Source organism: Microbacterium invictum (assembly GCF_014197265.1).
Classification (GTDB): Bacteria; Actinomycetota; Actinomycetes; order Actinomycetales; family Microbacteriaceae; genus Microbacterium; species Microbacterium invictum.
On sequence record NZ_JACIFH010000001.1, the window covers coordinates 1,756,256 to 1,813,926 of the forward strand.

General features: G+C 70.3%; 47 protein-coding genes (2 of these 47 running past the window's edge). 16 read left to right on the plus strand and 31 right to left on the minus strand.

Annotation, left to right across the window (positions count from 1 at the left end; all coding sequences use genetic code 11):
- Positions 1-212 carry the 3' portion of a YrdB family protein gene (locus BKA10_RS08425; RefSeq protein ID WP_183499483.1) on the plus strand. It extends 181 nt beyond the left edge of the window, so 212 of the gene's 393 nt are visible here — the last part of the coding sequence; its start codon lies beyond the left edge, outside the window; it ends in the stop codon at positions 210-212.
- Positions 213-242: 30 nt separating this feature from the next.
- Entirely contained in the window at positions 243-1,643 is a 1,401-nt protein-coding gene (locus BKA10_RS08430; RefSeq protein ID WP_183501122.1) for an FAD-binding oxidoreductase, read from the plus strand.
- Between the two features lie 33 nt (positions 1,644-1,676).
- On the opposite strand, the gene BKA10_RS08435 is transcribed toward BKA10_RS08430, so the two are convergent.
- Positions 1,677-2,621: an AraC family transcriptional regulator gene (locus tag BKA10_RS08435; RefSeq protein ID WP_183499484.1), complete on the minus strand. Its 945-nt coding sequence runs from the start codon at positions 2,619-2,621 to the stop codon at positions 1,677-1,679.
- Positions 2,622-2,788: 167 nt separating this feature from the next.
- Here BKA10_RS08435 and BKA10_RS08440 point away from each other — a divergent pair, with 167 nt between their 5' ends.
- From BKA10_RS08440 to BKA10_RS08455, 4 genes are all read left to right on the plus strand, one after another.
- Positions 2,789-4,243: an aldehyde dehydrogenase family protein gene (locus BKA10_RS08440; RefSeq protein WP_183499485.1), complete on the plus strand. Its 1,455-nt coding sequence runs from the start codon at positions 2,789-2,791 to the stop codon at positions 4,241-4,243.
- A 21-nt stretch (positions 4,244-4,264) separates the two neighbouring features.
- Entirely contained in the window at positions 4,265-5,416 is a 1,152-nt protein-coding gene (locus tag BKA10_RS08445; RefSeq protein ID WP_183499486.1) for a sugar ABC transporter substrate-binding protein, read from the plus strand.
- 82 nt (positions 5,417-5,498) lie between these two features.
- Positions 5,499-6,974 carry an ATP-binding cassette domain-containing protein gene (locus BKA10_RS08450; protein ID WP_183499487.1) on the plus strand — a complete coding sequence of 492 codons (1,476 nt, stop codon included), beginning with the start codon at positions 5,499-5,501 and terminating at the stop codon, positions 6,972-6,974.
- Between the two features lie 34 nt (positions 6,975-7,008).
- Positions 7,009-8,058: an ABC transporter permease subunit gene (locus BKA10_RS08455; protein ID WP_183499488.1), complete on the plus strand. Its 1,050-nt coding sequence runs from the start codon at positions 7,009-7,011 to the stop codon at positions 8,056-8,058.
- Between the two features lie 16 nt (positions 8,059-8,074).
- Here the strand turns inward: BKA10_RS08455 and BKA10_RS08460 are convergent, their stop codons facing one another.
- The 7 genes from BKA10_RS08460 to BKA10_RS08490 all read right to left on the minus strand — a co-directional run bounded on the left by BKA10_RS08460 (position 8,075) and on the right by BKA10_RS08490 (position 15,113).
- Positions 8,075-8,770, minus strand: a complete 696-nt coding sequence (locus tag BKA10_RS08460) for a hypothetical protein (protein WP_183499489.1) — start codon at positions 8,768-8,770, stop codon at positions 8,075-8,077.
- Between the two features lie 135 nt (positions 8,771-8,905).
- Complete coding sequence (locus BKA10_RS08465) at positions 8,906-9,685, minus strand: glucosamine-6-phosphate deaminase (protein WP_183499490.1); 780 nt, start codon at positions 9,683-9,685, stop codon at positions 8,906-8,908.
- Positions 9,678-10,610: an ROK family protein gene (locus BKA10_RS08470; protein ID WP_183499491.1), complete on the minus strand. Its 933-nt coding sequence runs from the start codon at positions 10,608-10,610 to the stop codon at positions 9,678-9,680. Before BKA10_RS08470 ends, BKA10_RS08465 begins: the two co-directional genes overlap by 8 nt.
- Positions 10,610-11,572, minus strand: a complete 963-nt coding sequence (locus BKA10_RS08475) for an ABC transporter permease subunit (RefSeq protein ID WP_183499492.1) — start codon at positions 11,570-11,572, stop codon at positions 10,610-10,612. Before BKA10_RS08475 ends, BKA10_RS08470 begins: the two co-directional genes overlap by 1 nt.
- Complete coding sequence (locus BKA10_RS08480) at positions 11,569-12,537, minus strand: carbohydrate ABC transporter permease (RefSeq protein ID WP_183499493.1); 969 nt, start codon at positions 12,535-12,537, stop codon at positions 11,569-11,571. The genes BKA10_RS08475 and BKA10_RS08480 overlap by 4 nt, the downstream gene beginning before the upstream one ends.
- A 78-nt stretch (positions 12,538-12,615) precedes the next feature.
- Positions 12,616-13,881 carry an extracellular solute-binding protein gene (locus BKA10_RS08485; RefSeq protein ID WP_183499494.1) on the minus strand — a complete coding sequence of 422 codons (1,266 nt, stop codon included), beginning with the start codon at positions 13,879-13,881 and terminating at the stop codon, positions 12,616-12,618.
- Positions 13,882-13,949: 68 nt separating this feature from the next.
- On the minus strand, positions 13,950-15,113 hold the full coding sequence (locus tag BKA10_RS08490) for an ROK family transcriptional regulator (protein ID WP_183499495.1): 1,164 nt from the start codon (positions 15,111-15,113) through the stop codon (positions 13,950-13,952).
- 131 nt (positions 15,114-15,244) lie between these two features.
- On the opposite strand from BKA10_RS08490, the gene BKA10_RS08495 reads away from it, so the two are divergent.
- From BKA10_RS08495 to BKA10_RS08515, 5 genes are all read left to right on the plus strand, one after another.
- Complete coding sequence (locus BKA10_RS08495; RefSeq protein ID WP_183499496.1) at positions 15,245-15,670, plus strand: hypothetical protein; 426 nt, start codon at positions 15,245-15,247, stop codon at positions 15,668-15,670.
- A gap of 110 nt (positions 15,671-15,780) precedes the next feature.
- Positions 15,781-17,430 carry a SulP family inorganic anion transporter gene (locus BKA10_RS08500; protein ID WP_183499497.1) on the plus strand — a complete coding sequence of 550 codons (1,650 nt, stop codon included), beginning with the start codon at positions 15,781-15,783 and terminating at the stop codon, positions 17,428-17,430.
- Positions 17,431-17,476: 46 nt separating this feature from the next.
- The gene (locus tag BKA10_RS08505) at positions 17,477-19,111 is read left to right on the plus strand and encodes a SulP family inorganic anion transporter (protein WP_248198859.1); all 1,635 of its coding nucleotides are present in this window, start codon (positions 17,477-17,479) and stop codon (positions 19,109-19,111) included.
- A gap of 153 nt (positions 19,112-19,264) precedes the next feature.
- Positions 19,265-20,704 (plus strand): L,D-transpeptidase family protein, encoded by a 1,440-nt coding sequence (locus tag BKA10_RS08510; RefSeq protein WP_183499498.1) that lies wholly within the window; start codon positions 19,265-19,267, stop codon positions 20,702-20,704.
- Between the two features lie 228 nt (positions 20,705-20,932).
- Positions 20,933-21,901, plus strand: a complete 969-nt coding sequence (locus tag BKA10_RS08515; protein WP_183499499.1) for an acetylxylan esterase — start codon at positions 20,933-20,935, stop codon at positions 21,899-21,901.
- Between the two features lie 48 nt (positions 21,902-21,949).
- On the opposite strand, the gene BKA10_RS08520 is transcribed toward BKA10_RS08515, so the two are convergent.
- Positions 21,950-23,245, minus strand: a complete 1,296-nt coding sequence (locus tag BKA10_RS08520) for a hypothetical protein (RefSeq protein WP_183499500.1) — start codon at positions 23,243-23,245, stop codon at positions 21,950-21,952.
- A gap of 72 nt (positions 23,246-23,317) precedes the next feature.
- The gene (locus BKA10_RS08525; protein WP_183499501.1) at positions 23,318-25,537 is read right to left on the minus strand and encodes an NADP-dependent isocitrate dehydrogenase; all 2,220 of its coding nucleotides are present in this window, start codon (positions 25,535-25,537) and stop codon (positions 23,318-23,320) included.
- A 153-nt stretch (positions 25,538-25,690) separates the two neighbouring features.
- Between BKA10_RS08525 and BKA10_RS08530 the strand changes: the two genes are divergently transcribed.
- Positions 25,691-26,143 (plus strand): GNAT family N-acetyltransferase, encoded by a 453-nt coding sequence (locus BKA10_RS08530; protein WP_183499502.1) that lies wholly within the window; start codon positions 25,691-25,693, stop codon positions 26,141-26,143.
- Positions 26,144-26,232: 89 nt separating this feature from the next.
- On the plus strand, positions 26,233-26,958 hold the full coding sequence (locus BKA10_RS08535; protein WP_183499503.1) for a hypothetical protein: 726 nt from the start codon (positions 26,233-26,235) through the stop codon (positions 26,956-26,958).
- Positions 26,959-27,018: 60 nt separating this feature from the next.
- Here BKA10_RS08535 and BKA10_RS08540 read toward each other — a convergent pair whose 3' ends face one another.
- The 4 genes from BKA10_RS08540 to BKA10_RS08555 form a co-directional block, all read right to left on the minus strand.
- Positions 27,019-28,836 (minus strand): ABC transporter transmembrane domain-containing protein, encoded by a 1,818-nt coding sequence (locus BKA10_RS08540; RefSeq protein WP_183499504.1) that lies wholly within the window; start codon positions 28,834-28,836, stop codon positions 27,019-27,021.
- Positions 28,833-30,644: an ABC transporter ATP-binding protein gene (locus BKA10_RS08545; RefSeq protein WP_183499505.1), complete on the minus strand. Its 1,812-nt coding sequence runs from the start codon at positions 30,642-30,644 to the stop codon at positions 28,833-28,835. The genes BKA10_RS08540 and BKA10_RS08545 overlap by 4 nt, the downstream gene beginning before the upstream one ends.
- Positions 30,645-30,934: 290 nt before the next feature.
- The gene (locus BKA10_RS08550) at positions 30,935-31,459 is read right to left on the minus strand and encodes a methylated-DNA--[protein]-cysteine S-methyltransferase (protein WP_183499506.1); all 525 of its coding nucleotides are present in this window, start codon (positions 31,457-31,459) and stop codon (positions 30,935-30,937) included.
- Positions 31,456-32,988 carry an AlkA N-terminal domain-containing protein gene (locus tag BKA10_RS08555; RefSeq protein WP_183501124.1) on the minus strand — a complete coding sequence of 511 codons (1,533 nt, stop codon included), beginning with the start codon at positions 32,986-32,988 and terminating at the stop codon, positions 31,456-31,458. Before BKA10_RS08555 ends, BKA10_RS08550 begins: the two co-directional genes overlap by 4 nt.
- 111 nt (positions 32,989-33,099) lie before the next feature.
- Here BKA10_RS08555 and BKA10_RS08560 point away from each other — a divergent pair, with 111 nt between their 5' ends.
- Positions 33,100-34,524, plus strand: coding sequence for a dihydrolipoyl dehydrogenase family protein (locus BKA10_RS08560; protein WP_183499507.1), 1,425 nt, complete (start codon positions 33,100-33,102; stop codon positions 34,522-34,524).
- On the opposite strand, the gene BKA10_RS08565 is transcribed toward BKA10_RS08560, so the two are convergent.
- The 12 genes from BKA10_RS08565 to BKA10_RS08620 form a co-directional block, all read right to left on the minus strand.
- Positions 34,525-35,199, minus strand: a complete 675-nt coding sequence (locus BKA10_RS08565) for a protein TPRXL (RefSeq protein WP_183499508.1) — start codon at positions 35,197-35,199, stop codon at positions 34,525-34,527.
- Between the two features lie 13 nt (positions 35,200-35,212).
- On the minus strand, positions 35,213-36,034 hold the full coding sequence (locus BKA10_RS08570; protein ID WP_183499509.1) for a hypothetical protein: 822 nt from the start codon (positions 36,032-36,034) through the stop codon (positions 35,213-35,215).
- Positions 36,031-36,687, minus strand: coding sequence for a hypothetical protein (locus BKA10_RS08575; RefSeq protein ID WP_183499510.1), 657 nt, complete (start codon positions 36,685-36,687; stop codon positions 36,031-36,033). Before BKA10_RS08575 ends, BKA10_RS08570 begins: the two co-directional genes overlap by 4 nt.
- The gene (locus tag BKA10_RS08580; RefSeq protein WP_183499511.1) at positions 36,684-37,892 is read right to left on the minus strand and encodes a hypothetical protein; all 1,209 of its coding nucleotides are present in this window, start codon (positions 37,890-37,892) and stop codon (positions 36,684-36,686) included. The genes BKA10_RS08575 and BKA10_RS08580 overlap by 4 nt, the downstream gene beginning before the upstream one ends.
- Before the next feature lie 26 nt (positions 37,893-37,918).
- Complete coding sequence (locus BKA10_RS08585; protein ID WP_183499512.1) at positions 37,919-38,257, minus strand: flagellar protein FlgN; 339 nt, start codon at positions 38,255-38,257, stop codon at positions 37,919-37,921.
- A 179-nt stretch (positions 38,258-38,436) separates the two neighbouring features.
- The gene (locus tag BKA10_RS08590; protein ID WP_183499513.1) at positions 38,437-38,724 is read right to left on the minus strand and encodes a WXG100 family type VII secretion target; all 288 of its coding nucleotides are present in this window, start codon (positions 38,722-38,724) and stop codon (positions 38,437-38,439) included.
- A gap of 176 nt (positions 38,725-38,900) precedes the next feature.
- Positions 38,901-39,188, minus strand: coding sequence for a WXG100 family type VII secretion target (locus BKA10_RS08595; protein ID WP_183499513.1), 288 nt, complete (start codon positions 39,186-39,188; stop codon positions 38,901-38,903).
- A gap of 102 nt (positions 39,189-39,290) precedes the next feature.
- Positions 39,291-43,823, minus strand: coding sequence for a type VII secretion EssC family protein (locus tag BKA10_RS08600; RefSeq protein ID WP_183499514.1), 4,533 nt, complete (start codon positions 43,821-43,823; stop codon positions 39,291-39,293).
- A 21-nt stretch (positions 43,824-43,844) separates the two neighbouring features.
- A complete protein-coding gene (locus BKA10_RS08605; protein ID WP_183499515.1) occupies positions 43,845-45,287 on the minus strand; it encodes an RDD family protein in 1,443 nt (480 codons plus the stop codon).
- 13 nt (positions 45,288-45,300) lie between these two features.
- Complete coding sequence (purH, locus tag BKA10_RS08610; RefSeq protein WP_183499516.1) at positions 45,301-46,908, minus strand: bifunctional phosphoribosylaminoimidazolecarboxamide formyltransferase/IMP cyclohydrolase; 1,608 nt, start codon at positions 46,906-46,908, stop codon at positions 45,301-45,303.
- 27 nt (positions 46,909-46,935) lie between these two features.
- Positions 46,936-47,526, minus strand: coding sequence for a phosphoribosylglycinamide formyltransferase (gene purN / locus BKA10_RS08615; protein WP_183499517.1), 591 nt, complete (start codon positions 47,524-47,526; stop codon positions 46,936-46,938).
- Between the two features lie 4 nt (positions 47,527-47,530).
- Positions 47,531-49,195, minus strand: coding sequence for a cell division protein PerM (locus BKA10_RS08620; protein WP_183499518.1), 1,665 nt, complete (start codon positions 49,193-49,195; stop codon positions 47,531-47,533).
- Positions 49,196-49,294: 99 nt separating this feature from the next.
- Here BKA10_RS08620 and BKA10_RS08625 point away from each other — a divergent pair, with 99 nt between their 5' ends.
- Positions 49,295-50,749, plus strand: coding sequence for an NCS2 family permease (locus BKA10_RS08625; RefSeq protein ID WP_183499519.1), 1,455 nt, complete (start codon positions 49,295-49,297; stop codon positions 50,747-50,749).
- A 515-nt stretch (positions 50,750-51,264) separates the two neighbouring features.
- Positions 51,265-53,859, plus strand: coding sequence for a hypothetical protein (locus BKA10_RS08630; RefSeq protein WP_183499520.1), 2,595 nt, complete (start codon positions 51,265-51,267; stop codon positions 53,857-53,859).
- Positions 53,860-53,948: 89 nt separating this feature from the next.
- Here the strand turns inward: BKA10_RS08630 and BKA10_RS08635 are convergent, their stop codons facing one another.
- The 5 genes from BKA10_RS08635 to sucC all read right to left on the minus strand — a co-directional run.
- Complete coding sequence (locus BKA10_RS08635) at positions 53,949-54,560, minus strand: hypothetical protein (protein WP_183499521.1); 612 nt, start codon at positions 54,558-54,560, stop codon at positions 53,949-53,951.
- Positions 54,557-55,840: a hypothetical protein gene (locus BKA10_RS08640; RefSeq protein WP_183499522.1), complete on the minus strand. Its 1,284-nt coding sequence runs from the start codon at positions 55,838-55,840 to the stop codon at positions 54,557-54,559. The genes BKA10_RS08635 and BKA10_RS08640 overlap by 4 nt, the downstream gene beginning before the upstream one ends.
- A gap of 141 nt (positions 55,841-55,981) precedes the next feature.
- On the minus strand, positions 55,982-56,422 hold the full coding sequence (locus tag BKA10_RS08645; protein ID WP_183499523.1) for a nitroreductase family deazaflavin-dependent oxidoreductase: 441 nt from the start codon (positions 56,420-56,422) through the stop codon (positions 55,982-55,984).
- Between the two features lie 90 nt (positions 56,423-56,512).
- On the minus strand, positions 56,513-57,415 hold the full coding sequence (sucD, locus tag BKA10_RS08650; RefSeq protein ID WP_183499524.1) for a succinate--CoA ligase subunit alpha: 903 nt from the start codon (positions 57,413-57,415) through the stop codon (positions 56,513-56,515).
- Between the two features lie 19 nt (positions 57,416-57,434).
- Positions 57,435-57,671, minus strand: the 3' end of a protein-coding gene (sucC, locus tag BKA10_RS08655) for an ADP-forming succinate--CoA ligase subunit beta (RefSeq protein ID WP_183499525.1). 927 nt of this gene lie beyond the right edge of the window; only the last 237 of its 1,164 coding nucleotides appear in the window; its start codon lies off the right edge, out of view — the gene reads right to left on this strand; it ends in the stop codon at positions 57,435-57,437.

A 57,671-nucleotide genomic window follows, 5' to 3' on the forward strand; every position in this document is an offset into this window, starting at 1 on the left:
CGCCCGTGGCCGCCATCCTGCTGTGGGCGCTGTTCGTCTCGCCGCGTGCGGTGATCCGCGTGCACCCGTTCGTGCGGGCGCTCGTCGAACTGCTCGTCTACGCCGCGGCCACCGTCGCGTGGTGGAGTGCCGGGTACGCCTGGATCGGCCTCGCCTTCGGCGTCATCGCGGTCGCCGTCGGCCTCATCGCGGGCCGTCGCCGATTGGCCTGACGGCACCTGCCCATGAGCGCGGACGACCGCATGCGCACCCCCGAGAGGGCCCCGAGGCGCGACACGACCGTCCCGGACGTCCTCGCCCTGCTGCGCGCCGAACTCGGCGAGCGCGTCGACGTCTCCCCCGCGAGCCTCGAAGCAGCGCGGGCCGACAAATCCGGTCATGCCTCGCCGGGTCGTCCCCTCGCGGTCGTCCATGCCGCCTCGGTCGCCGACGTGCAGGCGACGATGCGCATCGCGCATGCGACCGGCACGCCCGTGGTCACCCGCGGTGCCGGCACCGGCCTGGCCGGCGGCGCGAACACCGGCGCCGGTGAGATCGCCCTGTCGGTGCGGGGCATGGATCGCATCCTCGAGGTCCGCCCCGACGACCTGCTCGCCGTCGTCGAGCCCGGCATCCTCAACGCCGACCTGGGCGACGCCCTCGCCGCGCACGGCCTGTGGTGGGCGCCCGATCCGGCCAGCCGCGCCATCTCGACCGTCGGCGGCAACATCGCCACCGGCGCCGGCGGCCTGTTGTGTGCCAAGTACGGGGTCGTCCGCGATGCCGTACTGGGCGTCGACCTGGTGCTCGCCGACGGCCGGCTGCTTCACCTCGGCCATCGCAGCGTCAAGGGTGTGACGGGCCTCGACCTGACTTCGCTCGTCATCGGCTCCGAAGGCACACTCGGCGTCATCGTCGGCGCGACTCTCAAGCTGCGCCGCCTCGTGCCCGGCGCGGTCTGCACCATCGCGGCCACGTTCCCCGATGTGCGCACCGCCGCGGTGGCATCCGCCGCGGTCACCGCCTCCGGCATCCAGCCCGCCATCATGGAGCTCATGGACGCGAGCTGCCTCTCGGCCGTCCACGCCCTCCTCGCCCTCGCACCGCCGGCTCCCGGGCAGGCGCAGCTCACGCTGCAGACCGACGGGCCCGCCGCGATCGTCGAGGCCGACGCCATAGCCGCCGTGCTCCGGGACGCCGGCGGCACCGTCGCCGTCTCACACGACCGCGCCGAAGGGGAGCGGCTGCTGGCGATCCGCCGCTCCATGCACCCCGCCATGGAGACCCTCGGCACCACGCTCATCGAAGACGTGTCGGTGCCACGCAGCGCGCTGCCGGCGATGTTCGACGAGATCGCGCGCATCGAGCGCGATCGGAGCATCAGCATCCCGACGGTCTGCCACGCCGGCGACGGAAACCTGCACCCGAACTTCATCTTCGACGGTCCCGATGTGCCACCCGAGATCTGGGATGCCGCGGACGACCTCTTCCGCGCCGCACTGCGCCTGGGCGGCACGCTGACCGGCGAGCACGGCATCGGCGTGCTCAAGCGGCGCTGGCTGGCCGACGAACTGGGCGAAGACCAGTGGGAGCTCCAGCGTCAGATCACCGCCGTCTTCGACCCCACCGGCATTCTGAACCCGGGCAAGGTCTTCACACCCTGACCCGGACGCGGCCACGCCGCGGCAGCGACCGCGTCAGCCGGTGCGCAGCGATGCCGTCGCGCGCCACTCGCGCGGCGTGCAGCCGTACTGCCGGCGGAACGCCCGCGTGAAGGTCGTCAGGTCACGGAACCCGGCCTCGTACGCGATCCACTCGATCGTGCGGAACGGCTCTTCGCGCAGCAGCCGCGCGGCCACCCGCAGGCGCTCGGTGCGCAGGAAGAACGCAGGCGAGCCGCCGTCCTCCTCGAACACCTGATAGAGCCGGCGCCGCGAGACGAAGTGGGCGCGGGCGACCTCGTCCATGTCGAGCCCCGGGCGCACCGCGTTGCGGCGCAGATACTCCTGCACGGCGTGGCGCAGGCCCCCGGAGGTGCGCGGAATGCCGCTGCCCTCGCCGAACGACGAGCGGATCATGACCGCGGCGAGGTCGCGCAGCACGCCGGCTGTCTTGACCTTGTCGCCGCCCTTGCCGCCCTTGTCGCCAACGGGCAGGCCGGCCGCATACGAGAACAGGTTGCGCGCGGCCGGCGACCGCACGCCGTCGGGCATGGCCAGCCGGTGCATGGTGTCTTCGAGCATCGCCGTCGGCAGCCCGAGCGACGTGCGTGAGACCTGCACGATGAGCTGCTGCTGGTCGGTCCGCGAGTAATCGAGGTAGTACGGGCGGTCGGTCGCGTAGATCGTGATCGCGCCGGGCCGCACCGATGCCGACCCGCCGCCGGCGGTCACCACACCCGTCGACGAGCGCTGCAGCGACAGGTGGACGTCGTCGCTGTCGGCGGAGTGCGCGAGCCGCTCGGTGCGGTCGGCGCTCGTGCCGCAGGTGGTCACCAGCGACACCGATATGCGCTCGTCCAGCCCGACGTGTTCCATACGTCCGGTGAAATCGCGTTCGAACCCCGCGCATCGCAGGGGAACGAAGCACCCGCTGACGACCGTCTCCCAGTCGTCGGCGCTCTCAGCCTCGAGAACTACCAACGTGAGCCTCCTACGTTGATGAGCGAGTTTACGCGCCCGGGCGCCGCCCGGGGACCGACGGGTGCACGACTGCACAAAACGCCGATCCGGCGTGCACAAAACGCCGGGTCGGGCCCGCCTTCTGCCTGCCAATGTTGCCTTCACCGACATCGAGGACGGGAGAGACGATGACGTTCTTCGCACAAGAGACGTGGAACGGCCGAGGGTTCGCCGGCGGCTGGGTCCACTTCGAAGACGAGGCGACGGCGACGTCGCCGTCGACCGGCGCCGAACTGGGCAGCTTCGGCGTCGGCAGCCCTCACGACATGGCGCATGCCATCGAACGTGCCGATGCCGCGCAGCGGGACTGGGCGGCACGCCCGGCCCCCGAGCGGGCCGCGGTGATGCGCCGCGCCGCGTCCGTGCTCGAAGACCACGCCGACGTCCTGTCGCAGTGGCTGATCCACGAGGCCGGATCGGCCCAGGGCAAGGCGGCATTCGAGGTGGGGCTGGTCGCCGGCGAACTGCACCAGGCGGCCGCGACCGCCGAGATGCCGTACGGGCAGCTGCTGACCTCGACGCACCCGCGCCTGAGCATGGCGCGCCGGCGCCCGGTCGGCGTGGTCGGCGTGATCTCGCCGTTCAATTTCCCGGCCATCCTCGCGGCCCGGTCGGTGTTCCCGGCCCTCGCGCTCGGCAACGGCGTCATCCTCAAGCCCGATCCGCGCACCGCCATCTCGGGCGGCCTCGTGCTGGCGGCGGTGCTCGAAGAGGCCGGTCTTCCCGAAGGCCTGTTCGCGGTCGTCCCGGGCGGCATCGAGACGGCGAGCGCGCTCATCGACCACCCGGCCGTGCCGGTCATCTCCTTCACCGGCTCGACGCAGGCCGGCCGTGCCATCGGCGAGCGCGCCGGGCGCCTGCTCAAGCGTGCACACCTCGAGCTGGGCGGCAACAACGCCATGATCGTGATGCCCGACGTCGACGTCGCCGCCGCGGCATCCGCCGGCGCCTGGGGATCTTTCCTCCACCAGGGGCAGATCTGCATGACCACTGGCCGCCATCTCGTGCACGCCGACATCTACGACGAGTACGTGACGGTCCTGGCCGAGAAGGCGCAGGCGCTCATCGCCGCCGACCCGGCCACCGGCGCCCCGCTGGGCCCGATCATCGATGCCAAGCAGCGCGACAGCATCCACTCGATCGTGACCGAGACGGTGGATGCCGGTGCTTCGCTGCGCGCGGGCGGCAGTTACGACCAGCTGTTCTACCAGCCCACCGTCCTGGCCGACGTCCAGCCCGACCACCGGGCGTTCACGACCGAGATCTTCGGCCCGGTCGCCCCGGTCCTCCGCTTCGAGGACCCGGACGAAGCCGTCGACCTGGTCAATGCGAGCGACTATGGCCTGTCGGTCGCGATCCTCTCAGGCGATGCGTTCCGGGCTCTCGAGTTCGGCGACCAGATCTCCACCGGCATCCTGCACATCAACGACCAGACGGTCGATGACGAGGCGCAGGCGCCGTTCGGAGGCACGGGATACTCCGGCACCGGTGCCCGCTTCGGCGGGCACGAGGCCAACATCGAGGCCTTCACCGACACGCAGTGGGTGACCGTCCAGTCCCGAATCCAGCAATACCCGTTCTGACGCACGAAGGAAGGAAGTGCAATGATGCATTCTCGATCGAACATCCGCACCCGGGGCGCGGCGATCCTCGCGGTGGGCGTCCTGCTGCTAACCGCCTGCTCCAGCAGCGAACCCGAGGAGCCCGACGACACTGCGGCAGACCCGGGCGGCACGTCCGACGCCGTCGCCGCCGCCGAGGCGTTCCTCGGCCCGTGGCTGGGCGAGGGCGACAAGAACCTGCTCATCGACGAGCCGCTCGACGCGCCCGTCGAGCCGGGCACCCACGTGGTCTACCTCGACGTGGGCACGCCGGTCAGCGCCGTGATGTGGGGCAACCTGCAGGCGCCGGCCGAGCTGCTGGGCCTGAAGCTCGAGCGGATCGAGGTGGGCCGCGATGCGCAGAGCATCAACTCGGCTATGAACACCGTCGTCGAGCTCGAGCCCGACGGCATCATCAACATCACCCTCGACCCGATCTTCTTCGAGTCGCAGATCGATCAGCTCGAAGAGCTGGGCATTCCGATGGCTTCCGGCTCGGTGATGAACACCGTCGAGTTCGGGCTGCCCGAGGCGTTCAACGGTCCCGACTGGATGATCGCGAACGGCGAGGCGCTCGGCGCAGCGGCGATCCAGCGTTCCGGCGGCGCCGAGGAGATCGTGTTCTACAACGTCCCGGAGTTCCCGTTCTCGTCGTATGAGCTCGAGGGCGTCGAGTCCAAGATCGGCGACCTGTGTCCCGACTGCACACTGCGGGTCGTGGACATTCCGATCGCCGAGCTCGGCTCGACTGCGTCGGACCGCGTCGTCAGCGACCTGCAGGCCAATCCCCAGACCGAGTACTTCATCGCGGCCGTCGACGAGGTGCAGATCGGCTTGCCGCCCAAGCTCGACCTGGCCGGCATCGAGGTTCCGGGCATCGGCATGTGGACCGCCCCGCCGAACTACGAGCAGATCGGCGCCGGCGACCAAGACGCGACCCTCTCGGTCGACCTCGCCCTCATGATGTGGACCGTGCTCGACCAGCTCCTGCGAGAGATGGGCGACCAGGACTACGAGTGGCCCGATGTGGCCACCCGCGCCTCGACGCTGACCCGCATCACCGAACAGGCCAACGTGCCCGAAGACCCGGTGGTCGGCTACATCGCGATCCCCGACTACCAGGACCGCTTCGCCGCCAACTGGCTCGTCGAGTGATCGATGGATGCCGGGGAGGCGCCGTGCCCGATCGCTGCGCCTCCCCGGCATCCGCCCCCCTCAACCACACCGAGAGGAACCCGTGGACACTCCCCTGCTGCGCATCACGGACCTGGTGAAGGCGTTCCCCGGGCTGACCGCGCTCGACCGCGTCAACCTCGACGTGCACGCCGGGGAGATCGTCTCGGTCGTCGGGCACAACGGGTCGGGCAAGTCGACGCTTGTGAAGATCCTCGCGGGCGTCTACACGTCCGACGGCGGGTCGGTCGATCTCGCCCGCGGCACCGGGGTGCACTTCATCCATCAGGACCTCGCGCTGATCGACGAGCTGACCGCCGCCGAGAACCTCACCCTCATGCAGGGCGACGGGGCTGCCGCTCTGCGGCCGTACCGCGGCCGCGCCAAGAGCGCCCACGCCCGCAAGTCGATCTCACGCTTCGGGCCGCCGTTCGACGTCGACGTGCCGATCCGCCGGCTGACCCCGGCGCAGCGTGCGGTCGTCGCCATCAGCCGGGCGCTCGAGGGCTGGGAGCATTCGGCGAACGTGCTGGTGCTCGACGAGCCGACCGAGTCACTGCACCGCAGCGAGGTCGAGGTGCTGTTCGAGGCCGTGCGGCGCCTGGCCGCGGGCGGCACCGGCATCATCTTCGTCTCGCACCGGCTCGACGAGGTGCTGAGCCTGTCGGACCGCATCGTCGTGCTGCGCGACGGCCGCAAGGTGGCCGACGACCCCGTCGCAGACGTCGACGAGTCGCGGCTGATCACGCTCATCACCGGCAGCGAAGCCCTGGCGGCACGCACCCGGCGCGGCGCCGATCACGCGGCATCCGCCACCCCCGTCGTCCGCATCCGCGGGCTGCGCGGCGGCAGTGTCGAGCACCTCGACCTCGACCTGCATCCCGGTGAGATCGTCGGCATCGCCGGTGTCCTCGGCTCGGGCCGCGAAGCGGTGCCCTCGCTGCTGTACGGCGCGAGCGCCGGCACCGCCGACGAGTTCACCGTCTCGGGCGAACCCTACGAGTCGCGATCACCCGCCCGCAGCCTGGCGCGCGGCCTCGCCTTCGTCCCCGGCGACCGCGGTCGGGTCGGCATCGTCCGCGAGATGACCGCGCGCGAGAACCTCACCCTGCCGCAGCTGAAGACCCTGCGCGGACCGGCCGGGTCGCTCTCGACGCGCCGCGAGCGAACCGAGAGCGCGCAGCTGCTGGCCGAGTACGACGTGCGCCCCCCGCGCACCGAACAGCGGATCGCCCTGTTCAGCGGCGGCAACCAGCAGAAGATCGTCATGGCCCGCGCCCTCCGCGACAAGCCGGTCGTGCTGCTGCTCGACGAACCCACCCAGGGCGTCGACATCGGCGCGAAGGCCACCCTGTACGCCGCGATCGAGCAGGGCGCCGCAGCCGGCGCCGCCGTGGTGGTCAGCTCGTCCGATGCCAAAGAGCTGCTCACCGTCTGCGACCGCGTCGTCGTGATGCGCGAAGGCCGCGTCGCGGCCGTGCTGAGCGGCGCCGACCTGACCGAGCATCGCCTCGTCGCCGAAGGCTACGGCCTGCCATGACCCCGTCCGTCCCCTCCCACCCGAGGAGCACCCCGTGAGCACTACGCGAGCCGACATCCTGCGCGCCCTGTCGTTCCGCAACATCAGCGCGATCTACATCTTCATCGTGCTGTTCGCCGTCTTCTCGATCTGGATTCCCGACAAGTTCCTGCAGGTCGGCGTCTGGCGGTCGCTGCTGGATGCCGAGGCACTCACCGGCATCGCCGCGATCGCCGCGCTCATCCCCCTGATCGCCGGATCGCTGAACCTCGCGATCGGCGCGCAGGTCGGCTTCAGCGCGATCCTGTCGGCGTGGATGCTCGGCAAGGCCGGCCTGCCGATCGCGCTGCAGTTCCCCGCGGTCCTGCTCGCCGGCGCGCTGATCGGCCTCGTGACCGCGCTGGTCATCACCCGGCTGAAGGTCGAGCCGATCATCGCGACGCTCGGCATGAGCTCGATCCTGCTGGCGGGCATGGCCTGGGTGTCGGGCAGTCAGCAGATCCTGGGCCTGGACCCCGCCTACCGCCAGATCGCGTCGGCCCAGTTCCTCGGCATCACCGTGCCCGTGTGGACCCTGCTGGCCGTCGCCCTGGTCACCTGGTACGTCCTCGAGCGCACGGCGGTGGGCCGCCGCACCTACGCGGCCGGCTTCAACCCCGAGTCGGCGCGCCTGGCGGGCATCGACGTCGAGCGGCTGCAGATCGGCACGCTCGTGGCCGGCGGCGCGCTCGCGGCCCTCGCGGGCGCACTGCTGACCAGCCGGCTCAACGCCGGCGACCCGACAGTCGGCCCCAGCTTCCTGCTGCCGGCGCTGACGGCCGTGTTCCTCGGGTCGACGCAGTTCAAGGGCGGCCGGTTCAACGTGCTCGGCACGATCGTGGCGATGTACGTGCTCGCGGTCGGCATCAAAGGCCTGCAGCTGGCGGGCTCCCCCCGCTGGGTCAACGACCTGTTCTACGGGCTCTCACTGCTGCTGGCCGTCGCCCTCTCGCAGTGGGAGAAGACCTCGCGCCGCGGGGCCGCCATCGACCGGGCGATCCGCGGCAGCCGTGCGCGCCGTGCCGCCGGCGACAACACGAACACGAACGTCACCGTGTCGTCCTGAGGGGTGGATGCCGGGGCTACGCGGCCGTGTCACCGGTCCCGGCCGTGGGCTCCGGCGCGGACGGGTAGACCTGCACGGCGCCGGCCGGGCGCGGTGTCAGGCCGAGGACGATCGCGAGGATCCCGAGCAGCACCGGCACCAGGACGGTGAGCATCGACTGCAGCTGGAAGAACACGAGCACCGGCTCCGGCCCCATCGATGCGACGGCGACGCCGACCACCTGCACGAGTGCGTACGATCCGGCGATGACCGCGAGTGCCCACGCCGGCGCCCAGCGCCACCGCCCGGGCACGACTCCCGCCCGGCCGATCGCCATGACCGACGTAAGCGCCGCGCCGAGCCACAGCACCGCGGCGACGGTCGCCCAGATGCCGTACGCCTCGAGGTCGGCGGCGGTCTGGCCCGAAGGGAGGAAGAGCGTCACGACCCCGTTGAGGAACGGCCACCCGGCCAAGGCGAACAGGGCGATCATGCCGGGCGTCCGCCGCGCGACCACCGATCCGCGACCGTGGAGTCCCAGCGCGAACACCACCAGTGCCGCCGCCAACAGCGCGACCCCCAGCCAGTAGCCGACCTGTCGCGACCCGGCGATGGCATCCATCCCCGTCATCATGACCAGCTGCAGCAGGGCGCTCGCGATCAGCAGTCCACCGCCCCATACCCACGCGGTCACGGGTCCGTCCGGCAGGGTGGGCGAAGCGGCATCCCTCATGCCGGTCAGCCTATCGACGCGCTCGGCCTTCGTACCCACCCGGTGATGGATGCCGGCGCTTTCGGCAGTCGCCTGCGCACAGTCCGAGCCCCGCACACCCGCACGAAGCGACTGCTGAAGCCGGCTATGGTGGACCTAAAGGCCCTGCCAGTCGGGCTTGTTCGCGAAGGCGTAGCGGTAGTAGTCGGCGTCCTGCAGCTGCGATGCCGCCGCTTCGTCCACGACCACGGTCACGTGCGGGTGCAGCTGGATCGCCGAACCGGGCAATGATGCCGTGACCGGACCCTCGACGGCACCGGCGACGGCGGCGGCCTTGTTCTCGCCGAACGCGAGCAGGAACAGGTGTCGCGCTTCGAGGATGGTGCCCAGGCCCTGCGTGATGCAGTGCATGGGGACGTCGTCGATCGAGTCGAAGAAACGCGCGTTGTCTTCACGCGTCTGCTCGATGAGCGTCTTCACGCGGGTGCGCGAGGCGAACGACGAGCCGGGCTCGTTGAAGCCGATGTGGCCCGAGGTGCCGATGCCGAGGATCTGCAGATCGATGCCGCCGGCATCCGCGATCGCACGGTCATAGTCATCGCCGGCATGCTCGATCGTCTCCAGCGAACCGTTGGGCGTGTGGATGAGGTCGGGGTTCAGTCCGAGCGGCTCGACGACCTCACGGGTGATGACGCTGCGATAGCTCTCGGGGTGGTGCGGATCGATGCCGACGTACTCGTCGAGCGCGAACCCGCGCACCCGCGACACGTCGATCCCGGTCAGGCGCGGTCGCAGCGCCTCGTACACCGGCAGCGGGGTCGATCCGGTCGCCAGGCCCAGCACGGCGTCGGGCTGACGACGGATGAGCGCGGCGATCTCGTCCGCGACCAGCACACCGGCGGCCGCGGCCGACGGGACGATGACGACTTCAGCCATGAGCGAGAGGCTCCCTTTCCTCGACGGGGTCGGCGTCGCCGATCAGAGCGGCGCCGAGCGCCGCCGCGGGCGAACCGGGCGGCAATAGCTGCACCCTATCGCCCAGGCGCAGCGAACGCATGAACGCGGATGCCGCGGCGCTGCGCTCCAGCTCGGTGACCACCGGGGTGAGCACGCGGTCGGCCAGCGCGGTGATGCCGCCGCCGAGGACCACGGCATCCACATCCACCGTCAGCACCAGCACCCGGATGGCCGAGGCGACGCCGTACGCGAAGCCGGCGCGCAGCGCGATCGCCTCGGCGTCGCCGGCGTCGGCGGCGTCGAACACATCGCGGACGGGCAGCGCGGTGCTGCGACCCCAGCGTCGGGCGAGCGATCCGCCGCCGCTGAACGCCTCGATGCAGCCGTGCTGGCCACACGGGCACAGCGGCCCATGGGGGTCGACCGAGATGTGCCCGACCTCGCCGGCTGTGCCGTGCACGCCCCGCCAGATGCGGCCGTCGCGCACGAGCCCGGCGGCGATGCCCGTGCCGAGGTTGAGGTAGGCGACCGTGCCGGTGCCGCCGTGCATCGCATACCCGCCGACGGCCGCCGCCTTGACGTCGTTCTCCGCGCGCACCGGCACGCCGAAGACCGGCCCGAGCGCGGCGCTCAGATCGAGACGCTCCACTCCGAGATTCACCGCGTGGTGCACCGTCGCGGTGCCCTCGGCCACCTGCCCCGGAATGCCGATGCCGATCGACGTGACGTCGTCGGGACGGACGCCGGTGACCTCGGCCAGCTCGCGCACGGAATCGGCGATCGTGGCGACCACGGCATCCGGTCCCCATCCCGTGGTCCGGCGCACGCGTCCGACGATCATGCCATCGGGCGCGACGGCCACTGCGTCGGTCTTGGTGCCACCGACGTCCAATCCGAACCGCATCAGCCCTTCACCGCTCCCGATACCAGTCCCCCGGTCATCCGGCCCTGGACGAAGAGGAAGAAGATGACCACGGGGATCGCGATCAGCGTCGACCCCGCCATGACCGCACCCCAGTTCGTCGCCTCGGTGGCCGACTGGAAGGAGTTGAGCCACGGCATGAGGGTCAGGTTGTAGCCCTTCATGAGCAGCAGCGCCATCGTGAATTCGTTCCACGCCTGGATGAACGCGAAGATGCCGGTGGACACCAGACCCGGCGCCAGCAGCGGGAACGTCACCCGCCAGAACGCCTGCGTCTTGGTGCAGCCGTCGATCATGGCTGCCTCTTCGAGATCGGCGGGCACGCCGGCGACGAACCCCCGCAGGGTCCAGATGGTGAACGGGATCACCGTCGCCGTGTAGACGATGCCGAGCCCCAGCAGCGTGTTCATCAGGCGCCAGTCATCGATCATGCCGTAGATCGTGAACATCATCGCCTCGCCCGGGATCATCTGCACGATGAGCACCGAGACGATGAATCCGCGTCGCCCGCCGAAGTGGAACCGAGCCACGGCGACGGATGCCAGGAACGCGAACAGCAGGGTCACGACGAGCACGCCGCCGGTCACCGTCATCGTGCTGATCAGCGCGTGCGGGAAGTCGGTCTGACCCGGCGCCGCTTCGCGGGACCACGCGGTGACGAAGTTCCGGAACGTGGCCTCGAACGGGAAGAAGCTCGGCGTACGGCTGATGATCTGGTTGCTCGGGGTGAGCGCCATGTTCACCATCCAGTACACCGGGAACACCGAGCACAGGAAGACGATGAGGGCAGCGATGTTCAGCAGCGTGCGGACGGCGACCCGGCGCGGGGACGGGCGTCGCGACTGTGCGGAGCGGCGCCTCGGCCGGGCAGGGGTGCCGCCGTCGAGCACCTCTTCGACACCGGCGGTGCCCAGCTGCATTCCGGAGCTGACCTGGGTGCTCACAGTTCTTCCTCTTTCAGGGTGGTGCGCACGTAGCCCCACGACAGGACGAGCAACAGGACGACCATCACGACGCCGATGGCGCTGGTGATGCCGAACTCGCCGACGCCCTGACGGAACAGGTACGTGCCGAGCACGTTGGTCTCACTCGCGATGCCGCCGCGCGACTGCAGCGCATACACCTGCGTGAAGATGCGCAGGTTCCAGATGATCTGGAGGACCAGCACGACGGTGAGGACGCTGCGCAGATAGGGGAACACCACCAGGCGGAACCGCTTGAGCCCGGTGGCACCGTCCAGCGATGAGGCTTCGAGTACTTCGCCGGGTACCTGGCCGAGGGCGGCATAGGTGGTGAAGGCGACGAACGGGATGCCCTGCCACACCACGATGATGGTGAGCACGACGAAGAACGTCCACGGGTTCTCGAGCCAGGAGTGGTTGGTGAAGTCGCTCGTGCCGGTGATCGTGTTGAGCAGGTAGTTGACCACACCGTACTTCGTGTCGAAGATCCATCCCCATACGACGGTCGCCGCCAGCGGGGGCATCGCCCAGGCGAGCAGCAGACCCACCGAGACGGTGATGCGCCAGGTGCGCGACAGACGGGTCATCAGCACGGCGATGAGGACGCCGAAGAAGACGATGAAGGCGGTCATGGCGACCATCAGCCCGAGGCTGCGGACCAGGACATCGGGGAACTGGGAGGCGGTGAACACCTCGATGTAATTGTCGAACCCGACGAAGTTCGGCCAGGTGCCCTGCACCTTGTTCTTGACGGAGTAGTCGGTGAACGATTGGTAGATCATGACGCCGGCCGGGTAGCCGACCATGACGGCGAGGATGATCACCGAGGGCGACAGCAGCGCCCAGCCGTTGCGGGCTTCGCGGCGCTGCGTGCGGCTGCGAGCCGGCGCGCTGCGGCGTGACGGGCGCGTGGGCGCGGCGTCGGGTGGTGCGATGGTGGCGGTCATCTCGCCTCCTTCCAAGAGTGTGACATGGCGAGGGGCCCCGGGGCTGCCGGGACCCCTCGCCATAGGCAGCTGAACGGGTCAGCCGTTGAGGATGGCCTCGATCTGCTTGTCGAGCTCCTCGGCGATCGGCGCCACGTCATTGCCCTGAGCGATCTTCACAAGCGCGTCCGGGATCACGAGCGACGACTCCACCTCGGCCCAGTTCGGGCTGGCCGGCACCGACTTCGATGCCGCGGTCGCCGTGGCCGCAGCCTGGGTGATCTCGTCGTCGGGCAGGTGCGAGGCGAACGACTTGAGCGCGGGGATCAGGCCGTTCTCGGCGAGGATCGACTGGTAGCCCTCCGAGAGGATGATCTTCAGAGCGGCGGATGCCATCTCCTTCGAGTCGCTCTTCGCTGCGATCGCGACGTTCGACCCGCCGGCGAACACCGGCGCTGCTTCACCGGCGGTCATGCCCGGCAGCGGGAAGGCGTGCAGGTCGGCGCCGTAGGTGTCGGGGCAGCCCGGGTTGTCGGCGTCGGTGGGAGCGAGGATCGACCACTTGACCCACGACGGAGCCGACAGGTAGCCGATCTCACCGGCGCAGAACGGCACCTGCGGGTCGGCCTCGTTCGAGTCGGCCGGGGCGACGTTCGCGTTGAGGTACACGTCCTGCAGCATCTCGAGTCCGGCGATCGACTCGGGGCTGGAGAACTGCGCGTCCCAGCTGTCACCGTCTTCGACGGCGACCTCGCCGCCGTTTGCCCAGACGAACGCGAGAGCGTTGTACCAGTCCTTGCCGGGGGCCCAGATACCCGAGAGCGTGTCGGTCGTCAGCGCCGTGCCGGCCGCCACGTAGTCGGTGAGCGTCGCGGGGATGTCGTCGCCGGTGATGCTCGACGAGTAGAAGACGATGCGCGAGCCGGCGTAGTACGGCACGGCGTACAGGCTGTCGCCCTCGCTGCCCAGCGTGACGAAGCTGGCGAGCATGTCGTCGCCGCCGAGCTCGTCCTTGAGGTCGGTGATGTCCTCGAACAGCCCCTGCGCGATGAAGCCCTGCGACTGGGTGTTGCCGACCTCGACGATGTCGGGGGCGTCGTTCGACGAGAGGGCGGCCACGTATGCCTCGTTCGTGTCGGCCCAGGTCTTCTCCTCGATCGTGAGGGTCCAGCCTTCGTTCTCGTCCTCGAACGTGGTCTTCAGGTAGTCGCGGGCGGCGTCAGGCGTGTCCGTGCCGACCAGCCACACGGTGAGGTCACCGGTCTCCGCAGCACCCGGGTCGGCATCATTGCCGCCGCCCGAGCAGCCGGCGAGCACGACAGCCGAAGCGCCGAGAAGCGCGAGGGCTCCGAGCTTCTTGTTCATGGTGTCTTCCTTCTGTTCTCTTGGTTGTCTCAGGGGTCGGGTGGAACCCATCCGGGGGATGACGGGCGTCAGGACACCCCTAGTTGTCCTGACAGGACCATGACGGCCGCGCCGCGCAGGACGATGTCCTCGCCTTGCTCCGTCATGCGCACTCGGATGCCGTCGTGGAACTGGGCCAGCGTCCGAGTGCGGAGTGTGTCGACGGCGGCCTCCGCAAGGGGACCGTCGAGCAGTTCAGCGGGGCCGGAGAGCACGATCTCCGACAGATCGAGGGCGCCGACGACGGGTGCCAGCGCGATGCCCAGGCGCTCACCGGCGTCGCGGAGTACCGCGTCGGCCTCGGCACCGGCATCCTGTACCCGCGCCCCCAGCGACGGGGCGGACAGCCACGCTTCGAGGCAGCCCACCTTGCCGCAGACGCACGCCGGGCCGCCGTCGGTGCCGACCGTGACGTGGCCGATCTCACCGGCGGCGAACCGGCTGCCGCGCATCGGCTGACCGCCGGCGAGCAGGCTCGAGCCGACACCCTTGCCGACCTTGACGAGCATGATGTCGTCACCCGCGCCCCCGAAGGTGTACTCCGCGAGGATGGCGGCGTTCGCGTCGTTGGCGACCACCACGGGCGCATCGAGTGCGGCGGCCAGCGTGCCCTCGAGGTCGACATCGGCCCAGCCGAAGTTGGGGGCGGTGAGCACCACGCCGCGGTCGTTCACGACACCGGGCGTGCCGACGCCGACGCCCAGCACCGGTGCGTGCGCGTCGGCGACGAGGGTGCGCGCGAGGTCGACGACCACCGCGAGGATGTCTGCGGTATCGGCGGGCACATCGGCGTCGTGCCGGGCGACGATCTCGCCGTCGAGCGTGAGGATCGCCCCCAGGAAGCGGTCGCTGCCGGACAGGTCGATGCCGATGATCCGGTGGCCTTCGCGGTCGAGGTCGACCAGGATGGCAGGTTTTCCGGGCCCGCTCATCTCGCGCATGCCCCGCTCGACGATGTACCCGTCCGCGATGAGTTCGGCGACGAGGTCGGAGATCGTGACCCGCGTCAGGCCGGTCTCGCGCGACAGGTCGGCGCGGCTCATGGCACCCTGGTGGAACAGGGTCTGCAGCACGAGGGACCGGTTGTGCGCGCGGGCGTGCTCGGGCAGCACCTTGGTGGAGTGGCGCAGCACGCGGCCTGCCCCGAAGGATCGGCCAGCGGTCGCGTTGGTCTCACGGGTGCTACTCTGCATGTTTGTTAGTAGACCTTACGAACAAACATCGCGCAAGTCGTGGACGTGATTTGGTAGGCGTGTTTACAAAACTGTTACATTCCGTCGACCGCTCCCGGATCACTCCCAGCACCGCCCGCCAGGATGGAACGATGACCCGCCGCCTGTCCTCCGTGCCCGTCGTCGTGGTCCTCCTGCTCGGGCTCGTCGCCTGCGACTCCCTGTCCGAACCCGCGCCCACCGCCGACTCGCAGTCTGTCGCCTCGGCGTGCGGCGAGGTGAGCGAAGCGGTCGCCGACGCCGTGGCGGCCCTGGGCCAGGTGGATCCCGCCGACCCGGCTGCCGCCGCCGACGCGATCGCCGAGGTGGGCGAGCGTCTGCACACGGCGTCGGACTCCGTGACGAACTCGGACGTGGCCGCACTGCTGCCCGGAATGCAGGATGACCTCGCCGCGATCGGCGCGGCACTCGTAGCGATCGCCGGCGGCGACCTCTCGCAGTCGGCGGCGCTGGCCGCGCCGATCGCGAGCATGCAGAAGTCGTTCTCACGGTTCCGGGAGCTGTGCGACCCGTCGTGAACGCGCGGATCCTCCCCCGCTCCGCATGAACTCCCATCCGGGGTGGTGACTTCCGGGCCCCGCGCGGGCAGTCTGGTTCTGCCCGTCGCCGATCGTCAGGAGGACCCCTCGTGCAGCCACCGCTGGCCGGCCTGACGCGCAAGAACCTCGTCACCGAGCTGCTCGCGGGGGTGACGCTCCTGGCGATCGCCATCCCGCTGAACATCGGCTACGCGCAGATCGCGGGACTCCCCGCGACGGCGGGCCTGTACGCCCTCATCGTCCCCACCGTGATCTACGCGCTCGTCGTGTCGTCACGTCAGCTGGTCGCCTCGCCCGATGCCGCGGCCGCGGCCCTGGTCGCCTCGTCGATCGGGGGTCTCGCGGCGGCCGGCAGCGCCGGCTACGCCACCATGGCGCTGGCCCAGGCCATCATCTGCGGCGTCATGTTCGTCCTACTCGCGGTGTTCAAGCTGGGATTCCTCGCGAACTTCCTCAGCAAGCCGATCCTGGTCGGGTTCGTCGGCGGGCTCGCGCTGGACATCCTGGTGTCGCAGATCGCGAAGATGCTGGGGGTGCACATCGACTCGGGTGGCGAGTTCGTCGAGAAGATCGGCGGTCTGATCACGGGGCTGCCGACTCTCAATCTCTGGTCGCTGGCCATCTCGGTCGTCGGCGTGGCGATCCTGCTGCTGGGCCGGCGCCTGCTGCCGTTCGTGCCGTGGGCGCTGGTCGTCCTGGTCCTCGCGACGGTCGTCGTGGTGGTCGCGGCGCTCGATCAGCAGGGCGTCGACGTACTCGGCGAGGTGCCGGCCGGCGCACCCGCGGTGACCTGGCCGATGCTCGACTGGATGCAGTGGCTCGCCCTGATCCCCTCCGCGATCGCGCTGACGCTGGTGACCACGGCCGAGGGACTGCTGGTGTCGCGCTCCTACGGAGAGAAGCGGCACTACAAGACGCGCCCGAACCGCGACCTGTTCGCGTTCGGACTGTCGAACATCGCCGCCGGCGCGCAGGGCAGTTTCGCCGTCGGCTCGTCGACGAGCCGCACCGCCGCCATGGATCAGGCGGGATCGCGCACACAGCTGCCGTCGATCGTCCTGGCCGTGGGCACACTGCTGCTCCTGCTGTTCGGCACGGCGCTGCTCGCCGACATCCCCTCCCCCGCGATCGGCGCGATCGTGGGAGTCGCGATCCTGCCGCTGCTGGGGATCAAGGACTTCCGCCGGCTGTGGCGGATGGACCGGTTCGAGTTCGCGATCGGGGCGACCTGCTTCCTCGTGACCCTGTTCATCGGATCGATCCCGGGCATCCTCGTCGCCTTCGTGCTGGCGCTGATCAACCTGGCCAAGCGCGCCGCGAGCCCGGCGATCGACGTGCTGGCCGCCGACGACAAGCCCGGCGAGTCGCTGCTCGACGACGCACCCGCCGGTACGGTGACCGCTCCCGGCGTCATCGTCGTCCGGATGGCGGCACCGCTGTTCTTCGCGAACGGCGATGTGTTCAGCCAGGCGGTGAAAGCCGCCGTCACCTCGCCGGGTGAAGGCGTGGTCCGGCACCTCGTCGTCGACATGGAGGCCGTCACCGATGCCGACGTCACCGCGGCCGAGGCCTTCGACAGCCTGAAGGAATGGCTCGCCGACCACCACGTGTCCCTCGCGTTCAGCCGGCTGCGTCCGCAGTCGCGGGAGCGACTGCAGGCCCTCGGCATCCTCGCCGACGAGACGATCTACCCCACCAACCGCGCAGCGGTGGCAGCCCTCGCCACCGTGCGCGAGTAGGCCGGCTGCGGCGAGACGCGCTCGAAAGCGGGTTAGCGTGAGCGCTGTGACATCCCCCTCCGCCCGGTCTGCGCGTGCCTCCTGGCTGATGCCGACGCTCGCCGGCTACCGGCGCGCCTGGCTCGCTCCCGACATCGTCGGCGGGCTTGCCGCCGGCGCCGTCGTCGTGCCGCAGGCCATGGCGTATGCGACCATCGCCGATCTGCCCGTGCAGGTCGGGCTGTATACGTGCATCGTGCCGATGCTCGTCTACGCACTGCTGGGTGGCTCCCGCGCGATGAGCGTATCGACGACCTCGACCATCGCGACTTTGACGGCGACCACGCTCGTGTCGGCCGGTGTCGCGGTGGGATCGGACGATGCGCTCGGCTCGCTCATGACACTCGCGCTTCTCGTCGGCGTGGTCCTGGTCATCGCTCGTCTGCTCAGGCTCGGCCCGCTCGTCGAGAACATCAGCGGTGCGACCGTGCTCGGACTCAAGATCGGCGTCGGTGCCACGGTGGCGGTCGGGCAGCTGCCCAAGCTGCTCGGCGAGACGTTCAACTTCTCCGGGCACGGGTTCATCCGCTCGCTCGTCGCCGTCGGCGAAGCGTTCGACAGCGTGAACTGGCCGACGATCTGGCTCTCGGTCGGCTCGATTCTCGTGCTGGTACTGCTCCAGAGGTTCGCCCCGCGCATTCCCGGGTCGCTCATCGTGGTGGCCGCCGGCATCCTGCTCGTCGCGTTCACCGGCATCGATGACGCGGGCATCGAGCTCATCGCTCCCGTGCCGAGCGGCCTGCCGGTGCCCGGCCTGCCCGATTTCTCGCAGATCGGCGCACTCGTGCCGGGCGCACTCGCGATCGCCGTCATGGCGTTCCTCGAATCGGCGGCAGTGGCCCGCGGCATCCGCAAGAGCAGCGAACCGCAGATCGACAGCGACCAGGAACTGCTCGCGACCGGCGCCGCCAACATCGCCGGGGCGTTCTTCACCACGATGCCCGCAGCCGGCGGCTTCTCGCAGAGCGCCGTGAATCAGAGTGCCGGTGCGAAGACCCAGGTGGCGACGATCGTCACGGTCGTCCTCGCGCTGCTCGTGGCGCTGTTCCTCGGCCCGGTGCTCTCGCTGCTCCCCCAGGCCACGCTCGCCGCGATGGTCTTCGTCGCCGTCATCGGCCTCATCAACATCCCCGAACTCGTGCGCTGGGCGCGCATCAGCCCCATCGACTTCTGGATCGCCCTCGTCGTCGCGCTGGTCGGCCTCACCGCGGGACTCCTGACGGCTGTCGCGGTCGGCGTCGCCATCACGCTGATCCTCGTTCTCCGTGAGATCAACATTCCCCGCCTGGACGTCATGGATCGCCGCGAAGACGCCATCGCCATCCATATCGGCCGCGGGCTCTACACCGCCAACGCGCTCGCCAACGAGCGCGCGATCATCGCGATGGCGACGACGCCGGACGCGCCCGTCGGCACCGTCGTGCTCGATCTCGATCGCCTCGACATCGTCACCATCACCGTGCTGGACGCGCTCGAAGACCTCGACCGCGAGCTGACTGCGAAGGGCGTCACGCTCCACCTGGCCGCTCTGCCCGCCGGCGCCGCTGCCGTCGCGAGCAAGGTCGGCTGGTACGCGAACCTGCAGGATGCCGGACGCGTGCACGCCACCGTCGCGGAGGCGATGGCCGCCACGGCACGGTGATCGCGGCCCCGTCGCGCAGCCACCCGTCATGGGTGAGCGGACACTCCCGGCATCCTGGCCGACGCGTGCGTTCACAGCTTCGGCGGAGCGGGATCCAGACCGCGTCCCGTACCATATGAAGGCGCGGGTGCGCGAAACCGGGGGGTGTGTACCGTGACCGATCTGGCTACGAGAGACCAGGCCGACGAGTCGGCCGGCTCGTCGTCGACCGCTGCCGAGACCCCGGCCGTCGCGTGGGCACCGGTGGAGTCGGCCGCGAAGAAGCGTCGCCTCGGGCTCTGGATCGGCATCCCCGCGGGTCTTGCCGTGGTGGGCCTGGTCGCCGGCTCGCTCGTACTGATCGCCCCGGGCACCGCCGTTGCGGGTGCCCCCGTCGGCTTCCAGACCGCCGGCAGCGCCACCGACTCCATCCAGAACCGGCTCGCCGAGACCACGATCACGTTCGGCGAGGGCGGACCGACCCTCACGGGCGCCGAGCTCGGTGCGAGCGTGGATGCCAGTGCCCTGGCCGCACAGGCCTATGACGAGCGCCCGATGTGGAACGTGTCGCAGTGGTTCGGCGACCCGGTCACCGCCGACGTCTCGATCGACGCCGAGGTCGCCACCGCGGCGCTGCGTGCCGCCTCCCCCGGACTGTTCACCGACCCGGTCGCCGCCACGATCGCGTTCGACGGCAAGGCGTACGTCGCCACTCCCGCCGAGGCGGGCGTGGGCGTCGACATCCTCGCGATCCAGTCCGCGCTGAACGACGCATTCGCCGCCGGCGAGACGAGCCTGACGCTCACGCCCACGGCATCCGTCATCGAATCCACCACCACCACCGCGAACGCCGAAGGCACCGCCAGCGCCCTCAACGCGATGCTGGCGAAGGTGGGCTTCTACGTGGGTGACGAGCGGGTGGTGCCGATTGCGGCGGCCACCGCGGTGGAGTGGCTGACGGTCGAGGCAGACGACTCCGGCCAGTTCACGATCGCCGCGGACGCCGCGAAGATCCAGCCCTTCGTCGACGCGCTGGGGGACAAGGTCGACCAAGAGCCGGTGAACGGCAGCGTCATCGTGAACTCGGCCGGCAAGGTGCTGGCCACTCCGGTCGCCGGTCAGGACGGTCGCGTGCTGGGCGACACCGACGGGGTGGCCAACGCCTTCGCCGACCAGCTCGCCTCAGGTGATCCCGCCTACCAGCTGCCGGTCGAAGTCACGCCACACTCGATGGCCGAGTCCGTGCGACTGCTCGAGGTCGACCTCAGCGAGCAGCGGCTCTACGTCAAGGAGAATGGCGCGGTCACCGACTCGTGGGCGATCTCCAGTGGCCTGGACATCTCGCCCACCATCCAAGGCCGGTACGCGATCAACTGGCACGTCCGCTCGCAGACGATGACGGCGTCGGATCCCGACAACCCGTACTGGAACTACGAGGTCGAGAACGTCGAATGGGTCATGTACTTCAACGGCGACCAGGCATTCCACGGCATCTACTGGCACAACAACTTCGGCAACCAGATGAGCCACGGCTGCGTCGGCATGCCGAACTACCGCGCGCAGCAGATCTACAACTGGGCGCCCGACGGCGTCGAGGTGTGGATCCACGCCTGACCGGGCTCCCCCCGTGCGCGCGCGTGCCCGCGCGTGTCCCGGCCGCGAGAGAACAACTGGCCGCCGAGAGAACAACTGGCCGCCGAGAGAACGGGTGAAGGGCGTTCTCTCGTCCGTGAGGTGTTCTCTCGTTTGTCAGGCGTTCTCTCGTCCGTGCGGTGTTCTCTCGTCGGTAGGTGGCGCCGGGGGGCGCGAATAACGTTTCCCAACACCCGGTAGGTTGTGTGGATGCCACGTTTCGACCTCCCGCTCGAGGAGCTCCAGTCCTACACGCCCGACGTCCGCGAACCGGCCGACTTCGATGACTTCTGGCGCGCCACGCTGGCCGAGGCGCGGGCGGCGGCGCAGGATCCGGTCGTCGAGCCGGTCACCTCGCCGCTGACCACCATCGACGTCTTCGACGTGACGTTCTCGGGGTACGCCGGCGATCCGATCAAGGCGTGGCTCACGGTGCCGCGCGGTGCCACCGAGCCGCTGCCGGCGGTCGTCGAGTTCATCGGATACAACGGCGGACGCGGCCTGCCGGTCGAGCGGATCGGCTGGGCGTCATCGGGCTACGCGCACCTCGTCATGGACACCCGCGGCCAGGGCGCGCTGTGGGGCGTCGGCGGGCACACCCCCGATCCGCACGGCAGCGGCCCTGCGACGCCGGGGTTCATGACCCGCGGCATCCTCGACCCCGCCGAGTACTTCTACCGGCGCGTGTTCACCGACGCGGTGCGCGCCGTCGACACCGTCCGGGCGCTGCCGCAGGTCGACCCCGCGCGGGTGACCGTCGCCGGGGTGAGCCAGGGCGGCGGGATCGCGCTGGCGGCTGCCGGACTGTCCGAAGGCCTCGTGGCGGTGCTGCCCGATGTGCCGTTCCTGTGCCACTTCGAGCGGTCGGTGGGCATGACAGGGCACGACCCGTACGAGGAGGTCGTCCGCTATCTGTCGGTGCATCGCGGCCAGGATGACCGGGTCTTCGAGACGCTGTCATACTTCGACGGGGCGAACTTCGCGACCCGCGCCACCGCTCCGGGGCTGTTCTCGGTGGCGCTGCACGACATGATCTGCCCGCCGTCGACGGTGTTCGCGGCGTTCAACCGCTACGGCCAGGCCGACAAGCAGATCGAGGTCTACACGTACAACCAGCACGAAGGCGGCCAGGCCGTGCAGTGGATGGTGCAGGCGGAGTTCCTCGCCGCGCGAACGTGATGGATGAGTGGATGCCGGGGCCTCCGGCATCCACTCGCCTTCGGCCGGTCAGTTCCGCGCGCGACGCCGGCGCAACCGGACCGTCATCAGCACGAGGTCGGCGACCGCGTCGACGATGAGGAGCACGGCGACGACGCCCGCGGCGATCACCCACCATGGCCGCGGGGCGGACGACCACACCCACGCGAGCACCGGGATGCCGACGGCCAGTTCGGGGATGACCGTCGCCAGCACCGCGAGCGGCTTGCGGATGCTCAGCGCGTGCAGGCGGCGCAGCGGGCCACGGCGGCGGGTCTGGTCGAGCGCGTCCTGATCGAACCGGCGCAGCGAGTCTCGGATCGCGGCCCACAGTCCGAGGGGCTCGACCTCGATCGCGTCGGGCAGCGCACCGCCTTCGGCGACATCGGCGGCCAGCGCCGCGACGTCGTCGGGCAGGCCGATCGCCGTGAGCACCCGGGCGAACCATTGCGCGTCGTCATCCGACTGCAGCGCCCCCGACACGGCCTGGGCGTCGACATGCGCGAACGGCGCCTCGGCGCGCAGCGCCGACAGCTGAGAGTCCGGCTGCCGGTGCGGGTCACCGAGCATCTCGAGGATCGGCACCGTCGCAGACGCCACTTCACCGGGCGCGAAGACGGGGGTCAGCGTCGCCGTCCGCGCGAGCGTCGCCTGACCGGGCAGCACGCCACGACCCACCAGCACGCTCACGTACCGGTCGCCACCGAATCCGGACAGGGCGATCACCGGCCCCTCGCCCGCCATCCAGCCGTGCTCGTGCTGGTCGGAGTTCTCCGCCGTGAACTGGACGATGAGGTACTCACCCACCCGCGCGGCGCGCAGCGGCGATGAGACGTCGCGCGCCAGCAGTGGCAGCGCATCGGTGCCCGCACGACAGATCACCACGTCGGTCAGCGTCTGGTCGTCCGTAACGTCCACCCAGTGCAGGCCCGCTTCGGAATCATCGTCCCCGAGGGTGTCGTCCGGGGCCGCCTCATCTCCGGCGTCGTCATCACCCGATGCGTACTCCCCTGCGATGTCGGCCTCGCAGCCGGTCGCCCGGGCGAGTTCGACGACGACGTCCGCGAGCGCCGGACCGGGCGCCGGGCCGTCGGCCGTGCTGACGAGTACGCGCTGGTCGCCCGTGACGGCGAGGCACAGCTGCACCGGCAGCTGCTCGATGGTCAGTCCGGCGGCGGCCCCGAGGGAGTCGAGCGCGTCGCGACCGACCGAGGCGAGCAGGTTCCGCGCGCGCAGGAGCGCGGCGACCTTCTCGGGCGAGCAGTCATGGGCGGCGCTGGGCCGCACTTCTCCGGGCACGTAGTCGATCACCGGTGTTGCGGTCATGGCCTTGATTCTGTGCAGGGGAAACGGAGAGGGGGTGGATGCCGCGGCATCCACCCCCTCTCTCACGATGAGCTACCGGAGGTTGTCGATGACCTCGTTGAAGACGGCCGACGGGCGCATGATGGCCGTGACCAGGTCGACGTCGGGGCGGTAGTACCCGCCGACCTCGGCCGGGGATCCCTGCACGGCGAGCAGCTGCGCGACGATCTCGTCCTCGCGGGCGGCGAGCGTCTCGGCGACGGGCGCGAACGCGGCGGCCAAGTCGGCGTCGGCGGTCTGCCGCGCCAGCTCCTGCGCCCAGTACAGGGCGAGATAGAAGTGGCTGCCACGGTTGTCGGTCGTGCCGAGCTTGCGTCCCGGCGACTTGTCGTTCTCGAGGAATGTGCCCGTCGCGGCATCCAGCGTGTCGGCGAGGACCTTCGCCTTGGGGTTGTCGTTCCGCTCGCCCAGATGCTCGAGCGAAGCCGCCAGAGCGAAGAACTCGCCGAGCGAGTCCCAGCGCAGGTAGTTCTCGGCGACCAGCTGCTGCACGTGCTTGGGAGCCGAGCCGCCCGCACCGGTCTCGAACAGGCCGCCGCCGGCGAGCAGCGGGACGATCGAGAGCATCTTCGCGGAGGTGCCGACCTCGAGGATCGGGAACAGGTCGGTGAGGTAGTCGCGCAGCACGTTGCCGGTGACCGAGATGGTGTCCAGGCCCTGACGCAGGCGGGCGAGCGTGTACCGCGTGGCCTCGGCGGGCGGCAGGATCGAGATCTGGATGCCGGTGGTGTCGAGCGTCGCCAGCCCCTGGTGGACCTTCGCGATCAGCTGCGCGTCGTGCGCTCGGTTCACGTCGAGCCAGAACACCGCCGGTGAGCCGGTCGCACGGGCCCGGGTGACCGCGAGGCGCACCCAGTCCATGACGGCGATGTGCTTGGTCTGCGTGGCACGCCAGATGTCGCCGGCGCCGACCTCGTGCTCGATGAGCACGGTGCCCTCACTGTCGAGCACCTGCACGGTACCGGCCGAAGCGATCTCGAACGTCTTGTCGTGGCTGCCGTACTCTTCGGCGGCCTGGGCCATCAGGCCCACGTTCGGGACGGTGCCGATCGTGGTGGGGTCCAGCGGGCCGTTCGCGATGACGTCGTCGATCACGGCCTGGTAGACACCGGCGTAGGACGAGTCGGGGATCACGGCGATCGTGTCGTCCTCGCCGCCGTCCGCGCCCCAGAGCTTGCCGCCGTTGCGGACGAGCGCGGGCATCGACGCATCGACGATGACGTCGCTCGGGACGTGCAGGTTGGTGATGCCCTTGTCGCTGTTGACATACGACAGACGCGGGCCGTTGTCGATCGCGGCGGTGAAGGCGGCGGCGATCGCGTCTCCGCCGGCGATGTCGGCGAGGCCGCCGAGGATCGTGCCGAGCCCGTCGTTGGCCGACAGGCCCGCCGCGGCGAGCTGCTCGCCGTAGGTGTCGAAGACGTCGGCGAAGAAGGCACGCACGACGTGGCCGAAGATGATCGGGTCGCTGACCTTCATCATCGTGGCCTTCAGGTGCACCGAGTACAGGACGTTCTCGGCCTTCGCCTGCGCGATCGTGTCGGCCAGGAACGCGTCGAGCGCGGCCGCCGACAGGAATGTCGCGTCGATGACCTCGCGAGGCAGGACCTTGAGGCCCTCCTTGAGCACCGTGACGGTGCCGTCGGCCGCGGTGTGCGCGATGGTGAGGACGTCGTCGTGGGCGGCGACCCACGACTTCTCGTTGGTCTTGAAGTCGTCGTGTTCCATCGTGGCGACGCGGGTCTTCGAACCGGCGGGGAACGGCTTGTTCAGATGCGGGTGCTTGCGCGCGTAGTTCTTCACCGACAGCGGCGCACGGCGGTCGCTGTTGCCCTCGCGCAGCACCGGGTTGACGGCCGACCCCTTGATGCGGTCGTAGCGGGCGCGGATGTCCTTCTCCTCGACCGTGGCCGGGTCGTCCGGGTAGTCCGGGATGTCGAAGCCCTGTGACTGCAGCTCGGCGATGGCCGCCTTGAGCTGGGGGATGGATGCCGAGATGTTCGGCAGCTTGATGATGTTCGCCTCGGGGAGGGTGGCCAGGCCCCCGAGCTCCGCGAGGGCGTCGCCGACCTGCTGCTCGGGAGTGAGGCGCTGCGGGAACGCCGCCAGCACGCGTCCGGCGAGCGAGATGTCACGCGTCTCGACGTGCACTCCCGCCTGGCCGGTGTAGGCCTGGATGATCGGGAGGAAGGAGGCGGTGGCAAGTGCCGGCGCCTCGTCCGTGTACGTGTAGATGATTGTGGGCTCGGTCACCTGAAGCGTCTTCCGTATAGGGCGGGATCGGGGATGGTTCCAGCCTATCCCACGGGGCGAAAGTCTCTTGATGTCGAGATACTTCCGATGCTGTACAGAAGCATGATGCAATCCGTGGTGCCGCGTGCGCCCGGCGCCGGGTAGCCTGTTGGCATGACTGAGCTCCGACTTGTAGAACTGTCGGCCACGACCATCGTGGCGGTCAACAACATGTCCCTCAAGCCGGGCCAGGAGCAGTTCCTGGCGCCGACCAGCTACGCGGTCGCCGGCGCTGTGGTCAACCCCGCCACGTCGTGGCAGCGCGTCGTGCTCGACGGCGAGGAGGTCGTCGGGTTCGTGAGCGCGAACTTCGACGACGAGGCCCCGCAGGAGCACTTCCGCTCCGTGCTGTGGCGCATCAACGTCGACGCCGACGATCAGGGTCGCGGTGTCGGCCGGTTCGCCGTCGAGAGCCTGCTCGAAGAGGCCCGCATTCGCGGCAAGGACCACGTCTATGTGATCTACGAGGCCGGCGAGGGCGGGCCCGAGGCGTTCTTCCGCCGCGTGGGCTTCACCCCCGTGGACGAGACCGAGTACGGCGAGGTCGTCGCCGAAGTCCGGCTCTAGCGTCCCCGGCCGGCGCCGTCGCCCTGGCCGCACTGCCCCTCCAGCCGGCCACCCGGCGGTAGTGTGAGCGCACGGCGGAAGGGGTGGGGATGAGCTTCTTCGAGGCACCCAGCGGCCAGATCCCGCCACCGGTGCCGCAGCGCGGACGACGCGCCAGCCGCGTCCTGTTCCTCATCAGTGCGGTGCTCGCGGTCGCGTTCCTCGGCACGTTCTATCTCGACGAGTTGCCCCTCCCGGTGCGCACCTGGGTCGCCGAGTCGGTGCCGGCCGCGCGGGGCCTCGTCGGCATCCCACCAGACCCCGAAGCGGAGGTCGCCGACCTCGCCGAGCGGATGCAGCTCACCGCCGAGGGACGCCTCATCTTCTACGACGCCGAACCGGCCATCGTCGACGGCGCCGACATCGCGCGTATCTGCACCGACGGCGAAGAGCTGCCCGGCGGTCTCTACCACGCCGGCTGCTACCTCGGCACGGACCGCATCTTCCTGCTGCGCGAACCGCGCACGCCCGTGCTGGTGACCACGGCCGCGCACGAACTCCTCCACGCCGTCTACCGGCGCATGGACGACGCCGAACGCGCCCGCGCCGACGCCCTGGTCACGGTCGAGATGGCGCGCGTGCCGTCGAGTGACCCCGTGCACGCGCAGATCGAGGCGTCCGTCGGCGACAATTCCTCCGCCCGTCCCGACGAGCGCTTCGCCTACCTCGGCTCGCAGATCGTGCTCGACGGCGGCTTCGCGAGCGAGCTCGAGACCCTGTACGCGCGGTACTTCGAAGACCGGACGAGTCTCGCGTCGGCGAGCAGCCGGTACTGATCTCGCGGCGGCGAGCAGCAGATGCTGATGGATGCCGGGGCGCGCGGCCCCGGCATCCATTCACACGAGGGACTCGCGCCAGGCTGCGTGCAGCTGGGCGAACTTGCCCGTGCCGGCGATGAGGTTGTGCGGGGTGTCGTCCTCGATGATCCGGCCGTGCTCCATCACCAGCACCCGGTCGGCGATCGCCACGGTCGACAGCCGGTGCGCGATGATGAGCGCGGTCCGGTCGGCCAGCAGCGTCTGCAGAGCATCCTGGATCTGCCGCTCGCTGGGCATGTCCAGCGACGCGGTCGCCTCGTCGAGGATGAGCACCGCGGGGTCGGCCAGGAACGCGCGCGCGAACGAGATCAGCTGACGCTGACCGGCCGACACGCGACCGCCGCGCTTGTTCACGTCGGTGCTGTATCCGTCGGGCAGCGCCTCGATGAACTCGTGAGCGCCGACCGCGCGGGCCGCGGCCTCGATCTCGTCGAGCGTCGCCTCGGGCTTGCCGAGCGCGATGTTGTCGGCGACCGTTCCGCTGAACAGGTACGCCTCCTGGGTGACCATCACGATCGCGCGGCGCAGGTCCTTCGGGTGCAGCGACCGCAGGTCGACCCCGTCGAGGCTGACCGTGCCGGCCGACGGGTCGTAGAACCGCGAGACGAGCTTGGCCAGCGTCGATTTGCCCGCGCCGGTGGTGCCCACCAGGGCGATCGTCTGACCGGCCGGGATGTCGAGCGAGAAGTCGGGCAGGATCATCCGGTCGCCCGAGTACCCGAACTCGACATCGCGGAACTCGACGTGGCCCTTCGAGGTCCACAGGTCCACCGGCTCGTCGGGGTCGGGCACCGTGGGCGACTCTTCGAGCACGCCCGACACCTTCTCGAGCGCCGCGTTGGCCGACTGGTACGAGTTGAGGAACATCGCGACCTCTTCGAGCGGACCGAAGAAGTTACGCACATACAGCACGGCCGCCAGCAGGGCGCCGATCATGAACGTCCCGTCCACCACGCGCAGCGCGCCCCAGAGCAGCACGACCGCCATCGTGATGTTGGCGAGGAGAATCAGGCCGGGGTCGAGCACGCCGTAGAGCTTCACGAGCTTGAGGTTGACCTGACGGTACTCGGCCGAGATCTCGCCGAACTCCTCGTCGTTGCGCTTCTCCTTGCGGAATGCCTTGACGGCGCGGATGCCCGTCATCGTCTCGACGAACTGCACGATCAGGCGCGCGCTGACTACGCGCGAGAGCCGGAACCCCTTCTGCGACTCGTTGTAGAACCAGCGCATCAGCAGGAACAGCGGGATGCCCATGACGACCAGTACCAGGCCGCTCTGCCAATCGACCAGGAACAGCGCGACCAGGGTGAACACACCGTAGAGTGCGCCCTGGACGAGCTGGTTCAGGCCGCCGTCGAGCAGCTCGCGGATCGACTCGAGGTCACTGGTCTGCCGCGAGATGATGCGGCCCGACGTGTACTTCTCGTGGAACTCGAGGCTCAGACGCTGGGTGTGCCGGAAGATGCGGGTGCGCAGATCCATGAGCACCGCCTGCGTCAGCCGTGCCGACAGCACGACGTACCAGCCGATCAGGCCCGCGCCGGCGACACCGGTCAGCAGGTAGACGACGGTGACGCCGATCGCCGGCATCCAATCGGCGAACTCGACGGCGCGCGGCAGGGCGGTGTCGATGCCGTACGCGATCAGTGCGGGGCCGAGCACGCGCAGGGCCGTGGAGATGACGACGGTCGCCGCGGTGAGGATCAGCAGGCCGCGCAGTGGCGAGACGAGCGACCAGAGCAGTGTGAGTGAGCGGCGGCGGATCGCCTTGCTCTCGTCCTTGGTGTAGTCGCTGCGGTCTTCACCGGCGGTTCCCTGAACGCTCGAGGGGGTCACAGGTTCACCTCCATCTCTCGGTGGCGCGTATCGTCGGCCTCGAGGCTCGAGATCACGTGGCGGTAGTGGGCGCTGGAGCGCAGCAGATCGGCGTGCGTGCCGACGGCGGTCACCTTGCCGGCCTCGAGCACGGCAACCCGGTCGGCGAGCGCGACCGTCGAGGGACGGTGCGCCACGATCAGCGCCGTGGTCGTAGCGAGCACCCGGCGCAGCGCCGCCTCGACGAGCGCCTCGGTGTCGACGTCGAGCGCCGACAGCGGGTCGTCGAGCACCAGCACCGTGGGCCTGGCCGCCACGGCGCGGGCCAGCGCCAGACGCTGACGCTGTCCGCCCGACAGGCTCAGTCCCTCTTCGCCGACGGTGGTGTCGACGCCGTTCGGCAACTCGTACGCGAAGTGCGCCTGGGCGATCTCGAGCGCCTCGGTCAGCACGGCATCGGCCTCGGGGCTGTGCGGGTCGAGCTCGTCACGGCCCAGCAGCACGTTCTCGCGCACGGTCGCCGAGAACAGCGTCGCGTCCTCGAACGCCATGGAGATGTTGCGGCGCAGGTCTGAGAGGGTCAGGTCGCGCACGTCGACGCCGTCGAGCTCGACCGCGCCGTCGGTGACGTCGTACAGCCGCGTGGGCAGGGTCGTGAGCGTGGTCTTGCCCGAACCGGTCAGGCCGACCAGGGCCATCGTCTCGCCCGGGCGGAGCACGAGATCCACGCCGTCGAGCAGGTCGCGCTCGTGCGGCGCGGCATCCTGATACCGGAAGTGCACACCGCGGAACGCGAGCTCGCCGTGCGGCTCGGCGATCGTCTTCGGCTGCGCGGGGTCGACGATGTCGTTCTCTTCGTCGAGCACGTCGAAGACACGGTCGGTCGCGGTGCGCGCGTCGACGAGGAACGAGAACAGGAACCCGAGGGACTCCAGCGGCCAGCGCAGCGCGGTGGCCATCGCGAAGAAGCCCAGCAGCTGTCCGGAGCTCAGCTCACCCTGGGCAGTCAGGTAGATGCCGATCAGCAGGCACAGGGCGAATGCGATCATCGGCACGACTTCGAGCCAGAACCACAGCAGGCCGACTTCACGGGCTTTGCCGAGCTCGGTCTGACGCAGCGTCTCGACCTGACGGGCGAACTTCTGCAGCGCATGCTTGCCGCGGCCGAAGGCCTTGAGCACGCGGATGCCGTGGACGCTCTCTTCGACCGAGGTCGCCAGGTCGCCGGCCTGGTCCTGGCTCTGCCGTGCCAGCGTGCCGTACTTGCGCTCGAAGCGGTAGCCGAAGAACCACAGCGGGATCGACACCACGATGAACGTCACACCCAGGGCCCAGTGCCAGCGGAACAGCAGCACGGCGCCGATGATGATCGTCAGCACGTTGACCACGAGCAGGATCGAGCCGAACGCGAGCCAGCGGCGCAGCAGGTTGATGTCCTGCATCATGCGGCTCAGCAGCTGCCCGGACTGCCAGCGGTCGTGGAACGCGACGGGCAGGCGCTGCAGCCGGCGGTAGAACTGCTGACGGATCTCGTACTCCACACCGGTGGCCGGGGTGAGCACGAACGCGCGACGCAGGTAGACGAACAGCGCTTCGGCGACGCCGAGCGCGAGCACGCCGAGCGAGGCCCACACGATGAGCGGGACGTCGAGGTCGGCGATCGGCCCGTCGACGACCGCCTGCAGCACGAGCGGGATCATCAGCGACACGACCGCGGCGCCGAGCGCGGCGAACAGGCCGCCGATCAGGCGCCCGAACACGGGGCGTGCGAACGGGATCAGCCGGGCGAGGGCCCGGGCAGTGGAGAGGCGTTGCGGAGGAGTGGACATGATCCTTGGGGGGGGTCGTGACAGGCGAAGACAGTGAAGTGGAGGGGCGAATGCGGGCGCGACAGCGCGACGAAGCGTGACCCTGAGGGAGTGAACGGGGGAAGCGGCAGGAATATGCCGCTCAGATGCAGCGGAGCGGTACCGCCGCCTATCCCGCGTCGACCCCGCGCCCAGCGACGGCCGGGAGGGCAACGGGCTTCGTGATGACGATGGCCGTGGACATGGCTTCCTCCTGGAGTCGATGGGCAGGTGCGTCGCGCCAGGTCACCCCGGCGCGACAGCCCTCCAGCCTATGCCTGAGAGTTCGCTGAGCGCAACTTCGAATGTGCGGCCTCGTGGGCCAGCAACGACTCCTTCACCTCGAGGCCCCAGGCGAAGCCGCCGAGAGAGCCGTCGTGACGCCGCACCCGGTGGCACGGGATGAACAGCGCGGGCGCGTTGAGCGCGCAGATCGACGCCGCCGCCCGCACCGCGTTCGGCTTGCCGAGTTCGGCGGCGAACTCGGTGTAGCTGAGCGGCTCGCCGGGGGTGATGCGCCGCAGCGCCCGCCACCCCAGCTCCTGGAACGGTGTCCCCGGCTGGTGCACCGCAACGTCGTCGATCGCGGCGAGGTCGCCCGCGTAGTACGCGCGCGCGGCTTCGGCGGCGTCGACGCGGCCCTCGGCCATGTCGGCCGGCCTGTCCTTCGGATCGAGCCGCAGCACGAGGTCGTCGATCTCGCCGGTCCAGCCGCTGGCGATCACGCGCTGCTGCGCGTCGACGAGCACGGTGAACGGCCCGTCGGGCGTGTCGATGGTCTCGTAGGTGGCGGTCATGAGGACTCCTGTGCGGGTGGTGCGGGGGAACGGGGTGTCGAAGCCGCGGACGGGGGCCCGCCGGCGGCGCGCCACAGATGGGTCATGAGGTAGCTGCGCCACGGAGCGGTGCGCGCGGCCCACGCGGTGAAGGGGGCCACGTCGGAGGGCAGTCCCACCCGGCCGGCGCCGGTGCGCACCGCGACGTCACCGGGCAGCGCGACGTCGGGGTCGCCGAGCACGCGCATGCGCACGTAGTCGGCCGTCCATGGCCCGATACCGGGCATCGCGAGCAGTGCGGCACGCTGATCGGCGCCGTCGTCGCCCGACGTGAGAATCAGATCAGCGGATGCCAGGGCCGCGGCCGCACCGGTGATCGCGCGGATCCTCGCGCCCGGGCCGCGCAGCACTTCGTGTCCGTGCTCGGCGATGGCCGCCATCGTGGGGAACAGCCGGTCGAGGCCGGCGAACTCGGCGGCACCGGCGGTCCCGGCGACCCGCTCCCCCAGCGCGTCGGTCAGGCGTGCCAGGGCCGTCGTGGCCGCGGCGACCGAGATCTGCTGCCCGATCATCGCGCGGATCAGCATCTCGTGCGGGTCGGCGGCACCGGGCACGCGGATTCCGGGGGTCCGCGTGACCAGCGGCGCCAGCTCGGGCTGTGCAGCCAGTGCGGTGTCGACGGCGACCGGGTCGGCGTCGAGGTCGAACAGTCGCCGGGCGCGGCCGACGAGCACGGGCAGATCGCCCAGCGCCGTCAGTCTCGCGTGCAGGCGCAGCCGGCCACCGGCATCCATCCGCAACCCGAACCACGCCGGTCCTCCGGGCAGTCGCAACGTTCGGGCGAACGAGTCCGCGGTGACCGTCTCGACGCCCGGGACGGCGCGGGCCGCCATCCACGCGAACAGTCCCGCCGCGTCGAACGGCTCCCGGTGGGGCAGCACCAGATCGATCGCGCCGGCCAGGTCGGCGGCCGGCGTCCCGGAGTGTGCGCGGCGGCGCGCCCGCAGGTCGCCGGGTGCCAGCGCGAACACCTCGCGGACCGTGTCGTTGAACTGCCGCACACTCGTGAATCCGGCCGAGAACGCGACGTCCGCGATGGGCAGGTCGGTGCCGACCAGCAGCATTCGCGCGGTGTGCGCCCGGTGCGCACGCGCCAGGGCGAGGGGACCTGCGCCGAGCTCGGCGGTCAGCAGCCGGGTGAGGTGCCGCGGCGAGTAGCCCAGCCGCCGGGCGAGCCCGGGCACGCCCTCACGCTCGATCACGCCGTCGGTGATGAGGCGCATCGCGCGCCCGGCGGTGTCGCCGCGGAGGTTCCACTCCGGCGACCCGGGAGCAGCCTCGGGCAGGCAGCGCTTGCAGGCCCGGTAGCCGGCCTCGTGCGCGGCGGCCGACGTCGGATAGAAGGTCACGTTCGAGGGCTTCGGGGTGCGCGCCGGGCACGACGGCCGGCAGTAGATGCCGGTCGAGCGGACCGCCGTGACGAACTGGCCGTCGAAGCGGACGTCGCGCGCGTCGATCGCGCGGTACCGCTCGTCGAAGGTCATCGTCATGCTCACGGCATCCACTCTCGCACGATCCCCCGACGCGCACTCGCGGAAATCGGACATCACCGTGGATACCGCGCCTGCCCCCGGACGACAGATCGGAGGTAGCGTCTCGACATGGACGAGCGCGAGTACGACCTCATCGTCATAGGAGCAGGTCCCGTGGGCGAGAACGTCGCCGACCGGGCCGTGCAGGGCGGGTTGACGGCGGTGATCGTCGAATCCGAGCTCGTCGGCGGCGAATGCTCGTACTGGGCGTGCGTGCCGTCCAAGACGCTGCTGCGCGCCGGTGCCGCGCTGCAGTCGGCGCGCGACGTGCCCGGCGCGCGGGAGGCGATCAGCGGCGATCTCGACGTCGCCGCAGTGCTGCGCCGCCGCGACGAGATGACCAGCCACTGGCGCGACGACGGACAGGTCGCGTGGCTCGACAGCGCCGGCATCGACCTTGTCCGCGGGCACGGTCGCCTCGACGGGCCGCGCCGCGTCATCGTCGAGACGATGGATGCCGGCACCGTCACCCTCACCGCGCGTCATGCGGTCGCGGTGTGCACCGGGTCGGCGGCACTGATGCCGGGCATCCCGGGCCTGCGCGACATCGAGCCGTGGACCAGCCGGGAGGCCACCAGCGTCCAAGAGGTTCCGGCATCGCTCGCGATCGTCGGGGGCGGAGTGGTCGCCGTGGAGATGGCGACCGCGTTCGCCTCGCTGCGCACCGAGGTCACGATGATCGTCCGGCACGGGCTGCTGGGCGGTTTCGAGACGTTCGCGGGTGACGCCGTCGGCGATGCGCTGCGCGCCGCGGGTGTGCGGATCCGGGAAGGCAGCGAAGTGGCATCCGCTCGCCGTTCCGGCACGGAGACGACCCTTGCCCTGACCGACGGCTCCGAGGTCACCGTCGCGAAGGTGCTCGTCGCGACCGGGCGCGTGCCGCGCACGGCGGACGTCGGGATCGAGACGGTCGGACTGACGCCGGGCAACTGGCTCGACGTCGACGACACGATGCAGGTGACCGGCATCGACGGCCTGTACGCCGTGGGCGATGTGAACCACCGGGCGCTGCTGACCCACCAGGGCAAGTATCAGGCGCGCGCGGCCGGCGACGTGATCGCGGCGCGAGCCCTGAGCGGGCCGGTGGATGCCGGTGACTGGGGCACGCATGCCGCGACGGCCGATCACGCGGCAGTCCCCCAGGTGGTGTTCACCGACCCCGAGGTGGCTGCCGTCGGGCTGACGGCCGCTGAGGCCGAGGACCGCGGCATCCGCACCCGCGTGCTCGATGTCGACCTGTCGAGCCTCGCGGGCGCATCCACGCGGGCGAGCGACTACCGCGGCCGGGCGCGGGCGATCGTCGACACGGACCGCGAGGTGCTGGTGGGGGCGACGCTGGTGGGACCCGACGTGGCGGAGCTGCTGCAGGCGGCCACGATCGCGGTCGTGGGCGAAGTGCCGCTGGTCCGCCTGTGGCACGCGGTGCCGGCGTACCCGACGCTCAGCGAGGTCTGGCTGCGCTGGCTCGAGGCCTACGGTCGGCCGGAAGCCTGATCACGCCGTAGCGGCGACGGCGGGCTTCCACGCCACGGTCGACACACACAGGTCGAACAGGGCCCTCATGAGCACGAAGGGCCGGTCGTCGGCGGGCGCATCGACCGGGCGGACGATCGTGGCCGTCAGCTGCAGGGCGCGCTTGTGGTCCGATCCGGGCACCGGTGTCAGGTAGACGACGTTCGTCTGGCGGAACTCGCCGTCGTCCATCTTCTGCGTCGTCTCGCGCTCGAACCGCAGGAAGCGCTTGTCGCCGAGCAGCGGGGTGGCGCCGGCTTCGCGGATCAGCGAGCGGATCAGCGGATCGAGGTTCTCCCCCGGCACCGGCGCGTGCCGCAGCGAGGCCACCAGCGATGCGGGCAGTGCGAGCGCGTCGTCATCACCGGTCTCGGGGGTGAAGAAGGCGATGACCGACTCCTTGGCCATCTTGTCGAAAGCGTCGTCGACGAGCGGCTGCACCCGAGCGAGCAGGTCGGGGCGGTGCGCCCGCATGAGACGGTCACGCATCGCGGCGCGCAGCTCCTCCCGCTGTGCACTGTTCGCGTCGCGCCGCACCCAGCCGGTGGGCAGCGTGATCTCGAACAGCGGGTCGGGGGTGCCGCCCAGCTGCTCGCGCAGCGACAGCCGTTCGGGCTGCGGATTCAGGTCGTCGGGGCCGGGCTTCGCATCGTTCACGGTGGTCCTCTCGTCAGTCGCTCACGCGGGACTCGCCGTCGAGCAGATACAGGGTCCCGAGCTCTCGGGCATGTGCGCGGTCATGCTGCTCGGCGCCGAGCAGGCCGCGTTCGAGCAGCACGTCCAGCGCGGCGTTGCGGTCGGCGAGGATCGCGTTCCGCTCGTCGTAGGACAACGCGGCGACCTGTTCGCGCACCGTGGTCCGGGTGAGCGCCGCCGACGCCCGGTCGGGCGGCGCGTCGTCTTCTTCTTCGGCGGGGCGCACGCGGAAGCGGATCAGCACGGCGACGACGGTGAACACCGCGATGACCGCGCAGGCGATGACGATGCCGTGCCAGAATTCCCACCCGATGACGCCCTGCTCTTGGGAGATCGACGGCATGGTCCAGCTCGACGACACCGCGCACAGGGCCGCGATGATCGCGAAGACGAGCAGCAGCGGCGACCAGCGCGCACCGCCGATGGCCCAGACGATGAGGGCGACCACCAGCGCGACGGCGGCGATCGCGTAGCAGACGCCCGCGATAGGCACGGACCGCTCGGCGGGCATGACCCAGAACTGGAAGCGGTCGCCGATGAGCACGGCGTACCCGGCGATCGGCGCCAGCCCCGCGACGACCATGAGCAGGCCGAGCACGAACCGCCCCGCCCGCCGGCCGGAGCTCGGCTTCGGTGCGCCGACGGTGCCGGCGAGTGCCGCACCGTCGGCGCCGAAGTGCCGGTAGACGTCGGGGTGGTCCTGGAAGGCGACCGACTCGAGTCGCGCGAGAGACAGCGGTGCGGCCAGCGAGTGCTCTTCGGCCCACGCCTGGGCGCTGTCGTGGCGGAAGCTCATCGTGCAGGCAGGCTATCAGCCCAGCTCGCGTCCTCGATGAAGCCGGCCGGCGCCCGGGCGACGACGGGACGCCCATCGGGGGCGGTGAAGGTGAGTGTCTGCACGAACGCGTGGAACTGAGCGATGAGCAGGGTCAGCAGTTCGCCGATCGTGGGCTGGAAGGTGACGACGACCGCCGCTTCCGGAGTGATGAAGCTGATCTGGATGCCGACCAGGGTGATGCCGGTGGGCTCATCGTGGACCTGCTGCACGGTCTGCACGCCGACGCCGAGCCCCTCGGCTTCGTAGAGGATCCCCTCACGCGGACCGCCGCCGGCCGGCGGCGCGCCGAAGGCGGCGTCGACGTGGGCGACCAGCGTCGCCGGCACCGGCCACAGCTGGAAGGCCAGCGCGGCGTCGGCCGGACGGGCGGCCAGGCCCGCCCGCAGGATCTCCTCGACGACAACGGACTGCTCGGGGTTCCCGTGCTCGGCCCACGCGACGCGCAGCTCCTCCGCGCGGTCGCGGACCCACGCCTCGGGATCGTCGACCCGGGCGGGCAGCCCGAGCCACCCGGGCGCGTCGGTGTGGGCGTCGAGGCGCCACATCCCCTCGCCCCAGCCGGCCGGCGGCGCGGTCGGCACCGACGGCGCGGAGACCGCCTGCGAGGTCACAGGAACGCTCCGACCCACGGGGCCTGACTGCTGGGACCACGGTCGGCGTTGCCGGTCCACTTGGCGATCTTGTCACCGATGCCCCACGCACCCGACACGAGCATGTAGGCGCCCTCCCACGCGGCGGCACCCCAGTTCGAGCGCGCCCACTGACCGCTGGCACCGCCGATGGACTCGGCAAGGTTGCTCAGGCTCGTGGTGTCGCGGCCGAACATGAAGCGGGTGAGGACGTCGCCGATGCTGCGGTTGTTCATGTTGATGACGTTCCACGCGCCGTTGGCGAGATTCGGCGAGAAGTTGAGGATCGTCCGCATCTGGCCGAGCTGCCCGGCCGCCGCCGACCACGACGAGGGGCGGAACGCGGTGAACATGTCGCCTGCGAAGTCGACGAGACCGGCCTTGCCCTGGAAGAGCTTGCCGAGCTTGCCGAACGGGACCACCCCGATGATGGCGATGATCAGCTTGTCCATCCCTGCGTCGTCGCGCAGCACCTGGTATGCGGTCAGCAGCAGGGTGGCCACGCCGATCACGGCGCCGATGAGGGCGAACAGCGGGCCGCCGATGATGATGCCGGCGATCGCGACGATGAGACCGACCCAGCCGAGCACCTCGAGCACCACCGAGACGACGCCGTCGAGGTTGTCCCAGAAGCTGTCCTTGATCGATCCGTCGAGCACATCGCCGATGCCGCGCACGGCGGTGTCGAACGCGTCCGACCAGTCGTCGTAGAGGTTGTCGAAGGCACGCGCGTCGGCCTGCCAGTCCTCATAGAGGTCTTGCCGGGCTTCGTCCTCCGCGGCTGCCTGCTCGGCTTCGTCCGGGTCGGTCGGCGGGAACGGACGGCCGTTGCGGTTGCCGGGAGCACCGCTGTATACGGTCCAGGACTCGTGGCAGTTGTCCACCACGACCCGGATGCGCGGCTGCAGGTCTTCGACGGCGTCCCCGTAGGCGATGAGCACCGGCCCGGTCGGCTCGTACATGTTGCCCGCCCGCCGCAGTTCGGCGTAGGTCTCGCCGACGATCTCGCGGATCTTGTCGATCGCCTTGCCCTTCTGGCCGTCCTCACCGGTGACGAGCTCTTCCAGGACGTCGGCGCTGCCGGTCATCTGCCGGCCGATCGACCGGATGCGCCGGCCATGGGTCTTGATCTCCGACGCGTTGCCGTCGAGATACTCGATCTCACGCCCGCGGGGCGAGTGCTCCATCCACATGTCTGCGTCTGCTTTCGTCGTCAGGCCGGGGTCGGCCGCGTCGCGTCGCTCAAGCCCGACGCGTCGATGTCCATCTGGGAGGCCGTCTCGGTGTCCCAGCCGCTGAACCCTTCGAGCACGCCGACGACGTGCTCGTGGATCTTGGTGATATCGCGCACCAGATCGCCTCGCCGGTCGTTCCACCGGCCCTCGAAGTCGCCGACCTTGTCGCGCAGGCTGCTGTGATCGAACGGCCGGCCGACCGCGTCCTGGAGCGCGTCGGCGAGTCCGCCCGCGTCCTCGAGCTCGTCGATGATGCGGCCCAGCCGGTTGCTCGTGCGCTCCAGAACCGAGTAGTTGACCCAGACGACGTCGGTCATGGCGATCCTCCTGGCTTCGAACTGGTCCGTCGCCCGGTCGGGCTGACATCACGAACCTAACGAACCCGGGCGCAGCGCCGCGATGGGGAGCACTCCCCATGCGGCCTCCCGCGCGTATCGCGGGCACGCGAAAGGGCGGGCCCGATGCGGACCCGCCCCTCGAAGTGCGTTCGTGCGGCTCAGCCGCCGGCGAGCTGCTGATCCAGATCCTGGATCGCGCGCATCATGCCCAGCAGAGCCTCGGACATGTCGTTGATGCCGTCCGTGGCGTTCTTCAGACCCGTGGTCAGCTCCTCGTAACCGTCACCGAACTTGCCCGACGCGTGCTGCGTCTTGAAGTCCTCACCCAGCAGCGTGTCCACCTGGCTCTTCAGCGTGTCCAGCTGACCCTGAATGTCGTCACGAGCCTGCGACAGCGACGAGGCCACCTGCTCCATCTCCGAATACGATGCTCCGAAATCAGCCATCGTCAACTCCCTCAGTCAAAATTCCCGACCCACTCCGGGCCGACACCACGAACCTAACAACCCCCGCCCGACACCGTCGATGGGGAGCACTCCCCATGCCGCCTCCCGCGCGTATCGCGGGCACGCGAAAGGGCGGGCCCGATGCGGACCCGCCCCTCGAAGTGCGTTCGTGCGGCTCAGCCGCCGGCGAGCTGCTGATCCAGATCCTGGATCGCGCGCATCATGCCCAGCAGAGCCTCGGACATGTCGTTGATGCCGTCCGTGGCGTTCTTCAGACCCGTGGTCAGCTCCTCGTAACCGTCACCGAACTTGCCCGACGCGTGCTGCGTCTTGAAGTCCTCACCCAGCAGCGTGTCCACCTGGCTCTTCAGCGTGTCCAGCTGACCCTGAATGTCGTCACGAGCCTGCGACAGCGACGAGGCCACCTGCTCCATCTCCGAATACGATGCTCCGAAATCAGCCATCGTCAACTCCCTCAGTCAAAATTCCCGACCCACTCCGGGCCGACACCACGAACCTAACAACCCCCGCCCGACACCGTCGATGGGGAGCACTCCCCATGCCTGTCACCCCGCGTTGGTGGTCTCGCGGAGGGGGAGCTTCGCGGCATCCACCAGCGGCATCTGCACGGTGACCGCGCGCCCGGCCTGGACGAAGATGCCACGGCCCTCGGGGAAGTCCGAGCGCTTGACCTTCGGGAACGGCACCTTGAACACCGAGTCGCCGTCGAACGAGTCGGGACGGATGACGATGCCCTTCCGGCCGGCCTTGAAGTCGCCGACGAGGCCGAAGCCGCTGGTGACCTGGTTCACGTCGGCGTCGCCGATCAGGAAGTGGTCGCTGCGGTTGACGGCCTGGAGCAGGGCCTTCAGGGGGCGCTCGGCGGGCGAGTCCGCGAACTGCGGCAGGTCCTCCACGACGATCATCAGCCGCATGCCGAGCGCCTCGTCTGCCACGAGCTCGGCCAGTTCGGTCGCGAGTTCCTTGGCGTCGTCGGGGGTCGTGGCGCTGCGCATCCATGGCGCGAACTCGCGCAGCTGCGAGCGACGCCCGCCGAAGTGGAACAACCGCACCTCGGGATCGAAGCGCGTCATCGACGTGATGAGCGCCTTCATCGCGTTCGTCTTGCCCGACTGCGGCGGGCCGGCCACCACGAAGGTGCCGACCGGGTCGAAGTCGCGCGCCGCGAGGGTGTCTTCGGCGACGCCCAGGACGGGGAACTCGCCGATGCGGTCGGGCAGGTCGGCGAGCGCGAGCCGGGTGGGCAGCGATCCGATCTCGTCGACCTCGCGGGCACCGCCGGCGCGCAGCTCGGCGGCCAGCTGCTCCATGAGCTTGGTCTGCTCGGCTACGTTCGGCGTGCCGCCGAGGACGGCGATCTGCGTCTCGAAGCCGTCGATGATGGCGCGCCCGGGGGCCGAGCGCTCGTCGAGGACGTCCTTGGGCGCATTCAGCAGGGCGTACGCGTTCTCGTCCGAGAGGCGCAGCACGATGCGGCGCGAGACGTTCGCGCTGACGGCGGTGGGCACCGAGCCCGACCGGTCCGCGGTCGCGACCACGTGCACGCCGAGCGGGCGGCCCTCGCCGAGGATCCGCATGAACGCCTGGTAGAACGGCATGCGCGCGGTGGTCGACTCCCACTCCGCGCGGAACTGCGGCAGGCCGTCGAGCAGCAGGATGATGCGGGGCTCGTCGCGCCCGGTGATCTCTCGGTACTCGGCGATGCTCGACGCGTTGGCGGCGCTGAACCGCTTGCCGCGGTCGTCGAGCACGGCGCCCAGCGACCGCATGATGCGCTGGACGCGCTCGGCGTCGTCTCCGGGGATGATCGATCCGACGTGCGGCAGCGTCTCGAGGGCCTTCAGCGACCCCGAGCCGAAGTCGAGACCGTAGACGGCGACGTTCTCGGGGCGGCGGCCGATCGCGGACGCGATCGCGATCGTGCGCAGCACGGTGGACTTTCCCGATCCGCTCGTGCCGTACACGAGCATCGAGCCGTCGCGGTCGGGCTGGAAGTACACGGCCTCCTGCAGCTGCCGTTCGGGCACGTCGCGCTTGCCGAGCAGGATCGCCCCCGCGCGGCCTGCGGGCAGCCGGCGGATGTCGACGGTCTGCTCGAGGTCGTCGAGCCACGGGCGGCGGGGAGCGGGGATCTTGGCCTGCTCGGCGGCGGCGATGAGCGTCGCGACGATGCGCTTCTGGTCGTTGGGCCCCGGGTCGGCGTCGTGCATGTTGTCGTCGCCGGCGTCGTCGAGCTCCCACTTCTGGATCGACCCGAAGCGCAGCTCGGCGACACTCACGTCGGCGACGGGCTTCTCGTCGGTGCTCCAGCCGCCGGCGTACGCCGACTGGAAGGGCACGAGCCGTCCGGGGCCGGTCTTCGCGATGCCGCGACCGGGGATGCTGGGGTCGAAGCTGCCCGCGATCGGATCGTCCACGACGTCCTTCGAGTCGGACTCGTCGGCCATGCGCAGCGCGACGCGCAGGTTCGTGTTCGCGCGCAGGTTGTCCTTGATGACGCCGGCGGGGCGCTGAGTGGCCATGATCAGATGGATGCCGAGAGAGCGGCCGCGCTGGGCGATGTCCACGACCCCGTCGACGAACTCCGGCACTTCACCGGCGAGGGCGGCGAACTCGTCGATCACCAGCACGAGAGCGGGCGGCGTATCGGGGTCGCGGCGCTTCTCCAGCTCGAGGAGGTCCTTGGCCTTCTTGCGGTTGAACAGGTGCTCGCGGTGGTGCAGCTCGGCGCGCAGGCTCGTGAGCGCACGGCGCACGAGGTGCGGGCTCAGGTCGGTGACGAGGCCGACGCAGTGCGGCAGCTCGACGCAGTCGGCGAACGCCGACCCGCCCTTGTAGTCGACGAACAGGAAGGTCACGCGGTCGGGGCTGTGCGCGGCGGCCATGCCCAGCACCCACGCCTGAAGGAACTCGGACTTCCCGGCGCCGGTCGTGCCGCCCACGAGCGCGTGCGGCCCTTGCAGCCGCAGGTCGAGCGTCATGGCATCCGACGCCCCCTGGCCGACGATCGCACGCAGGTTGCCGGCCTTCTTGAGCCGCGGCAGGGTCGCACCCGACCGGTCGATGATGGTGTTGTTCTCGCGCCAGCGGTCGATCGCGAAGCTCGGCTCGGCGACCATCTCGGGGCCGATGAGCGAGAGGAACATCACGGAGTTGGGGATGTCGGAGGAGTCCTCGATCACGGTGCTGGAGTCGGCGACCGGAGCCAGGCGCTTGGCGAGCATGGTCATCAGCTCGTTCGAGACGCCCTCGACCGCGGTGTCGGCGTACTCGACGCCGCTGAGCACGGTGCCGACCTGGGCGTGCTCGAGGCCGCCGGTCACGTCGAGGAAGCTGCGGCACACTGCCGGCAGCGCGTCGACGACCGGGGCGACGAACAGTCCGTAGACGCCGACGTCGGCGCCGCGTTCGAGCACCTGGGTCAGGCGGGCGCGGTCGACGGGCGCGTCGCCGGTGACGATGACGACCACGGCCGTCTGGCCGGGGAAGGTGGCTTCCTCCGCCGCGCGGCGCACGTCGGTGCCGTACCGCATAGGGTCCCAGTCCTCGTCGTAGGGGATGCGGGGCGAGGCGGCGGCCTTCGAACGCCGCATGACGAGTTCCTCCAGGCCCGACAGCAGTGCGGATCCGGTGGATGCCGAGTCCGACAGCGGCATGTCGCGGAACGGGCTGCGCTCGCTCGAGGTGTGCGGCAGCCACTTGAGCCACTCGAGCTCTTTGGCCCACTCCGGTTCGGTGAGGGCGACGGCGACCAGTTCGTTCGGCGAGTGCAGCCCGAACAGCTGCACCGACAGGCCGCGCAGGGCATCGGCGGCTTCGCGCATCGGGCCGGCGACGCCGATGACGCCGACGCTCTGCAACGACTCCAGCACCGGCACGCCGTCGATCCGGCGATACCGCTCGCGCAGCCGCTCGACCCGGTCGACATACTCCTGCAGAGCGTCGGGGTTCTCGCCGCTCTTGATCGTCGTGCGCGAGGGCGCCTCGCACGTGCCCAGCCGCACGGACAGGAAGTTCCAGTGCTCCGGGCGCCGCGTCCACAGCATCGGCCCCAGGCGCATGGCCTCGTCGAACACGACCGCGACCGGCGGCACCTCGGCGTTGCGGATCTCGCGCTCGCGCGGCCGTTCGCGGTAGAGCTTCTCCTCGGTCTCCTCGAAGGTCCGCTCGAACGTCTCGGCTTCCTTCCGCACGCGCTGCCCCACCTGGGTGCGCTGCGAGATGAAGTTCCCGAGCAGCATGAGCGGCGTCATGAAGATGATCACGAGCGAGCGCGGGTTGCCGTTGATGGCGAAGATCGTCGCGCCCAGGATGATCGGCGCGACGAGCATCGGCCATGGGAAGAGCCGCGTGGTCGGCTCCTTCGGCATCTTCGGCTCCGGCAGCTCTTCGCCCACGTAGCGCGGTTCGACGCGCGGGCTGCGGTTGAACAGCAGACTGCCGCCGCGCTCGAGTACGGGGTCGGGCTCATGCTGCGGCGCGAAGTCGTCGACCAGGCGCACGACCAGCTCGGTGTCACCCAGGACGAACCGCTGCCCGGGGATGACCCGCAGCCGCGGCACGAGTCCGCCGTCGATCACGATGCCGTTCGCGGAGTTGAGATCGACGATCTCGACGGCGGCGCCCACTTCGATGCGGGCATGGCGCTTGGAGATGAGCGGATCGTCGAGCACGACGTCGTTGTCGGGCGCGCGACCGATGGTGAAGTGGCCGCGCGGCAGCGGGAACTCGAGCCCGGCGACAGGGCCCGAAACCGCGGCGAGGACCGCGGTCGCCGGAGCGCCGGCAACCCGTGCGGGCTGGTAGTTCTCGCCGAGGTTGATGACCGAGGCGATGAATCCCGACCCGACCGGCGCATCGCTGATGAGCATGTTCGGGTCGAGCATGCTGAACTCGGTCGCCGTCGGCGGGGCGACGCTGAGGGTGAGGACGTCGTCGGCGGAGGCGACGATCTCGTGCTGCGGGTCGGCGTCGACGACCTGCCGGGCGACGTCGTGGACGGTCGCGGTGGTGTCCGAGGTGATGACGATGTCGGTGCGCTGCGCGTTGGCGCGCTGCAGGGTCAGTTTGAGTCTCATCTGGGTGTCCTCATCGGGGTGTCAGCCTCGGGAGATGCGGACCTGGGCGAACCGGTCCCCGAATCGGATGGTATCCCCGTCCGCCAGGGGAGTCTTCTCCCCCGCCGTCAGCGGCTGTTCGGTGCCGCCGCGGCTCAGGGCGCTGCCGTTGGTCGAGCCGCAGTCGACGACCACGACGATCCCGTCGCTGCGCAAGACGGCGAGATGGGTCTTCGAGACCGACATCGACGGGTCGTGGACGGGCACGAGCGCGAGCCCGGCGTCGGCGGGCCCTGCGGCGGGCGCCCGGCCGATGAGGGCGCCGCCCGCGTCGATGTCGATCGTCTCACCCGAGTCGAGCATGAGCGAGACCCGTACCGTCACGGGCACCGGTGCCGCGTCGGGTGCGTGTGCCGCGAGGGATGCCGGTGGCGCGACGGCCGGCGCCGGTGCGGCCGGTGCCGGTACGGCCGCGGCTGCAGGTCTCGCCGCGGCAGGCGCGGGGTCGCTCGGCAGCAGCTGCGGGGGCGCCCAGGCCGTAGGTGACGGAGTGGATGCCGCGGGCCGCACCACCGGCGGCACCGCGACCCCGGGTGCGGCGTCGGGCGACGACATCGCCGGGGGCTGCGGTGTGAAGGCTGACGGCACGACCACCGTCGGGATCGCGGGCGGCTCCTCACCGGGCCCAGCGGTGGGCTCGGGCCGCGCCGCGCCGAGCACTCCCCCGCTGCTGCGGGTGACGGGGATGTACACGTCGGGACCGCGGTGCCCGGCGGACGTCGCGAGCGAGGGCAGCACGCTGCGCTCGTCGACGAGGTCGGTGGCGGCGGCCTTGCGGGCGATCCGCATGCGCTTGGCGTCGTACGGGTTCAGGCCCCGCCGGGCGTCGACGAACCAGGTCTGCGCGACGCGATCGGGCCAGCCCCGCCCGCGCTTCTCCGGATCGAACAGGGGCGAGAGGGCGACCACCAGCAGCGGTCCGATCAGCACGACGATGAAGCTCCCCCACATGATGAGGTAGCGCACCACGGCCCCCCGCCAGAACTTGGGCCGCTCGAGCGTGCGCACATTCACGACGCGGATGCCGGTCAGCATCTTCCCGAAGGTCACGCCCCTCCGGCCGTTGAGCACGAGCTGGACGATGATGAACGCCGTCGTCAGCACGGAGGAGACGAGTCCGGCAAGTCCCACCCACAGCAGGTCGTTCCGGCCGAACAGCGCCGCCGGGTCGCCCTCGGCGACCACCTGGAGCAATGCCGGCAGCGTCACGATCAGCATCGGCAGCTGCAGCAGCGCGACCAGCAGGATCTCGAAGACCGTCGAGAGCACGCGACGGCCGAACGGCGCGGGGATCAGGCCGAGCGACGCGGCATACTCCGGCCGTGCCCGCCCGTACGCGTCGAGCCCTTCGATGGGACGCTCATCGTCGTCGATCTCCCAGATCGACCCGCCGGGCCTGGCGCGTCGCGCCTCGCTGTCGCTCACAGATGCCGCGCGATCAGTGGAAGAAGTGCCGCTCGCCGGTGAAGAACATCGTCACGTTCGCCGCGCGCGCGGCGTCGATGACCTCCTGGTCGCGCACCGAACCGCCGGGCTGGATGATCGTCTTGATCCCCGCGTCGATGAGCACCTGGGGGCCGTCTGCGAACGGGAAGAACGCGTCCGAGGCCGCCACCGAGCCGGCCGCACGCGCACCGGCTCGCTCGACGGCCAGGCGGCACGAGTCGACGCGGTTGACCTGTCCCATGCCGACGCCGACCGTGGCCGAGCCCTGCGCGAGCACGATGGCGTTGGACTTGACCGCCCGGCACGCCTTCCAGGCGAAGATCATGCCCTCGAGCTCTTCCGGGGCAGGGCGCTCTCCGGCCACGAGCTCCCAGTCGTTGGCCACCGAGACGATGTCGTCGGGGAACCGGTCGGCGTCCTGCAGCAGCAGGCCGCCCGAGACGAGGCGCACGTCCATCGTCTCCTGCTGCCAGTCGGTGGGCAGTTGCAGCACCCGCAGGTTCTTCTTGAGCCGGAACACCTCGAGCGCCTCGGGCTCGAAGTCGGGGGCGATGATGACCTCGGTGAAGATGTCGCGCAGGTTCTCGGCCATCTTCAGCGTCACGGTGCGGTTCGCGGCGATCACGCCGCCGAACGCCGAGACCGGGTCGCACTCGTGGGCGCGCAGGTGCGCCGAGGCGATCGGGTCGAGCGCGTTGGGCGCGGTCACGGCGATGCCGCACGGGTTCGCGTGCTTGATGATGGCCACCGCGGGCTTGACCATGTCGAACGCGGCGCGCAGCGCGGCATCCGCATCGACATAGTTGTTGTACGACATCCCCTTGCCCTGCAGCTGGGTCGCCTGAGCGATGCCGTGGCCGCCGACGCGGGTGTAGATCGCGGCGCGCTGGTGCGAATTCTCGCCGTAGCGCAGCGTCTCGAGGCGCTCGGCCTTTATCGTCAGGTGCTGGGGCAGGTCGCCCTCTTCGCCGATGGTCTCCTCGGCGAACCAGGTCGCCACGGCGCGGTCGTAGGTCGCGGTGTGGGTGAACGCGCGTGCGGCCAGCTCACGACGCTGGGCGAGGCTCGTGCCGCCCTTGCCGAGCGACTCGATGATCGCCGGGTACGACTCGGGTGAGACGACCACGGCCACGTTGGCGAAGTTCTTCGCCGAGGCGCGCACCATGGCGGGTCCCCCGATGTCGATCTGCTCGACGACGGCATCGCCGGTGGCTCCGGATGCCACGGTCTCGGCGAACGGGTACAGGTTCACCACGACCAGCTCGAAGGGGAGGATGCCGAGGTCGGCCAGCTGTTGCTCGTGGTCTTCGAGGCGCAGGTCGGCGAGGAGGCCGGCGTGGACGGCCGGGTGCAGCGTCTTCACGCGGCCGCCGAGCGACTCGGGGAACCCGGTGACGGTCGACACGTCGGTCACCTCGTGGCCGGCGTCGCGGATGGTCTGGGCCGTCGAGCCGGTCGACACGATGTCGACGCCGGCGTCGGCGAGTGCCTGCGCAAGGGACAGCAGGTCGGACTTGTCGCTGACCGAGACGAGTGCGCGGCGCACGGGGACGACGTCGCGGTGACGGTAGCGCGCGGGATCGATGGTCGGACCGGCCATGGGGGTCTCCAGAGTGTCGGGGTCGGGTCAGGGGGTGAGTGCGGCGAGGTCGAGCGTGCCGGTGGCGATGCGCCGGACGACGTCGATCAGGAGCCTGCGCTCGACGGGCTTGATGCGCTCGTGCAGGGTGTGCTCGGTGTCACCGGGCAGGACCGGCACGCGTTCCTGCGCGATGATCGGACCGGCATCCACCCCGTTGTCGACGACGATGACGCTCGCGCCGGTCTCGGTCACGCCGGCGGCGAGCGCGTCGCGGACGCCGTGCGCTCCGGGGAACTCAGGCAGGTAGGCGGGGTGCGTGTTGATGAGCTGCGGCGCCCAGGCGTCGACGACCGTCGCGGGCAGCAGCCGCATGAGGCCGCTGAGGACGACGAGGTCGGGCTTCCAGACTTCGAGCTGTGCCTGCAGCTCCTCGCCCCACTCCTCCCGGGTCTCGAACTGGCCGAACGGCACCATGAAGGTCGGGATGCCGAACTCCTCGGCGTGCTCGAACCCGTCGGCCTGCCGGTCGGCCCCCACGACGACCACGCGAGCGGGGAAATCGGGGTCGCTGGCGGCGTCCAGGAGCGCTCGCAGATTCGAGCCGGCTCCGGAGATCAGGACGGCGACCGTGAGCACCCGGTCAGTCTACCGGCGGTCGCGGGTGATCCTCGGCGTCGCCCCGAGGCGGCAGATGCTCGTCGAGCGGAATGGTCTCGGTCGCGTCGAACGGAGCCGGTTCGAGCTTCCCCGTGCGGGTGGCCGCGTCCGACGACCCCGGCTCGGTGGAGTAGCCGGAGCCCAAGGGGTCAATCGGCTCAGTCGGATCGCCGGGGCCGAGGGGCCCGACCGGTGCGGCGGCGTCACGTGGCGTCATCGGCGCGGTGGGCCGGCCGGAGTCGTACGGCGCGATCGGCTGGGTGGTGTCACCGTACCCGGCCGGCGACATCGGCTCTGCAGGATCGTGCGACTCGGCAGGATCGGGCACACCTGCCGGTGCAACGGGCTCGGTGTCGAGGTGGTCCGCGTGATCCCGCCATTGCTGGCCGGCCGGCCAGCGCTCCGAAGGCTGGGTCCATACGGCTCCGGATGCCGACTCCGGCGCCGGCTCGAGACGCGGTGCGAGCAGCAGGATGCCGGCGCCGATCGCCATCTCCACCGCGACGACCAGCGCGAACGGGCCCGGCGCGGGGCCGGTCGTGGCGAGCCGTCCGGGCCCGAGTGATCCTGAGGCCAGTGCGGCGAGGCCCGCCGCGGCCGCACCGCTGCCGATGACGATGACGGCCAGCACGACCAGACGCTCGGCGATCGGGTCGTGCGAGGCCGGCGCGACCGCGAGCCGAGTCCGGGCGGTCCAGCCGGCGAGCGCCCCGACGCCGATCACGCCGAGGGCGAGCAGCAGCATCCACGACGACGACTGCTCGGGGATCGCGCCGAAGATCGGGATGCCGGGGACGACGCCCAGGCTGGTGCCGGCGGGCGACACGGTGGTGCCGGCGCCGAGCGCGAACCCCGGACCGGCGACGTACGACGCGCCCCATACGACGAGGGTGGGCAGGTAGGCGAGCTGGCCGAGCGAGAGGACGATGACGCCGATCAGATCGACGTGCGCGGCCTGGTAGAGCCCGACGATGGCGCCGCCGCGGGCGAAGACGGCCACCGCGAGGGCCAGCGCGCCGAAACCGATGAGGCCGACCACTGCTGCGGCGAGGCCGCGGGCGGCCGCGGGCGGAACCTGGGTCCACTGCGGATGGCGCCGGAGGGCCGCGCGCGCGGCATCCATCACCGAATCGTCGCCATGACGCCAGGCGCCCACCAGTGCTCCGCCGAACGCCGGCAGCGCGTATACGAGAACCGGGAACAGCACGGCGGGAAGCACGTCGACGGCGGCCAGGTCGATCCGCGCGGTGAGGGCGATCGCGGTCGCGACCGCGGCGACGACGATCGTCCCGGCGACGACGCCGAACGGCCACGCCCCGGCGCGGGCGGCGCGACCACCCGAGCGGGCGGCGAAGATCGCGGTGAAGGCGGCCAGGGCGGTGGGCGCGAGCGAGAGGACGAACGAAGCAGCCTCGTCGGGGATGCCGGTCGCGGTCAGATACTCCTCGGTGAGCGTCACCTCGATCGGCACGAAGTGCCCGAACTGCCACAGGCGCACCGACGTCGGCCACAGCGCGGCCCAGTCCTCGGCCCCCGGAAACCCGAACACCCACAGCAGGGTCAGCGGCGCGGCGACCACGACGAGACCGACGGCGACGGCGATCGCAGCGTCGAGGGCGGCCAGCAGGGCGACGAGAAGGCGGTTCATGCCGTTTCGACCCTACCTACGGTGGCGGCCGGCGCCCGACGGGCGCGCCCGGGTCACGAGCATGCCCGCAGGTTCGCTACGTTCTTTCCAGGAGGATTCATGAGCACATCCACGTCAGCGGCCCCGACGTCCGACACCCGACCCACCGGCGGACTCGACCGCTTCTTCGAGATCTCCCGCCGCGGGTCGACTCTCGGCACCGAGGTGCGGGGTGGTGTGGTCACGTTCGTGACGATGGCGTACATCGTCATCCTGAACCCGATCATCCTGTCGGGTGCCGCGGACATCGACGGCGAAACCCTGTCGTTCGGCGCCGTCGGTGCGGCCACGGCACTGACCGCCGGTGTCATGACCATCCTGTTCGGCCTGGTCACCCGCCTGCCGTTCGCGTTCGCCGCCGGACTCGGCATCAACGCGTTCGTCGCGTTCAGCGTCGTCGGCGACGTCACCTGGGCCGAGGCCATGGCCCTGGTGATGATCAACGGCGCCATCATCGTGCTGCTGGCCGCGACCGGCCTGCGGAAGATGATCTTCGACGCCGTCCCGGTGCAGCTGAAGATCGCGATCACGGTCGCGATCGGCTTCTTCATCGCGTTCATCGGCTTCGTGAACTCCGGGTTCGTCACCGCCACCGGCGCGAACTCGCCGCCCGTGGGCCTCGGCCAGGGCGGGTCGGTGGCCACAGTCCCGACGCTCATGTTCGTCATCACGCTGCTGCTGACCGGAGTGCTCATCGCGCTGCGCGTGAAGGGCGCGATGCTGATCGGCCTGGTCATCGGCACGGTGCTCTCCGTCATCGTCGAGGCGATCTGGCCGCTCGGCTCGGCCGTCGACAACCCGGGCGGATGGGGACTCACCGTCCCCACGCTCAGCGGCTCGCCGGTGAGCGTGCCCGACCTGAGCCTCATCGGCGCCGTCGACTTCGGCTTCGACCTCACCCGGGTCAGCATCGTCACGCTCGTGATGCTCGTGTTCACCCTGGTGTTCTCGAACTTCTTCGACGCCATGGGCACCATGACGGGCCTGGCCAAGGAGGCCGGCCTCGCCGATGAGAAGGGCGACTTCCCGCGCATCAAGTCGGCGCTGATCGTCGAGGGCGTCGGCGCGATCGCCGGTGGCGCGACCTCGTCGTCGTCGTCCACGGTGTTCGTCGAGTCGGGCTCGGGCATCGGCGAGGGCGCCCGCACGGGCCTGGCCAACGTCGTGACCGGTGTGCTGTTCCTGCTGGCGATGTTCTTCACGCCGCTGACCTCGATCGTCCCGACCGAGGTGGCCGGTGCCGCCCTGGTGATCGTCGGCGCGATGATGATGGCCCAGGTCAAGAGCATCGACCTGACCGACTTCCGCGTGCTGCTGCCGGTGTTCCTCACCGTCAGCGTCATGCCGCTGACCTACTCGATCGCCAACGGCATCGGCGCGGGCTTCATCAGCTGGGTCGTCGTGCACGCCCTGTCGGGCCGGGCCAAGACCATCAGCCCGCTGCTGTGGGTCGTGGCCATCGGCTTCGTGATCTTCTTCGCGCGCGGCCCGATCGAGCTGCTCATCGCCAGCTGAAGCTCGCTCTCGTGTCAGGGGGTGGATGCCACGGCATCCGCCCCCTTCTCTGTGCACCCCTCGGCCCGAGCCGGTGCCCTCCCCGCAAAGTTGGCGCCGGCGCTGCAGCGCGTACGCACGGGCCTGACGCGGACGCCCTCCCTGCAAAGTTGGCGCCAGCGCCGGAAACCACGCGGGAGTTACCACCCCAAGAGCCAACCGAGCGGGCACCCTCCTGGCAAAGTTGGCGCCGGCGCCGGAAACCACGCGGCAGTTACCACCCCAAGAGCCAACCGAGCGGGCACCCTCCTGGCAAAGTTGGCGCCGGCGCCGGAAACCACGCGGCAGTTACCACCCCAAGAGCCAACCGAGCGGGCGCCCTCCTCGCAAAGTTGGCGCCGGCGACGGAAACCACGCGGGAGTTACCACCCCAAGAGCCAACTTCGCCCGGGGTTGCGGCGCGTACGCACGGGCCTGACGCGGACAGCCGCGCGGGGCTAGCATGACGGCCAGGAAGCCTCAGCGGGGAGGGTGCCATGGAGTCGTCGAGGGGGGAACCGGCCGCCGATGTGCTCGAGCTGCGGGTGCATGGCGTGAACAACACGACCGCGCCGTCGCTGCTCGACCTGCGGCCGCAGGATGTGGAGCTGGTCGCCGGCGACAAGCTCGGCAGCTTCTGGCGGCCGACCGCCGCGGCGGTGTCGGCGCTCGAGCAGGGACAGCGAGGGTATGTGCCCCCGGGGATCGTCCGCGAGGCGTACTCGTGGGGCGGCATGGTCCGCACCACCCCCGATCTGGGCAGCGCGGGCGCGGCCGGGATGCTCGCCGGTGCGCTCGCCCGCGTGTTCTACGCGCTGATCCTGCCGTTCAGCATCGCCAACGCCGCACAGTGGTCGTGGAAGCTGCCGGCGGCCACCGACACCGAGCGCGGGGTGCGCAGGTTCGCCGCCGCGACACGGCTGTTCGGCCTGCTGCTGACCCTCCTGTTCACGTGCACGGCGGCGAGTCTCGCGCTCGACATCGGCGCGCTGCAGTGCGCGGCCGCGCCGCCGCTGTGCGCGCCGCTGGCCGAGATGCTGGAACCGCTGTCCGGATGGAGCCGGGGCCAGCGGATGGCGCTGTTCGCCCTCGCACCGGTCGCCGCTGTGGCCGGGCTGTGGCTGCTGTCGGTCATCTCGCAGCTGCGGTACGACGTGCTGCCCGGCATGGCGACGAACACGGCGCCCGGTCTTCCGGTGGCCCCGCGTGCCGGCGCGGCGCCGGACGCCCGCGTCGGTGAGCCGGCGCCGACGGCCCTGCTGGCGCAGCCGGGCTTCTGGTCGAACCGCCGCACCTACGAGCTCGCCCGGCTCCACTTGGCCGCGGGCATCCTGCTGACCGGGCTGCTCGCGGCGGGGCATGCCGCGATGGCCTGGCACACGACGTGCGCCGGGCTCGGGATCGACGCCGGCTGCCTCGGCGACGCGCCGTCGTCGGCGTCGTTCTGGGTGTTCGCCTCCCTGGCTCTGCTCGCGGCTGCCGGACTCGTGGTGGCGCTGGTGGTGACGATAGTGGTGCCCACGACCGATACCGCCACGAGCGAGGAGAGCCGGGCGCGCTGGTCGGAGCTGTGGACCCGCGCGCTGCTGTTCGCCTCGATCGGCGTATATCTGGTGCTGCTGGTCGTTCTCGTGTTCGACGACACCGGAGCCGGCGCGGGCCCCGCCCGGCTGTACGGCGCGGGGGCGACACCGCTGATCATCGTCAGCGCCGCGGCGCTCATCGCGATCAGCGGCATCGCATGGCGCCCGCGGGCAGGTCGCCGGTACACCGCGTGGCGCGGGTGCGGGCCGGCCGTGTTCTTGTCACTCGCGCTCGCGCTGGCGACCGCGACGAGTGCGATCACCGTGGTCACGGTCGGCAACTGGCTGAACGGGTCGCAGGGGGCGGTCGCTCTGGTCCGCGACGCCGAGTCTCCGGCCGCGCAGGCCGCGGGGCTGGTCGTCTCGAGTTGCTGGGTCGCACTCGGCGCCGCGGTGCTCGCCGGACTCGTGGTCGCGGTCGTCTGGATCGCAGCCGCCATGGCCCGTCGGCGCGACGTGACCGAGCGGGCGCAGGACTGGGGTGCGCCGGGCAGACCCGACGCCGTCGACGTGCCGACCGGCGGGGTGCTGCCACCCTCCCCCGCGACCCTGTTCGCCCGGATCTCGTCCGGCCGCGGCATCGCGGCGCGCGCACACCTGGTCGAGCCGCTCGGCGGTGCACTCATCGCATGGCTGGGAATCGCCGTGCTCGTCGGGGTCGTATGGTCGTGGGCTGCGTACGCGCAGCGAGTGTCGCTGTGGGCTGTGCTGCCGGCGCTGTCCGACGACGTCGTGCGCACGTTCCTCAGCGTCTCGCTGCCGGCGCTGGCGTGGATCGGCGTCGGCCTGGTCGCCGTCCTCGCCGTCGGTGCGGCCACCGCCAAGAACCGCCCGCTGGGGCTCGTGTGGGACATCGTCTGCTACCTGCCGCGCACCGGGCACCCGTTCGGCCCGCCGTCCTACGCCGAACGAGCCGTGCCCGAGATCGCCGGGCGGATCCTCGCGTGGCTCGAAGGCGGGCGCGACCGCCGCGCCGTGCTGGCCGCGCACAGCATGGGCGGGGTGCTCGCGGTGTCGGCCCTCGGGGTGCTGGCCAGCGCCCCGTCCACGCGGCCTGCGCTGGCCCGCATCTCGCTGCTCACGTTCGGAGTGCAGCTGCGGGCATTCTTCGGGCGCATGCTCCCCGAACTGCTGGGGCCCGGCATCCTGGGCACCGAACCGGCACTTGCCCCCCGCGTGCGAGACGCAGACCCCTGGCGTGCCGACTACGAGGCGCAGGGCGGGGCGGCCCCGCCCGGTGAGGCCACGCCCCGCGGGCCGGGACGCCTGGCCGGCGCCCTCCTGCCACACGGCGTGCCGTGGCTGAGCCTGTGGCGCCCGACCGACTTCCTGGGCTTCCCCGCCGTCAGCACCGCGCGGGCAGACCCGTCACGGGGGTTCCGCAACGACGTCGACCGCGTCGCCGAGGAGCTCGATCTGTCGGGCTACATGGTCGAGGTCGGCACCCACGGCGAGTACTACCGGGTGCCGGCGTACACGCAAGCGGTCGAGGACCTGCTGGCGACGTAGGCTCCGGCATCCACGACGCACGTCGCCGCAGACATGCGAGGTCAGCCACCTCGGCCGCACTCGCGTGCGCCAATCGGCCGTCGCGGAAGTCAGTAGTCGGGGCCGCGTGTGGTCACTGTGGTGACCGCCGTCACGTACCGGGAGCTTCCGTATCTGATCGTGATGTGACCCTCGGGGAGGTCGGCGCCGATTGCCTCGGTGTGGAAGAAGTGGCAGGTCGACATCTCGCGCCGCTCACCGGCCGTCCAGGGATCCTGCGGCGGATCGGCGGCGTGGCACCGCGGCATATCGAGTGTCTTCCACGTGGGCGTGGGGAAGAACGGCGAGATCGTCTGCTCGGTCAGCGGCGATGGAGCGCTGACGTCGAGCGTCATCTGGAGGACGACGCTCACGGGGTTGGAGGAGTCGCCTTCGTTCGGCTGCGTACTGACCTCGGCCTCGGTGACGATGCCTTGCCACCCCATGAACTCGAAGACGGTCCCCAGCGGCGCGGGGACGACGAGACCCGCGACCTGATCGGGGTCGACCCCTTCCTGAGTCAGGGCCGCTCCGGAAGCGGACCACTCGATTATGACCGGTGCGTCCGACTGCGAGACGGGTGCATCACCGGCGTGTGGTTCCTCGATGGCTTCCCCACCGCAGCCGGTCAGCACAAGCACGGCGGCGAAGGTCGCAGCCCATCCCCCCTGTCGACGCATCATTGCTCCGGATCGTCATCGGCCGTGAGAACGCCGGGATCGAAGATCCACATGCCGCTGCCCTCGCCGAAGGCGATGAGTCCCGCGCGGTAGGGCAGCAGATCGCCGATGCGACCGGCCATCGATCCGCTGATCGGATCGATGTCACGGCCGTCACGGCCCAGGTAGCCCACCGACACCGCCGGAGCGTCGCTGGATGCCGGTGGCAAGACCCGCAGGATGCCACCCGTACCGAGCCCGAGCGCCCACAGCTCGCCGTCGAACTCGAAGAGGCTGCCGTCAATGGTGCGCGCCGGAGCGCCGTTGCCGAACTCATGCTCGTGATCCGAGACCACATCGAGGGTCACCGGGTCGAGGACGATGACCCTCTCGATCGTCGTCGATCCGTTCTCGCCGACCGTGAGGACGAGCGCATCGCCGCCGAACGCCCGCTCCGTGAGGAGGATGTTCACCAGACCACTGCCGTACTGGGGCGTGCGGCCCTGGGACTGCTGGTACTGGTCGATGTCGAATGCCGCGGTGGTCTCGCCCGACGCCGTGTCGACACGGACGACCCCTTTGCGAAGCCCGGCCACGACTGCCCCGTCGCCGCCGACGATACCGACCGTGGCATCGTTGTCGTCGCGGTTGTGCCCTCCTTCCGCGGCTTCGCGGGACGGGAGGTCGATCGGGAGGTAACGCACGACGGAGGCGCCATCGGGAGCGAACTCGATCAGCTGCACCGATCGGCCACTGGCACGCTCGGCGTCGCGGGTGGCCTGGCTGCCCAGCCAGAGCGTGCCGTCTATGACCGCCGCCGTGCGCACCAGGGTCGCTTCGTTGGGGTCGCGTTCATACGACGTCGTCGTGGGCGGCGACGCGAAGCCGCTCGACGGGTACGAGTAGACGGTGTCGAGGTCGACCGCGTGGAACGTGCCGCCGTTGGCCACCGCCGTACCATTGCGGCCCGGGTACACGGCAAGCTCCTCGACAGCAGCGGACTCGAAGCCGGCGGTGGTGCTGGGTGTGCGAGTGTCCGTGTCGATCCGCACGATCGTCGTACCGTTCACGAAGACGATCGTCGACTCCACACTTACGGGAGCGAACGCGTAGTTGTCGAGGTGCTCGAGCGAACCGGCTGGGCCGGACTCGGCCGTTTCCGCGCTCTGCTCGGCGCCCGGCGAGCCGGTCGTGGGCTCCGACGGGGGCGGTTCGGACGGTTCGGGTGATGCGCAGGACGTCAGCGAGAAGACGACGACGCCCGCGACACCCAGCGCTGTAAGACGATGAAGAAGAAGTGCCATGACCGATACCCCGTTACGGTGCGGCGGCATCGAGTCCCCCTGCGACTCGCCGTTTGCGCGAGCCCAACACGTGCCGTCTAGCTGGCGTCAGGCTACAGGACACGGGCAGGGGCGCACAGGCCCCGCCGCGATACTTCCGACTCAGCCGTCGAACGGCTCGAGCACGAAGATCGCGATGAGCCGGTCGGTCTTGGCCTGGTAGGCGTCGTAGTCGGGCCACACCGCCGTCGCGCGGCGCCACCACTGGTCGCGCTCGGGCCCGCTGAGCTCTCGCGCCGTGTAGTCGCGCTTGACGGCGCCGTCCTGCAACTCGACGTGCGGGTGGCGGCGCATGTTCTCGCCCCATTTGGGCTCGTCGGGGGCCCCGCCCTTCGACGCGACGACCGCGTAGCGGCCCTCGTACTCCACCCGCATGAGCGCGGTCTTGCGCAGTCCGCCCGACGCGGCGCCAACGGTGGTGAGCACGATGATCGGCACGCCGCGCAGCAGGTTGGCTTCGGTTCCGCCCGATGCTTCATAGTTCTCGGCCTGCGTGCGGGCCCATTCGGACGTGGAGGGGATGTAGGTTCCGGTCAGCGACATGTCACCAGCGTACGGTCCGGTGACCGCCCGAGGGTCGGCATGACAGAGGGGGTGGATGCCGCGGCATCCACCCCCTCGTCGAGAACCTGCTTACAGCCCGGCGATGATCTCGCGCATGAGCGCAGCGGTCTCGGACGGCGTCTTGCCGACCTTGACGCCGGCGGCCTCGAGGGCCTCCTTCTTGGCCTGCGCGGTGCCCGCCGAGCCCGACACGATGGCGCCGGCGTGGCCCATGGTCTTGCCCTCGGGCGCGGTGAAGCCCGCGACGTAGCCGACGACCGGCTTGGTCACGTTCGCCTTGATGAAGTCGGCCGCGCGCTCTTCTGCGTCGCCGCCGATCTCGCCGATCATGACGATGGCCTTGGTCTCGGGGTCGGCCTCGAACGCGGCGAGCGCGTCGATGTGCGTCGTGCCGATGACGGGGTCGCCGCCGATGCCGATGGCCGTCGAGAATCCGATCTCACGCAGCTCGTACATCATCTGGTAGGTCAGGGTGCCCGACTTCGACACGAGGCCGATCGGTCCCTTGCCGGTGATGTTGGCCGGCGTGATGCCCACGAGCGACTCGTCGGGCGTGATGATGCCGGGGCAGTTCGGGCCGATGATGCGGGTCTTGTTGCCCTTCGCCTGCGCATAGGCCCATGCCTCGGCGGTGTCGCCGACCGGCACGCCCTCGGTGATGACGACCAGCAGCCCGATCTCGGCGTCGATGGCCTCGACCATCGCATCCTTCGTGAACGCGGGCGGGACGAACGCGATCGACACGTCGGCGCCGGTGGCCGAGATGGCCTCTTCGACCGATGCGAAGACGGGCAGCTCGACGGAGTTGCCGTCCTTGTCGGTGTGCAGCACGGTGGTGCCGGCCTTGCGGGCGTTCACGCCGCCGACGACCTGGGTGCCGGCCTTCAGCATGAGAGCCGTGTGCTTGGTGCCTTCGCCGCCGGTGATGCCCTGGACGATGACCTTGGAGTCCTTGTTGAGGAAGATCGACATTTCTCTAAAGTCCTTCTGCTCAGGCGTTCGCGAGTTCGGCGGCCTTGTCGGCGCCCTCGTCCATGGTCTCGGCGAGCGTGACCAGCGGGTGGTTGGCGTCGCGGAGGATCGCACGACCCTCTTCGACCTTGTTGCCGTCGAGGCGGACGACGAGCGGCTTGGACGCGCTCGCGCCGAGCTCGGCGAGCGCGCCGACGATGCCCTTGGCGACTGCGTCGCACGCGGTGATGCCGCCGAAGACGTTGACGAACACGGA

Coding starts and splice junctions, on each gene's coding strand:
- BKA10_RS08485 (WP_183499494.1), bottom strand. CDS start 13,881: ATGAACAAGAAGCTCGGAGCCCTCGCGCTTCTCGGCGCTTCGGCTGTC.
- BKA10_RS08600 (WP_183499514.1), bottom strand. CDS start 43,823: ATGAGACTCAAACTGACCCTGCAGCGCGCCAACGCGCAGCGCACCGAC.
- BKA10_RS08460 (WP_183499489.1), bottom strand. CDS start 8,770: ATGAGGGATGCCGCTTCGCCCACCCTGCCGGACGGACCCGTGACCGCG.
- BKA10_RS08480 (WP_183499493.1), bottom strand. CDS start 12,537: ATGACCGCCACCATCGCACCACCCGACGCCGCGCCCACGCGCCCGTCA.
- BKA10_RS08560 (WP_183499507.1), top strand. CDS start 33,100: ATGGACGAGCGCGAGTACGACCTCATCGTCATAGGAGCAGGTCCCGTG.
- purH (WP_183499516.1), bottom strand. CDS start 46,908: ATGGCCGGTCCGACCATCGATCCCGCGCGCTACCGTCACCGCGACGTC.
- BKA10_RS08430 (WP_183501122.1), top strand. CDS start 243: ATGCGCACCCCCGAGAGGGCCCCGAGGCGCGACACGACCGTCCCGGAC.
- BKA10_RS08520 (WP_183499500.1), bottom strand. CDS start 23,245: ATGACCGCAACACCGGTGATCGACTACGTGCCCGGAGAAGTGCGGCCC.
- BKA10_RS08620 (WP_183499518.1), bottom strand. CDS start 49,195: ATGAACCGCCTTCTCGTCGCCCTGCTGGCCGCCCTCGACGCTGCGATC.
- BKA10_RS08490 (WP_183499495.1), bottom strand. CDS start 15,113: ATGCAGAGTAGCACCCGTGAGACCAACGCGACCGCTGGCCGATCCTTC.
- BKA10_RS08530 (WP_183499502.1), top strand. CDS start 25,691: ATGACTGAGCTCCGACTTGTAGAACTGTCGGCCACGACCATCGTGGCG.
- BKA10_RS08635 (WP_183499521.1), bottom strand. CDS start 54,560: ATGATGCGTCGACAGGGGGGATGGGCTGCGACCTTCGCCGCCGTGCTT.
- BKA10_RS08465 (WP_183499490.1), bottom strand. CDS start 9,685: ATGGCTGAAGTCGTCATCGTCCCGTCGGCCGCGGCCGCCGGTGTGCTG.
- BKA10_RS08555 (WP_183501124.1), bottom strand. CDS start 32,988: ATGACGATGACCTTCGACGAGCGGTACCGCGCGATCGACGCGCGCGAC.
- BKA10_RS08595 (WP_183499513.1), bottom strand. CDS start 39,188: ATGGCTGATTTCGGAGCATCGTATTCGGAGATGGAGCAGGTGGCCTCG.
- BKA10_RS08495 (WP_183499496.1), top strand. CDS start 15,245: ATGACCCGCCGCCTGTCCTCCGTGCCCGTCGTCGTGGTCCTCCTGCTC.
- BKA10_RS08640 (WP_183499522.1), bottom strand. CDS start 55,840: ATGGCACTTCTTCTTCATCGTCTTACAGCGCTGGGTGTCGCGGGCGTC.
- BKA10_RS08515 (WP_183499499.1), top strand. CDS start 20,933: ATGCCACGTTTCGACCTCCCGCTCGAGGAGCTCCAGTCCTACACGCCC.
- BKA10_RS08590 (WP_183499513.1), bottom strand. CDS start 38,724: ATGGCTGATTTCGGAGCATCGTATTCGGAGATGGAGCAGGTGGCCTCG.
- BKA10_RS08445 (WP_183499486.1), top strand. CDS start 4,265: ATGATGCATTCTCGATCGAACATCCGCACCCGGGGCGCGGCGATCCTC.
- sucD (WP_183499524.1), bottom strand. CDS start 57,415: ATGTCGATCTTCCTCAACAAGGACTCCAAGGTCATCGTCCAGGGCATC.
- BKA10_RS08630 (WP_183499520.1), top strand. CDS start 51,265: ATGGAGTCGTCGAGGGGGGAACCGGCCGCCGATGTGCTCGAGCTGCGG.
- BKA10_RS08645 (WP_183499523.1), bottom strand. CDS start 56,422: ATGTCGCTGACCGGAACCTACATCCCCTCCACGTCCGAATGGGCCCGC.
- BKA10_RS08535 (WP_183499503.1), top strand. CDS start 26,233: ATGAGCTTCTTCGAGGCACCCAGCGGCCAGATCCCGCCACCGGTGCCG.
- BKA10_RS08545 (WP_183499505.1), bottom strand. CDS start 30,644: ATGTCCACTCCTCCGCAACGCCTCTCCACTGCCCGGGCCCTCGCCCGG.
- BKA10_RS08550 (WP_183499506.1), bottom strand. CDS start 31,459: ATGACCGCCACCTACGAGACCATCGACACGCCCGACGGGCCGTTCACC.
- BKA10_RS08570 (WP_183499509.1), bottom strand. CDS start 36,034: ATGAGCTTCCGCCACGACAGCGCCCAGGCGTGGGCCGAAGAGCACTCG.
- BKA10_RS08470 (WP_183499491.1), bottom strand. CDS start 10,610: ATGCGGTTCGGATTGGACGTCGGTGGCACCAAGACCGACGCAGTGGCC.
- BKA10_RS08580 (WP_183499511.1), bottom strand. CDS start 37,892: ATGGAGCACTCGCCCCGCGGGCGTGAGATCGAGTATCTCGACGGCAAC.
- BKA10_RS08585 (WP_183499512.1), bottom strand. CDS start 38,257: ATGACCGACGTCGTCTGGGTCAACTACTCGGTTCTGGAGCGCACGAGC.
- BKA10_RS08440 (WP_183499485.1), top strand. CDS start 2,789: ATGACGTTCTTCGCACAAGAGACGTGGAACGGCCGAGGGTTCGCCGGC.
- BKA10_RS08625 (WP_183499519.1), top strand. CDS start 49,295: ATGAGCACATCCACGTCAGCGGCCCCGACGTCCGACACCCGACCCACC.